The organism is Streptomyces macrosporus, from assembly GCF_039533145.1.
GTDB lineage: Bacteria > Actinomycetota > Actinomycetes > Streptomycetales > Streptomycetaceae > Streptomyces > Streptomyces macrosporus.
The window spans coordinates 1-56,667 of the sequence record NZ_BAAASZ010000052.1; the positions used below are offsets into that span (position 1 = coordinate 1).

51 protein-coding genes and 1 tRNA gene (1 of these 52 only partly in view) are annotated in these 56,667 nt (G+C 73.1%); 34 read left to right on the top strand and 18 right to left on the bottom strand.

The window, feature by feature from the left end; genetic code table 11:
• Positions 1–290 precede the first annotated feature (290 nt).
• Positions 291–1,010 carry a YdcF family protein gene (locus tag ABD335_RS29345; protein ID WP_344328959.1) on the bottom strand — a complete coding sequence of 240 codons (720 nt, stop codon included), beginning with the start codon at positions 1,008–1,010 and terminating at the stop codon, positions 291–293.
• Complete coding sequence (locus ABD335_RS29350; RefSeq protein ID WP_344328960.1) at positions 1,007–1,798, bottom strand: GntR family transcriptional regulator; 792 nt, start codon at positions 1,796–1,798, stop codon at positions 1,007–1,009. Before ABD335_RS29350 ends, ABD335_RS29345 begins: the two co-directional genes overlap by 4 nt.
• A gap of 441 nt (positions 1,799–2,239) precedes the next feature.
• On the opposite strand from ABD335_RS29350, the gene ABD335_RS29355 reads away from it, so the two are divergent.
• The 13 genes from ABD335_RS29355 (at position 2,240) to ABD335_RS29415 (ending at position 11,672) form a co-directional block, all read left to right on the top strand.
• Positions 2,240–2,557, top strand: coding sequence for a hypothetical protein (locus ABD335_RS29355; RefSeq protein ID WP_344328962.1), 318 nt, complete (start codon positions 2,240–2,242; stop codon positions 2,555–2,557).
• Entirely contained in the window at positions 2,554–3,531 is a 978-nt protein-coding gene (locus ABD335_RS29360; protein ID WP_344328963.1) for a DUF2637 domain-containing protein, read from the top strand. Before ABD335_RS29355 ends, ABD335_RS29360 begins: the two co-directional genes overlap by 4 nt.
• A gap of 106 nt (positions 3,532–3,637) precedes the next feature.
• Positions 3,638–5,860 carry a cell division protein FtsK gene (locus tag ABD335_RS29365; RefSeq protein WP_344328966.1) on the top strand — a complete coding sequence of 741 codons (2,223 nt, stop codon included), beginning with the start codon at positions 3,638–3,640 and terminating at the stop codon, positions 5,858–5,860.
• Positions 5,861–6,001: 141 nt separating this feature from the next.
• Positions 6,002–6,253 (top strand): hypothetical protein, encoded by a 252-nt coding sequence (locus ABD335_RS29370; protein ID WP_344328968.1) that lies wholly within the window; start codon positions 6,002–6,004, stop codon positions 6,251–6,253.
• A 20-nt stretch (positions 6,254–6,273) separates the two neighbouring features.
• The gene (locus tag ABD335_RS29375; RefSeq protein WP_344328970.1) at positions 6,274–6,462 is read left to right on the top strand and encodes a hypothetical protein; all 189 of its coding nucleotides are present in this window, start codon (positions 6,274–6,276) and stop codon (positions 6,460–6,462) included.
• 13 nt (positions 6,463–6,475) lie between these two features.
• Positions 6,476–7,087 carry a hypothetical protein gene (locus ABD335_RS29380; protein WP_344328972.1) on the top strand — a complete coding sequence of 204 codons (612 nt, stop codon included), beginning with the start codon at positions 6,476–6,478 and terminating at the stop codon, positions 7,085–7,087.
• Positions 7,087–7,320 (top strand): hypothetical protein, encoded by a 234-nt coding sequence (locus tag ABD335_RS29385; protein WP_344328974.1) that lies wholly within the window; start codon positions 7,087–7,089, stop codon positions 7,318–7,320. Before ABD335_RS29380 ends, ABD335_RS29385 begins: the two co-directional genes overlap by 1 nt.
• Positions 7,321–7,406: 86 nt before the next feature.
• Complete coding sequence (locus ABD335_RS29390; protein ID WP_344328976.1) at positions 7,407–8,303, top strand: bifunctional DNA primase/polymerase; 897 nt, start codon at positions 7,407–7,409, stop codon at positions 8,301–8,303.
• A complete protein-coding gene (locus tag ABD335_RS29395) occupies positions 8,300–8,650 on the top strand; it encodes a hypothetical protein (RefSeq protein WP_344328979.1) in 351 nt (116 codons plus the stop codon). The genes ABD335_RS29390 and ABD335_RS29395 overlap by 4 nt, the downstream gene beginning before the upstream one ends.
• Positions 8,647–9,810, top strand: coding sequence for a DUF3631 domain-containing protein (locus ABD335_RS29400; RefSeq protein ID WP_344328981.1), 1,164 nt, complete (start codon positions 8,647–8,649; stop codon positions 9,808–9,810). The genes ABD335_RS29395 and ABD335_RS29400 overlap by 4 nt, the downstream gene beginning before the upstream one ends.
• 212 nt (positions 9,811–10,022) lie before the next feature.
• Positions 10,023–10,211 (top strand): helix-turn-helix transcriptional regulator, encoded by a 189-nt coding sequence (locus tag ABD335_RS29405; RefSeq protein WP_344328983.1) that lies wholly within the window; start codon positions 10,023–10,025, stop codon positions 10,209–10,211.
• A 73-nt stretch (positions 10,212–10,284) separates the two neighbouring features.
• On the top strand, positions 10,285–11,193 hold the full coding sequence (locus ABD335_RS29410) for a hypothetical protein (protein ID WP_344328985.1): 909 nt from the start codon (positions 10,285–10,287) through the stop codon (positions 11,191–11,193).
• Positions 11,121–11,672: a site-specific integrase gene (locus tag ABD335_RS29415; protein ID WP_344328988.1), complete on the top strand. Its 552-nt coding sequence runs from the start codon at positions 11,121–11,123 to the stop codon at positions 11,670–11,672. The genes ABD335_RS29410 and ABD335_RS29415 overlap by 73 nt, the downstream gene beginning before the upstream one ends.
• A gap of 141 nt (positions 11,673–11,813) precedes the next feature.
• Here the strand turns inward: ABD335_RS29415 and ABD335_RS29420 are convergent.
• Positions 11,814–11,900: transfer RNA gene (locus tag ABD335_RS29420), tRNA-Ser, on the bottom strand.
• 47 nt (positions 11,901–11,947) lie between these two features.
• Complete coding sequence (locus tag ABD335_RS29425; protein ID WP_344328990.1) at positions 11,948–13,600, bottom strand: S1C family serine protease; 1,653 nt, start codon at positions 13,598–13,600, stop codon at positions 11,948–11,950.
• Positions 13,601–13,780: 180 nt separating this feature from the next.
• Between ABD335_RS29425 and ABD335_RS29430 the strand changes: the two genes are divergently transcribed.
• The 3 genes from ABD335_RS29430 to ABD335_RS29440 all read left to right on the top strand — a co-directional run bounded on the left by ABD335_RS29430 (position 13,781) and on the right by ABD335_RS29440 (position 16,342).
• Positions 13,781–14,626 carry a glycerophosphodiester phosphodiesterase family protein gene (locus ABD335_RS29430; RefSeq protein WP_344328992.1) on the top strand — a complete coding sequence of 282 codons (846 nt, stop codon included), beginning with the start codon at positions 13,781–13,783 and terminating at the stop codon, positions 14,624–14,626.
• A gap of 68 nt (positions 14,627–14,694) precedes the next feature.
• The gene (locus tag ABD335_RS29435) at positions 14,695–15,276 is read left to right on the top strand and encodes an ATP-binding protein (protein WP_425583790.1); all 582 of its coding nucleotides are present in this window, start codon (positions 14,695–14,697) and stop codon (positions 15,274–15,276) included.
• Between the two features lie 97 nt (positions 15,277–15,373).
• Complete coding sequence (locus ABD335_RS29440; protein ID WP_344328996.1) at positions 15,374–16,342, top strand: DUF5926 family protein; 969 nt, start codon at positions 15,374–15,376, stop codon at positions 16,340–16,342.
• 227 nt (positions 16,343–16,569) lie between these two features.
• Here ABD335_RS29440 and ABD335_RS29445 read toward each other — a convergent pair whose 3' ends face one another.
• Positions 16,570–17,169 carry a hypothetical protein gene (locus ABD335_RS29445; RefSeq protein ID WP_344328998.1) on the bottom strand — a complete coding sequence of 200 codons (600 nt, stop codon included), beginning with the start codon at positions 17,167–17,169 and terminating at the stop codon, positions 16,570–16,572.
• A 214-nt stretch (positions 17,170–17,383) separates the two neighbouring features.
• On the bottom strand, positions 17,384–18,067 hold the full coding sequence (locus ABD335_RS29450) for a bifunctional DNA primase/polymerase (RefSeq protein WP_344329001.1): 684 nt from the start codon (positions 18,065–18,067) through the stop codon (positions 17,384–17,386).
• Between the two features lie 672 nt (positions 18,068–18,739).
• Here ABD335_RS29450 and ABD335_RS29455 point away from each other — a divergent pair.
• Together ABD335_RS29455 and ABD335_RS29460 are read left to right on the top strand one after the other, a co-directional pair.
• Positions 18,740–20,254, top strand: coding sequence for a PP2C family protein-serine/threonine phosphatase (locus tag ABD335_RS29455; RefSeq protein ID WP_344329003.1), 1,515 nt, complete (start codon positions 18,740–18,742; stop codon positions 20,252–20,254).
• A gap of 135 nt (positions 20,255–20,389) precedes the next feature.
• The gene (locus tag ABD335_RS29460) at positions 20,390–21,865 is read left to right on the top strand and encodes an aminopeptidase P family protein (RefSeq protein WP_344329004.1); all 1,476 of its coding nucleotides are present in this window, start codon (positions 20,390–20,392) and stop codon (positions 21,863–21,865) included.
• Between the two features lie 219 nt (positions 21,866–22,084).
• On the opposite strand, the gene ABD335_RS29465 is transcribed toward ABD335_RS29460, so the two are convergent.
• Together ABD335_RS29465 and ABD335_RS29470 are read right to left on the bottom strand one after the other, a co-directional pair.
• Positions 22,085–23,326, bottom strand: coding sequence for a right-handed parallel beta-helix repeat-containing protein (locus ABD335_RS29465; protein ID WP_344329006.1), 1,242 nt, complete (start codon positions 23,324–23,326; stop codon positions 22,085–22,087).
• Positions 23,327–23,898: 572 nt separating this feature from the next.
• Complete coding sequence (locus tag ABD335_RS29470; protein WP_344329007.1) at positions 23,899–24,432, bottom strand: ATP-binding protein; 534 nt, start codon at positions 24,430–24,432, stop codon at positions 23,899–23,901.
• A gap of 260 nt (positions 24,433–24,692) precedes the next feature.
• On the opposite strand from ABD335_RS29470, the gene ABD335_RS29475 reads away from it, so the two are divergent.
• The 9 genes from ABD335_RS29475 to ABD335_RS29515 all read left to right on the top strand — a co-directional run bounded on the left by ABD335_RS29475 (position 24,693) and on the right by ABD335_RS29515 (position 34,946).
• The gene (locus ABD335_RS29475) at positions 24,693–25,577 is read left to right on the top strand and encodes a hypothetical protein (RefSeq protein WP_344329009.1); all 885 of its coding nucleotides are present in this window, start codon (positions 24,693–24,695) and stop codon (positions 25,575–25,577) included.
• A 151-nt stretch (positions 25,578–25,728) separates the two neighbouring features.
• Positions 25,729–26,523 carry a YcnI family copper-binding membrane protein gene (locus ABD335_RS29480; protein ID WP_344329010.1) on the top strand — a complete coding sequence of 265 codons (795 nt, stop codon included), beginning with the start codon at positions 25,729–25,731 and terminating at the stop codon, positions 26,521–26,523.
• A gap of 98 nt (positions 26,524–26,621) precedes the next feature.
• Entirely contained in the window at positions 26,622–27,314 is a 693-nt protein-coding gene (locus ABD335_RS29485; RefSeq protein WP_344329012.1) for an SCO family protein, read from the top strand.
• Positions 27,311–27,772: a copper chaperone PCu(A)C gene (locus ABD335_RS29490; RefSeq protein ID WP_344329014.1), complete on the top strand. Its 462-nt coding sequence runs from the start codon at positions 27,311–27,313 to the stop codon at positions 27,770–27,772. Before ABD335_RS29485 ends, ABD335_RS29490 begins: the two co-directional genes overlap by 4 nt.
• Positions 27,773–27,782: 10 nt before the next feature.
• A complete protein-coding gene (locus ABD335_RS29495) occupies positions 27,783–29,915 on the top strand; it encodes a copper resistance CopC/CopD family protein (RefSeq protein ID WP_344329015.1) in 2,133 nt (710 codons plus the stop codon).
• A gap of 82 nt (positions 29,916–29,997) precedes the next feature.
• Positions 29,998–31,266, top strand: a complete 1,269-nt coding sequence (efeB, locus tag ABD335_RS29500) for an iron uptake transporter deferrochelatase/peroxidase subunit (protein ID WP_344329016.1) — start codon at positions 29,998–30,000, stop codon at positions 31,264–31,266.
• Between the two features lie 56 nt (positions 31,267–31,322).
• Positions 31,323–32,261, top strand: coding sequence for a prephenate dehydratase (gene pheA / locus ABD335_RS29505; protein WP_344329018.1), 939 nt, complete (start codon positions 31,323–31,325; stop codon positions 32,259–32,261).
• 577 nt (positions 32,262–32,838) lie between these two features.
• Entirely contained in the window at positions 32,839–34,125 is a 1,287-nt protein-coding gene (gene serS, locus ABD335_RS29510) for a serine--tRNA ligase (RefSeq protein ID WP_344329019.1), read from the top strand.
• Complete coding sequence (locus tag ABD335_RS29515; RefSeq protein ID WP_344329021.1) at positions 34,122–34,946, top strand: HAD family hydrolase; 825 nt, start codon at positions 34,122–34,124, stop codon at positions 34,944–34,946. The genes serS and ABD335_RS29515 overlap by 4 nt, the downstream gene beginning before the upstream one ends.
• Positions 34,947–35,033: 87 nt before the next feature.
• On the opposite strand, the gene ABD335_RS29520 is transcribed toward ABD335_RS29515, so the two are convergent.
• The 5 genes from ABD335_RS29520 to ABD335_RS29540 all read right to left on the bottom strand — a co-directional run bounded on the left by ABD335_RS29520 (position 35,034) and on the right by ABD335_RS29540 (position 39,235).
• Positions 35,034–35,504, bottom strand: a complete 471-nt coding sequence (locus tag ABD335_RS29520) for a MarR family winged helix-turn-helix transcriptional regulator (RefSeq protein ID WP_344329022.1) — start codon at positions 35,502–35,504, stop codon at positions 35,034–35,036.
• 72 nt (positions 35,505–35,576) lie between these two features.
• A complete protein-coding gene (locus ABD335_RS29525; RefSeq protein WP_344329024.1) occupies positions 35,577–36,296 on the bottom strand; it encodes an ABC transporter permease subunit in 720 nt (239 codons plus the stop codon).
• Between the two features lie 50 nt (positions 36,297–36,346).
• A complete protein-coding gene (locus tag ABD335_RS29530) occupies positions 36,347–37,264 on the bottom strand; it encodes an ABC transporter ATP-binding protein (RefSeq protein WP_344329027.1) in 918 nt (305 codons plus the stop codon).
• 41 nt (positions 37,265–37,305) lie between these two features.
• Positions 37,306–38,229: an ABC transporter permease gene (locus ABD335_RS29535; protein WP_344329029.1), complete on the bottom strand. Its 924-nt coding sequence runs from the start codon at positions 38,227–38,229 to the stop codon at positions 37,306–37,308.
• On the bottom strand, positions 38,219–39,235 hold the full coding sequence (locus tag ABD335_RS29540) for an ABC transporter ATP-binding protein (RefSeq protein WP_344329031.1): 1,017 nt from the start codon (positions 39,233–39,235) through the stop codon (positions 38,219–38,221). The genes ABD335_RS29535 and ABD335_RS29540 overlap by 11 nt, the downstream gene beginning before the upstream one ends.
• 217 nt (positions 39,236–39,452) lie before the next feature.
• On the opposite strand from ABD335_RS29540, the gene ABD335_RS29545 reads away from it, so the two are divergent.
• Positions 39,453–41,249, top strand: a complete 1,797-nt coding sequence (locus tag ABD335_RS29545; protein ID WP_344329033.1) for an SDR family oxidoreductase — start codon at positions 39,453–39,455, stop codon at positions 41,247–41,249.
• Between the two features lie 275 nt (positions 41,250–41,524).
• Here the strand turns inward: ABD335_RS29545 and ABD335_RS29550 are convergent, their stop codons facing one another.
• Positions 41,525–42,427 carry an LLM class flavin-dependent oxidoreductase gene (locus ABD335_RS29550; protein ID WP_344329035.1) on the bottom strand — a complete coding sequence of 301 codons (903 nt, stop codon included), beginning with the start codon at positions 42,425–42,427 and terminating at the stop codon, positions 41,525–41,527.
• 239 nt (positions 42,428–42,666) lie between these two features.
• Here ABD335_RS29550 and ABD335_RS29555 point away from each other — a divergent pair, with 239 nt between their 5' ends.
• Together ABD335_RS29555 and ABD335_RS29560 are read left to right on the top strand one after the other, a co-directional pair.
• Entirely contained in the window at positions 42,667–43,527 is an 861-nt protein-coding gene (locus ABD335_RS29555) for a Cof-type HAD-IIB family hydrolase (RefSeq protein ID WP_344329037.1), read from the top strand.
• A gap of 215 nt (positions 43,528–43,742) precedes the next feature.
• Positions 43,743–44,654: an aldo/keto reductase gene (locus tag ABD335_RS29560; protein WP_344329386.1), complete on the top strand. Its 912-nt coding sequence runs from the start codon at positions 43,743–43,745 to the stop codon at positions 44,652–44,654.
• A gap of 56 nt (positions 44,655–44,710) precedes the next feature.
• On the opposite strand, the gene cydD is transcribed toward ABD335_RS29560, so the two are convergent.
• The 4 genes from cydD to hisC all read right to left on the bottom strand — a co-directional run bounded on the left by cydD (position 44,711) and on the right by hisC (position 52,216).
• Positions 44,711–48,334, bottom strand: a complete 3,624-nt coding sequence (gene cydD / locus ABD335_RS29565) for a thiol reductant ABC exporter subunit CydD (protein ID WP_344329039.1) — start codon at positions 48,332–48,334, stop codon at positions 44,711–44,713.
• On the bottom strand, positions 48,331–49,362 hold the full coding sequence (gene cydB, locus ABD335_RS29570; protein WP_344329041.1) for a cytochrome d ubiquinol oxidase subunit II: 1,032 nt from the start codon (positions 49,360–49,362) through the stop codon (positions 48,331–48,333). Before cydB ends, cydD begins: the two co-directional genes overlap by 4 nt.
• A gap of 21 nt (positions 49,363–49,383) precedes the next feature.
• Positions 49,384–50,895 carry a cytochrome ubiquinol oxidase subunit I gene (locus ABD335_RS29575; RefSeq protein ID WP_344329043.1) on the bottom strand — a complete coding sequence of 504 codons (1,512 nt, stop codon included), beginning with the start codon at positions 50,893–50,895 and terminating at the stop codon, positions 49,384–49,386.
• Positions 50,896–51,136: 241 nt separating this feature from the next.
• Positions 51,137–52,216 (bottom strand): histidinol-phosphate transaminase, encoded by a 1,080-nt coding sequence (gene hisC / locus ABD335_RS29580; protein WP_344329045.1) that lies wholly within the window; start codon positions 52,214–52,216, stop codon positions 51,137–51,139.
• Positions 52,217–52,593: 377 nt separating this feature from the next.
• On the opposite strand from hisC, the gene ABD335_RS29585 reads away from it, so the two are divergent.
• The 4 genes from ABD335_RS29585 to ABD335_RS29600 form a co-directional block, all read left to right on the top strand.
• Positions 52,594–53,706: a LacI family DNA-binding transcriptional regulator gene (locus ABD335_RS29585; protein ID WP_344329046.1), complete on the top strand. Its 1,113-nt coding sequence runs from the start codon at positions 52,594–52,596 to the stop codon at positions 53,704–53,706.
• Between the two features lie 240 nt (positions 53,707–53,946).
• Entirely contained in the window at positions 53,947–54,924 is a 978-nt protein-coding gene (locus ABD335_RS29590; protein WP_344329048.1) for a metallophosphoesterase, read from the top strand.
• A 192-nt stretch (positions 54,925–55,116) separates the two neighbouring features.
• A complete protein-coding gene (locus ABD335_RS29595) occupies positions 55,117–55,998 on the top strand; it encodes a hypothetical protein (protein WP_344329050.1) in 882 nt (293 codons plus the stop codon).
• Between the two features lie 86 nt (positions 55,999–56,084).
• Positions 56,085–56,667, top strand: partial view of a Mut7-C RNAse domain-containing protein gene (locus ABD335_RS29600; protein ID WP_344329052.1) — the 5' portion only. Its footprint extends 191 nt past the window's final position; only the first 583 of its 774 coding nucleotides appear in the window; it begins with the start codon at positions 56,085–56,087; the stop codon falls past the right edge of the window.

Sequence of the window (56,667 nt, forward strand, 5' to 3'; positions counted from 1 at the left end):
GCACCAGTCGCTCCACGATCGTCACGCCCGCAGACTACCGACCACCCCAAATGAGATGGCCTGTTAGTACCTGATCTTGGGCCATGATCTGCGAGGCTCGCGCCAAAGTGGCTGCGTAAAGCCATGGAGCCGACCACCCCAGCCACAGAGAGTGTCTCCCGCATCGTGCCCGCAGCCGCGAGCGCGCCGCCGGGCGCGGCCAGTCGGGGCGGAGGCAGGAGACAGGTCGCGCCGCAGAGGCGGCCCGCGCCCGCGCCGTGCGCAGGCCTTGACCCCTGTGGAGAAAGTTGCTACTCAGACGTCGGCTGTGGTGTATCGGAGGGGGATCCTGTACTGCTCGCCTCGCCGTTGCTCGCGGCTTCCTCGGGGATGAGTCGGCTGGTGAAGCCCTGGACGGCGAGGCGCTCGTAGGCGCGGCGCACGTCTTCGGGTACGTCCTGGGCGACCATGAAGCCCTGGGCGGGGTAGAGCAGCAGGCGTTGCAGGGCCCCGACCAGCATGTCGATCACAAGGCGCGCGTCTTGGATCGACTCGACGTACTCGGAGAACGCGAGGGGCGCGGACGCGCATACCCACTCGACGTCCGGCCAGAGCTTGCGTGCGGTGGCGTACGCGCGCCGTTCCTCGTACGGCTTGCTGATCAGCAGGGCGGACGAGACCGGGATGCGCTGTTCTTCGAGCAGGGCGCGGGAGAGGCGGATGTTCTCGCCGGTGTTCCGGGCGTTGGGCTCGATCAGGATGGCCTCCGCGGGGACGCCCAGCTCCACCGCACGCTCCCGGTAGTGGACGGCCTCGCCCCGGGGCATCCGCTCCCGGGTGGTGGGGCTGGTGGCGCCGGTGAAGACGAGGAGCGGCACCAGGCCGCGGTGGTAGAGGTCGGCCGCGGTGTCGGCCACGCCCAGGTCGTGGCTGCCCAGGCCGATGCCCACCGAGCACGGACGCGGCTCGTGGTGCATCCGGTGGAAGTCCCACAGCGTCTGGGCGTCCCGCCACGCCTGTTTCGAGATCACCGGTTGTCCTCCTGCTTGGTCGAGTCGGGGACCTTGAAGTCGTAGACCCAGGCGAACCGCGAGGCGGCGTGGACGCCGATGGCGTACTCCACCACGGTCCCGTCAGCCGTGTACGTGGTGCGGTGCAGCTCCACCACGGGTTCCCCGGCAGGCAGTTGAAGAAGCTTCACCTCTTCGGGGGTGGGGATGCGCGCGAAGAGTTCTTCCCGCATGTGGTCGATCTCGTATCCCGCGTCGTACAGGACACGGAAGCCGCCGCCCTTGCCGGCCGGGCCCGGGGTGGGGTCGACCAGCCGGGTGCCCTCGACGTGCTCGGGCCGGTAGTAGCTGGTCAGGGTATGGGTCGGCCGGTCGCCTTGCTTCACCAACCGCGCTCGGGCGTAGACCTGGGCGCCGGGTGGCAGGCCGTGGGCCTCGGCGACGGCGGGCGGGGCCTCGACCAGGCTGACGGTCTGGGTCTGCTCGCCGCGCTGGTACGGCCGTCCGGAGGCCACGCGGTCGGCGATGAACGCCACCTCGTCCCCGTCGCGCCACTTGGCCTTGTCGTACCGCGCGATGCCGAGCCGCTTCAGCGGCACCTGCTCCCGCACCACCGTGCCGTGCCCACGCGATGAGGTGACCAGTCCTTCCGCCTCCAGGGCCTTGTAGGCGGCGTGGACGGTGGACTTGGAGCCCTCGCCCGCCTCGACCAGCTCCCGGATGTGCGGCAACTGCTCGCCGGGTGCGTACTCGCCGGCCCTGATCTGGGCGGCCAGTTTGTCCGCGAGTTCTCGCCACTTGGGGGTCATTCAGGACTCCTTTCAGTGCAGCCAGTGAAGCACAGTCCCAGGACTGTTGACAGTCCTGGGACTGTGCGCCATGGTGTTGCTCGGTCGCCCGCAGTCCTAGGACTGCGGATCTGAGGGCCTTCTTTGGGCTGCTCAGACACGCGACAAGGGGCCCGGGACAGAGCGGGCCGAGGGCGCACCCGACCCTGGTCACTCGGGAGGGCTTAGACCGAAAGGTCACGTCTCCATACGCCTTGGGATCGCACCCGAAGGAGACATCTGCACAACCCAAGTTCCGCAGCGCCACACGGTGCGCGCTGCGCCCGGCTCCCCTCCTGCTCCTCGGAACGGCCGGAGGAGCCGCATTGCACCACTCGACACCGGAGCGGCCCGCCGTCTCGCCACAGTCCGCGGACCGCTCCAGCTTCTCCATGTCCCTTCGACTTCCCGGAGTGATGCGTCATGCGCACGTACATCGGACACCACCACGTGGTGAACGCCGCCGAGTTCGCCGAACTGGCGCTCGGCATCGACGAGGAGCTGCCCGCCGGTATCGACGTCGACCTGTTCCGCGGTCCGCTCCGGCCAGAGACACCGACGGAACGCGCGGCCCGGCTGGACGCGGCCCGCGACGTGCTCGCCGAGCTGCGCGCGCAGGGTGAGAGCGGCGACGAGGTGGCCGCCTGGGACGCGCTGTACGCCGACGCGCTCACCCGCACCGTGCCGCTGCTGCGCTCCGCCGTCCGCGACGACCAGCCTGGGACGGGGGAAGCCGCATGACCGCCCCGGTGCAGACGGAACGACCGGCGGTTCCGCCGCTGACGCGCCCGGAACTGGGGCTCGCCGGGTTCGCCGCGCTGGCCGCGGCCGGAGTCGGCGTGCTGGGGCTGGCGTCCTCGTTCGACGCGGTGTCCTCCGCGGCGGCCCGCTGGGGCTTCGGCCAACCGTGGATGCTGCCGGTCGGCATCGACATCGCCATTCCGGTGTTCACGGTGGCCAACCTGCTGCTGATCCGGATGGACATGGCGCTCGCGTGGGTGCGGTTTGTGCCCTGGGCGCTCACCCTCGTCACGTGCTGGCTGAACGTCGCGGCCGGGCACTCGCTGTCGGCGAAACTCGCGCACGGCACCATGCCGTTGCTGTGGGTGGTGTTCTCCGAGATCGGCGCCCACATCTACGCCGTCCGGATCGGCGCCGCCACCGGCCGCCGGATGGACAAGATCCGCTTCTCACGGTGGCTGCTGGCGTTCCCCTCCACATTCGCGCTGTGGCGCCGGATGGCGCTGTGGGAGATCACCTCCTACGCCGACGCCCTCGCACGCGAGAAGGAACGCCAGCTGGCCCGCGCGGAGTTGCGCGAGCGGTACGGACGGCAGTGGCGCCGGCGCACCCCGCGCCGTACCCGCGTGCTGCTGAAGCTGGGCGACCTCGCCCCCGCCGCTGTCGAGCCCATCGCAGCTCCCGAGTCGGAGCCGGAAACCGCGAAGCAGGAACCGGAGCAGGAGCCGCGCCCACAGCGGCCCAGGACGCGGCGACCGGCCCGCCGGGCCAAGACCGGTGCGGCGCGCACGCCGGCGGAACTGCTCGCCGAGGCGCGGCAGGTGACGGCCGACTGGCCCACGGCGGCCTTGACCGCGGAAGCCATCCGTAAGGCCGTCCGGGTCTCCCAGGCCAACGCTCGCACCCTGCGCGACACCCTCCGCGCGGAGCGGACCGCCGCCGACGCCGAAGAGCCCGAGGCGGTAGCGGCCTGATCCGCACGACCTTGCCGCCTGACGAACAGCGCGACGGGCCCGGTCACGACCGACCAAAGCAGCGGCCGGGCCCGCCAACCCCTCCCGTATCAGGAAGGAAGTGCCAGTGAACCACGAGGATGAGAACGAACTGTTCGACCGACTCGAAGCCGAGATGAGCGCCGACTCGGACGCCGAGGTGGTCGACCTGGAGGCGGCGCGGTCGGCCCGTACCGGGTCGGCCGACCGGTCGCCCGACTCCGCGCCCGGCGGGTCGGGTGCCGAGTCGGTGGGAGAGTCGGCCGACGAGTCGGCTCCGGTGATGGTCGACCTGCCCGCGCCGGTCGGCCCGGGTCGGTGGGAGCGGCTGCGGGCCGCGAAGCGCCGTCCGGTGCTGCCCGTGTGGGCTCGGTCCAAGCCGGAGTTCGTCGGCGCGGCCGGATGGGCGGTCGGGCACATCGGCCACGCCGCCGCGTTCCACGGCGTCCGACTGCCCTGGTACGCCGCGGTGCTCGCGGCCCGTGCCCCGGTCGGGTGCGCGAAGTTCGTCGGCGGCACCCTGCGGTGGGTGACCGACGCCGAGGGCGAGCCGCTGCGACAGGCCGCGGCCCGACGCGAGAACGCCGAGGAGTACCTGAAGCTCTCCCGGCAGCGCGACCGCCGGGTCCGACTCCGCGCGATCCTGCTGACCCTGGCCGCGTTTGTCGGCCCGCTGCTCGCGCTCGCGCTGTGGGTGCTCGCCCCGACCTGGATGCTCGCGGTCGCCATGGCGGCCGCGGTGGCCGCGTTCGGTTTCGTCGGCACCCCGGCGGACAAGCCGATCGTCTCCCGCGCCGTGGTCGTCCCCGAGGTGGAGCGGCTGACCTCCACCATCGTTGAGCGGGCCCTGGGCTCGCTGGGCATCGCGGAGATCAACAAGGCGCTGGGCAAGGGCGGGGAAGGCATCAAGTTCCCCGCCCCGATCACCCGCGACGGCCCCGGCTGGCGCGCCGACGTCGACCTGCCCTACGGGGTGACCGTGCCGGACATCCTCGACCGGCGCGAAAAGCTCGCCTCCGGCCTGCGCCGCCCGCTGGGCTGCGTGTGGCCGGAGCCGGTCCCGGACGAACACGCCGGCCGGATGATGCTGTGGGTCGGCGACAAGCCGCTGAACAAGGTCAAGCCGCCCACCTGGCCGCTGACCAATGGCGGCACCGCCTCGCTGTTCAAGCCGCTGCCGTTCGGCACCGACCAGCGTGGCCGCAACGTCGACATCACGCTGATGTACGACAACGTCCTGATCGGCGCCATGCCGGGCATGGGCAAGACCTTCTCCCTGCGCACCCCGCTGCTGGCCGCCGCCCTGGACGTGCTGGCGGAGCTGCTGATCTGGGAACTGAAGGGCACCGGCGACCTGGAAGGGCTGAAGAAGGTCGCCGCCGACTACGGCTCCGGCCCGGACGACGACACCTGCGCCGCCGCGCTGGACTCCATCCGCTACGTCCACAAGGACCTGGAGCGGCGAGCGAAGGTGATCGCCTCACTGCCCAAGGACAAGTGCCCGGAGAACAAGGTCACCCCCGAACTGGCCGCCAACCGGTCGCTGGGACTGCACCCGCTGGTGCTGGCCATCGACGAGTGCCAAGAGCTGTTCTCCCACCCGGAGTACGGCAAGGAAGCCGGAGCCCTGTGCACGGCCATCATCAAGCGTGGCCGGGCCCTGGGCGTGATCCTGCTGCTGGCCACCCAGCGCCCCGACAAGGAATCGCTGCCCCCGGCCATCAGCGCGAACGTCGGCATGCGGTTCTGCCTGCGGGTCATGGGTCAGATCGAGAACGACATGATCCTCGGCACCTCGATGTACAAGAACGGCATCCGCGCCACGTCGTTCACCAAGTCCGACAAGGGCATCGGCTACCTGATCGGCGCCGCCGACGACCCGCAGATCGTCCGCACCTACTACATCGACGGCCCGTCCGCCGACGCCATCTGCGACCGGGCCCGCAAGGCACGCCAGGACGCGGGCACCCTGACCGGGCTCGCGGCCGGCAAGGAGCCGGAGCGGCGCCCGGCGGCCGACACGCTGCTCGACGACATCCTCGCCGTCGTCCCCGCTGGCGAGACCAAGGTGTGGTCCGAGACAGTCATCGGCCGTCTCGCCGAGCTGCGCCCGGAGCTGTACGGCACGTGGACGGACGAGACGGGCGAGTGGGACGCGGCCCGGCTCTCCGCCGCGCTGAAGCCGTACGGCGTCAAGGCCGTCCAGGTCAACCGCCGCGTGGACGGCAAGGTCGTCAACCGGCGCGGCATCGACCGCTCCCACATCGTCAAGGCGATCGCGGAGCGTGACGGAAACCGCGACGCCGGATGACGCCACAGGGCTGCTTGCGCAAGCATCTCGACCCGCTTGCGCAAGCAGCCCCGCTAGCACCCCACATAGCCCCTGATTAGGCCGCTAGCGGATAGCGGCCCACCTCGGCACACCCTTCGAAACCGTCTGAGAGGGCCCGCCATGCCCCCTGCGCTCCTCGCTATCGCCTGCCTACTCGTCGTCACTCTGGGTTACGTGTCGGTGTGTGCGGCGTCGCCGTTCGGCACCTGTCGCCGCTGCAACGGCTTCGGCTACGCCCTGACCACTGACCGCAAAGGACGGCCCAAGCGCGGCAAGGACTGCCGCCGCTGCCGTGGCTGCGGCAAGCGCATCCGCGTCGGCCGCTGGCTGTTCAACCGCGCCGCGCGGCTCTACCGCGACGGCTCCCACTGACCCGAAAAGGAGATCCCCGCATGGCCGTGACCGTCTCCCTGGTCCTGCTCTTCGGCTTGGTCCTGTTCTTCCTGCTGCGCTCCAAGACCCTCGGCTACGGCTCCGCGTTCGTCGCCGCGATGTTCGGCTTCTTCCTCGCCTCCACCGGCGCGGCCGGGCCCATCAACGAACTCACCGCCGCCGTCATCGACGCCATCCCCGACCTGTGAAAGGAGCCCGACCGTGACCGAACAGCTCACCGCGCGGCACTGGCTCGCCGTGGCACTGCCGAAGGCCGCGCCCGTGCTGGCCACCTCCACCGTGCTCATCCTGGCCCGGATCTGGAACGCCAACGGCGCCGAACACTCCGTCGGCAACGCCGCGCTGATGACCGTCCTCGCTCTCGGAGCCGCGGCGGCCGGCGCCTGCGCCTCTCTCGGGCAGTCCGGGGACGGGGTGCTCGCCGGAACCGCGTTCGCCGCCTCCGGCGGGCTCGCCCTGGCCGGAGTGGCCGGATACGCCGACGGCTGGTCGCTGCCGCTGCTGCTGTGGGCCTTGGCCACCGCCGTCGCCTACGGGCTCGCGGCCCGCTACTGGCGCACCGACCGCCGCGAGGCGGTGGCCTACGAGCGCCGGACCGTCGAGCGGCGCGAGGAGCACGCCCACATCGAGCGTGTCGAGGCCCTGCGGTCGCGCACGCAGATCGAGGTGGCCCGCGAGGGTGCCGCCTACGCCGCCGCGCTCGCCGAGGCCATGACCGCCCGCGCCATGCTGCCCGGCTTCGACCCGACCGCGCTCACCGCGGCCGGGCTGCCACAGCTCCCGTACAACACCGATCAGGAAGGAACGGCCTGATGCACAACCCGCCGCACCCCTACCCCATCTCCGACGGTCCCCTCGACACCCGCCCGCGCGGCTACGCCGACGAGTCCGGATGCCTGGCCGTCCTGCTCGCCGAACTGACAGCGGCAGGCGTGGAGCTGGGGGAGTACGACCGACGCATCGTCGACTGGCTCGCGGTGTGGGACTGGCCCACCGTCGCCACCATCGCAAGCCTCATCCGCCGGGCCGCGCGCAGCTCGCAGTAGCTACGCCCGGGGCGGCCACCGTCTCGCCAAAGTCCGTGGCCGCCCCGGCTCTCCATGTCCCTTCGACAGAACAGGAGACCTTCAGCATGCCCCAATCCGGCACCAGTAGGCAGTTGAGCGCGGCCCTTGCCGCGGCTGCCCGTGGCTGGCACGTCTTCCCGCTCCGCCCGGGCGGCAAGCGGCCGGCCTTGCACGGTGAGGCCCGCTGCCCCCGGACCGGGGATTGCAGGGCTGGGCACCGCAAGTGGGAGCAGCGCGCCACCTGCGATCCGGCCCGCATCCGCGCCGCCTGGACCCGCGCCCCGTTCAACGTCGGCATCGCCACTGGCCCGTCCGGGCTGGTCGTCGTCGACCTCGACACCCCCAAGGACGGAGCGGACGCGCCTGACGGCGCGGCGACCTTCCAGGCGCTCTGCGAGCGCGCCGGGCAGGCCATCCCCACCACGCTCACGGTGCGGACCGCGAGCGGGGGACGGCACCTGTACTTCACCGCCCCGGCCGGGGTGCGGCTGGGCAACACCGCGGGCACCCTCGCCCCGTTGGTCGACACCCGCGCCTGGGGCGGCTACGTCGTCGCCCCCGGCAGCACTACCGACGCGGGCACCTACGAGGTGGTGGGCGCCCGCCCGGTGGCGCCGCTGCCCGGCTGGCTGCTGGACGCCCTGCAGCCCACGCCCCGGCCTGTGGGGGCGGTGTCCGTGGCGGTGACGACCCGCGCCACCCGGTACGCCGAGGCAGCACTGGCCAACGAGACCAGGGCCGTCGCGGCGGCCCAGGAGGGTAGGCGCGAGGCCGCACTGTTCCGGGCCGCCCGCGCGCTGGGGCGATTCGTCGCGTGGGGCGACCTTCCCCGGTCGGTGGTGGAGGAGGCTCTTCAGCAGGCAGGGGAGTCGACCGGACTGCCGCCGGCCCAGTGCCGCGCCACCCTTCGCAGCGCGCTCAACTGGTCGATTGCGCACAACCCACGGCGGAGGACGGCATGACCGCCCCCACCCGTCCCCCGCTGAAGAGCCTCGCCCGGGCCGTCCACCGGCCGCACACCGCCCAACCGGCCACACCGGCCGAGACCGTGGGCGGCCCGAAAGACGTCGGCCGTAGGCCGTCCTCTCTTCGCTCTGACCCGCAGCAGGGCGACGGCCGGTTCCCGATCGCGTGGCTGCACGTCACCGCGCCCGGCCGCGGCGCCGTCCCCACCGCCACCTCGAAATGCCTGTGTGGCCACGACCGCAGCGCCGTCGGCCACCGCAAAGTGCTCGCCCTGATCGACGCCCACACCCACCACCGCGACGTATGCCCGCTCCGCACCACCGAAAGGAGGAACGCCGCATGACCAGCACCACTGCCGATGGCGCCGCACTGCTGAACGAGGTCGAAGCGTTCCACCGCCGCTTCAACATCTTCCCCATCGACGCTGCCTATGTGGCCGTGACGCTGTGGGACGCTCACGCGCACCTGTTGGACTGCTTCGACTCCACCCCGCGACTCGCTTTCCTCTCCCCGGAGCCGGGCAGCGGCAAAAGCCGAGCACTGGAAATAGTGGAGACCCTGGTGCCGCAGCCGATGGTGGCCGTCAACGCCTCCGCCTCCGCCCTGTTCCGGGCCGTCTCCGGCATGGACGGACGGCCCACGATTCTCTTCGACGAGATCGACACCGTGTTCGGCCCCAAGGCCGGGGAGAACGAACAGCTCCGCGGCTTCCTCAACGCCGGGCACCGCCGCTCCGGGGTGATGTGGCGGTGTGTGGGAGACGGTGCCAATCAGACGGTGCAGGAGTTCCCCTCCTTCTGCGCCGTGGCGGTGGCCGGGCTCGGCTCGCTGCCGGACACGATCCTGACCCGCTCGGTCATCGTCCGCATGCGCCGCCGTGCCCCCAACGAGAAGGTGGAGCCGTTCCGGCAGCGCATCCACGAGAAGGAGGGCCACGCGCTGCGCGACCGGCTCGCCGCCTGGGCGGCCAACGTGCGGCACCTGGTCGACGGCGTGTTCCCCGAGATGCCCGAGGGCATCACCGACCGGCCCGCGGACGTGTGGGAACCCCTGATCGCCGTCGCCGACGCGGCCGGAGGAGAGTGGCCGGAGCGGGCCCGGGCCGCGTGCGTCGAGCTGGTCACCGCGACGAAGGCGAACGACAAGGGCAGCATGGGCATCCGGCTGCTGACCGACTTGCGCGACTACGTGTTCAACGGCATCGACCGGCTGCCCACCGTCGCCATCCTCGACCGCCTCCACAGCCTCGACGAGGCGCCGTGGGCGGACATGAGCGGTAAGCCGTTGGATGCCCGCGGGCTCTCCCGGATGCTGCGCGAGTACATGACCGCGGACAACACCCCGATCGCGGCCCGCAACATCAAGACCGGCGGCAGCGTCATGAAGGGTTACTACGCCAGCGATCTGCACGACGCATGGCAGCGGTACTGCCCGCCACCCCCTGAGAGCCCGCTACTTCCGCTACCTCCGCTACCGAGCAGGTCAGAGACCCAAGAGAGGTAGCGGCAAGCCGCCGCTCATCCGCTACCGCGCCGCTTCACCCGCTACCGGCCCGCACGATCCCCCCTGCGGGTCGGTAGCGGACTCATCCGCTACCGCTACCCCGATCCGCTACCTCGATCATGCCCCTGACCAGGGCGGTAGCGGAGGTAGCGGAAGTAGCGGACCTGAGAGAGAAGGCCCGTATCTCATCCTCCTCGAAGGAGCCACGACACATGGCACGCACCGAGATGCTCAAGCTGCGCGACGTCCTGGCAGAGCTCGACATGAGCCGCGCCGCCTTCTACCGGATGCGGGCGCGCGGGCAGGGGCCGAAGCTGCTGAAGCTGCCCAACGGCCAACTCCGCGTCCGCCGCCGCGACCTCGACGCCTGGCTGAGCCACTGCGAAGAGAACGCCGCCTGATCCCGACCGGCTGAACAACCACCACACTTCGAGAGGGCCCGCCGCACGGCGGGCCCTCTCCGTATGGGGAGACATGCTCACGTACGACGTAGTCATCTGGTCGATCCGGACGCGGAAGGGCCGGCCGAAGCCCTTCGAGTTGCGGTGGCGGGTCGGCTCCCGCTCGCACTCGAAGAGCTTCACGCTCAAGGCCCAGGCGGACGGGCGCCGTTCGGAACTCATGGCAGCACTCCGCAACCGCGAGCAGTTCGACGAGGACACCGGGCTGCCCGCGAACGAGTTGAGCGCGCTCAACTCGCCCACCTGGTACGAGCACGCCAAGGCATACGTGCTCATGAAGTGGCCCAAGGCCGCGGCCAAGCACCGGGCGAGCATCGCCGACGCCCTCGCCACCGTCACCCCGGCGTTCGTCTCGACGACGCGAGGGGTGCCGAAACCGGACGTGCTCCGCAGGTCGCTCTACTCCTGGGCGTTCCGCGCGGTGCCAGGGAGCGACGGCACCCTCGCCTCCCTCGCGGACGCGAGGGAGCTCCCGGCGGACGTGCGGGCCGCCCTCGTGTGGGTCGAGAAGCACTCGCTCAAGGTGACCGAGGCGGCCCGGCCGGAGCGGATGCGGGCGGCCCTGGACGCCCTCTCGCGGAAGCTGGACGGGACACCGGCCGCCGACAACACCGTCAACCGCAAGCGCATGGTGCTCAGCAACGCCCTGCGCTACGCGGTGGAGAGGGGCGTCCTCTCCACCAACCCGCTCACCCGAGTCGACTGGACTCCCCCGACCCGTGATGACGAAGTCGACTTCCGCTACGTGCCCAACCCCGGCAGGCGGCGGCGCTCATCGACGCGGTGCGGGAGCAGGGAGACAGGGGCGCCTACCTCGCCCCGTTCTTCGGCTGCCTCTACTACGCGGCCATGCGGCCGTCCGAGATCGCCGCGCTGCGGGCCGCGGACTGCCGGCTGCCCGAGGAGGGTTGGGGAGAGCTGATCCTCGCGGGCAGCCGCCCGGAAGTCGGCTCGGGGGGGACCGACGACGGCGAGTCCTACGAGCAGCGCGGCCTCAAGCGCCGGGCACGCCGGGCCACCCGGCCCGTGCCGATCCCGCCCGTCCTCACGGCGATGCTGCGCGAGCACATCGAGGCGTACGGCACGGCGGAGGACGGTCGGCTCTTCCGTGCGGCCAAGGGCGGTCGCGTCCGGTCCACCGAGTACTGCGAGCTCTGGGACGCCGCCCGCGAGAAGGCACTGTCGGAGGCCGAGGCCGCGACCCCACTCGCGGACGTCCCCTACTCCCTCCGGCACGCCGGAGTCTCACTGTGGATCAACTCCGGTGTGGATCCGGTCGAGGTGGCCCGGCGCGCGGGCCACAGCCTCACCGTCCTGTTCCGCTTCTACGCCAAGATCCTGCGCGGTCAGCAGTCGCTCGCCAACCAGCTCATCGAGAAGGGGCTGAGCGGCGACACGTGACCGGGATCCTGGCCCACGGATGGCCCACACGCGCTGGTCGATGGCGGGATACGGGCGGGCCGGGGTGAGACAGGGCGAACGCAGAAGGGGTGCCTCCCGGTGGGAGGCACCCCTTCTGACCTGCTGGTTCGTTCACCTCGGCGGAGGCTGTGGGATTTGAACCCACGGTGGTGTCGCCACCACGACGGTTTTCAAGACCGTTCCCTTAGGCCGCTCGGGCAAGCCTCCCCACGCCGCACCACACGGCGCGGCGTGGGGATAGCGTAGCCGGTTCGTCAGTCGCCCCGGCGGGAGCCCAGAGTGAGTTCGACCGTGTTCTCCTTGCCGCCGCGTTCGTAGGTGAGCGAGACCTTCTCGCCCGGCTCGTGGGTCCAGATCTCGCTGATCAGGGTGGGGCCGCTGTCGATCACCACGTCGTCGAACTTGGTGATCACGTCGCCCGGCCGCAGGCCCGCCTTGTCGGCCGGGCCGCCCGGGGTGACCGGCTCGCTGCCGTCGTCGGTGTCCTCGATGACGCGGGCGCCGTCGCCCAGGTCGCGGAGGTCGACCTGGACGCCGATGACCGGGTAGACCGGCTCGCCCGTCTCGATCAGGGTCTTGGCGACGCGCTGGCCCTGGTTGATCGGGATGGCGAAGCCGAGGCCGATGCTGCCGGCCGCGCCCTGGCCGAGGCCGTTGCCCGCCGACTGGATCGCGGAGTTGATGCCGATCACCGCGCCCTCGGCGTTGAGGAGCGGGCCGCCGGAGTTGCCCGGGTTGATGGAGGCGTCCGTCTGGATGGCGCTCATGTAGGACGCCTGGGAGCCCTGCCCGTCGCTGGAGGCGACCGGGCGGTTCTTGGCGCTGACGATGCCGGTGGTCACCGTGCCGGACAGGCCGTACGGGGCTCCGATCGCGATCGTCGAGTCGCCGACCTGGACCTTGTCGGAGTCGCCGAGGGGGAGCGGGGTGAGCTTGGCGTCGGAGGCGTTCTTGAGCTTGATGACGGCGACGTCGTACCCCTGGGCGCGGCCGACGACCTCGGCCTCGTACTTCCTGCCGTCGGAGAAGGTCGCGGTGAGCCGGCCGCCGTCGGCGGCGCTGGCCACCACGTGGTTGTTGGTCATGATGTGGCCCTGCTTGTCGTAGACGAAGCCGGTGCCGGTGCCGCTCTCGCCGCCGCCCTCGGCCTCGATCGTCACCACGCTGGGCAGGGCCTTGGCGGCGATCCCGGCGACGGAGTCGGGGGCGCGGTTGACCTGTTCGAGGTCGCCGTCGGAGGAGATGGTCGTCGAGCTGCCGCTGTTCACGCGGTCCGCCGCCCAGTAGCCGACGCCCGTGCCGACGCCGCCCGCCAGCAGGGCCACCGCGGCGACGGTGGCGACGAGACCGCTGAACCGCCGCTTCCGCTCCGGCTGCGCGGGCGTGGGCGGGACGCCCCACGGGGAGGCGGGGCCGGCGGGAGCGCCGGGGGCGGGAGGCGTGGTGCCGTAGTCGTAGCCGCCCGGTGTGCCCCACTGTCCGGGGTACTGCTGCGGGGCGGGGGGAGCGGCGTGGAGCTGGGCCGTCCGGTCGGCGGGGGGTTCGCCGGCGGGGGGCCGGGCCGGCGTCTCGTGCGGGGGCTGCGGCGGCTGCGGGGGCTGGGAGGAGGAGGACGGGGGCGGGGACGCCGCCGGCGGGGACTGCGGCTGCCGCGCCGGCTCGGGCGACGCGGCCTCGGGCTCGGGCTCGATCTTCCGCAGGTGGGTGGTCGCCGCGTCTCCGGACGCCGGGGCGGGTCCGGACGCCGGGGCGGGCGCCGGGGCCGGGAGGTCGTAGTCCTCCGATGAGGTGTCGGTCGGTGTCCTGGGCGCGGCGGCGTCGTTCGCGCCGGACCGCTCGGCCGGCGGGGGCGGCACGGGGGCGCCGGCCGCGGGCTTGTCGGCGGCGCCCTCGTTCTCGGTGCTCACAGCTATCTCCTCAGGTACACGACAGTCGCGCGCCGGCAGGGGTGCGGCGCGTATTCAGGTGTATGACGTCAGCTTCTCCCGCGGCACGTCAGGGCGGCGTAAGCACGTCCGTCCGGGCGGCGCGCGGGCCCGGACGGCACGACGGTCCACGGCGTGGCGGCGGGGTGGCACCATAACGCGGTGAGCTACGAGAGCCACCAGGTGTCGCCCGGATCGCCCGGACCACGGCGCCCCATCTCCGTCATCGCCCACCGCGGGGCCTCCGAGGACGCCCCGGAGCACACCCTGGCCGCGTACCGCAAGGCCATCGAGGACGGTGCCGACGGGCTGGAGTGCGACGTGCGGCTCACCGCCGACGGCCACCTCGTCTGTGTGCACGATCGCCGGGTCAACCGTACATCCAACGGCCGAGGCGCCGTCTCCGCTTTGGAATTGGCCGACCTGGCCGCCTTGGACTTCGGCTCCTGGAAGGGCTGGAGCGACCCGCACGAGTCGCCGGAGACGGAGACCCGCGAGCACACCTCCGTCCTCACCCTGGAGCGGCTGCTGCGCCTGGTGGAGGAGCAGGCCGCCGCGGGCCGCCGCGTGGACCTGGCCATCGAGACCAAGCACCCCACCCGTTGGGCGGGGCAGGTCGAGGAGGAGCTGCTGCGGGTGCTCGCCCGCCACGATCCGGCCATTCCCGTGCGCGTGATGAGCTTCTCGGCCCGCTCGCTGCACCGGGTGCGGGCCGCGGCGCCGTGGATTCCCACCGTCTACCTGATGCAGTTCCTGCTGCCGCGCCACCGTGACGGGCGGCTGCCGCCGGGCGTGGGGATCGCCGGTCCGAGCATCCGGATCCTGCGGAACCACCCCGAGTACGTGGCACATGCGCACAGCATGGGCCATCAGGTGCACGTGTGGACGGTGGACGACCCGGTGGACGTCGAACTGTGCGCGCTGCTCGGCGTCGACGCCATCATCACCAACCGCCCCAGACGCGTCCTGTCCCAACTGGCCCAACTGGAACGGGGACGAGGGGTTTGAGCCGCTTTCCGCGGCGTTCGCGGGGAGTGCTCCGGCGCACTTCACGCCTCACCGGTGGTGAATCGCGGATGAGGGGTGCGTCACGGGAATGTTCCGTGCGGTTTCCGGTCTCGGACAAAGGGGCATCCATCACGTGGCGTGGGGCGAAGAAGGAGGTCTCGGGGGTGGCGTTGGTGGTTGCACAGAAAGCGCCGACGTCGTCGACGATGGCCGTACCCCACGGTCCGGCGGGCGTGGGTGCGGCGCGACGGCGTATGCGCGAGGAGCTTCTCGGTTACGGAACGCCCGAAGCGGTCGTGGACGACGCGGTTCTCGTCCTTTCCGAACTCCTCAGCAACGCGTACCGGCACGCCAGACCTCTCGGCGCGGGGAATTTCGTGTACGCCGCGTGGGGCCGCACCGAGGACGGCGGGGTACGCGTCTCCGTCACGGACGGCGGGGGCCCGACCCGTCCCCGCCTGGCCAATCCGTCGGTGACGGCGCGGGGCGGCCGGGGGCTGTCGATCATCACCTCCCTCGCCCGTGACTGGGGCGTGCGGAACGGCGACGACCCCGACGAGGTGACGGTCTGGGCGGTGGTGCCCCCCGGCGAGGGCGGGTTCGACCCCTCCATGGACTTCGATCTGGTGGACCTGGAGGACTTCGCGTAGGCGTTTCGGGTGGCATCTCCCGCGTACGCGGACGGTTCGGGCCCCACGCACTAGGCTCGCGCCGACAGCGTCCGTACGACCAGGAGATCCGCACGCCATGGCCAAGAAGCGCCGTCCCCAGACAAAGGCCGCCACGCCGCAACTCGTCGACGGGGAGGTTCCCGTCGTCGGGGCCCGCGAGCCCTGCCCCTGTGGATCGGGCCGCCGCTACAAGGCCTGCCACGGCCGGGCCGCCGCCCAGGCGGTGACCGAGCTGGTCCGGCGGCCGTTCGAGGGGCTGCCCGGGGAGTGCGACTGGGTCGCGCTCCGCGAGCTGGTGCCCGCCGCGACCGCATCGCTGACCCTGAAGGACGGTCTTCCCGAGGACGTCCCCTCCGTGACGCTCGCCACCGTCCTGCCCATGGCCTGGCCCGCGCTGCGCCGCGACAACGGCGCCGTGCTGCTCGGCCTGCAGAACGACACGCCCTCCGGGGACATCAGCCGGGACCTGGCCGACGTGCTGCGGCGGGCCCTGACCGCGCGGCCGGGCACCCCGGTGGCCGCCGAGCGGACCGTGGCCGACGCCCCGCGCCTACAGGACCTGCTGGACCTCGACGCGCCCTTCGTGCCCGAGGTGCACAGCGGCTTCGAGTTCTGGGTGGAGGACGCCGGCAACCAGAGCCCGGAGGTGGCCGCCTCACTGGAACGAGCCAATTCGGCCGCCTTGCCGACCGTCCGTCTGGAGGGCGTGGAGGCCGCGTACTGGTGCGAGACCCCGGAGAAGAACCACCTGCGCTGGGTCATGCCGCACCCCGAGGAGCAGTTGCTCGACGCGCTCGCCCGGCTGCACGCCGCCGGCGCCTCGTCGCTCGGGGGAGACACGCGTCTGGTCGGCTCGTTCCGCGCGCACGGGCTGGTGGTGCCGGTCTGGGACCTGCCGAGCGCGATGGGCGCGGAGGAGTGCGAGAAGCCCGCGGCGGCCTTCGCGGAACGGCTCGCGGACGCGCTCGCCGTCACCACGCCGCTGACGGCGGACGAGCGTCGGGCGCGCAGCGGATTCACCAATCGACAGGTGACTCTCAACTGACAGACGAATTTCGGGGAAGCATACGGACATTCGCACAGTGATTCACGTCACAACGAGCCGCACTCGCAGGTAAATCGACGGCTTGAAGAGATCGGTGGAATTTGCGAACGGCCAATTGCTTGTTACCGTTTAAGAGCCCGGTCGCTGGTGCATCCCCCGTCGCCAGCGATCGGGTCTTTCCATGTCCGGACGCTTCCGCGGGGATCTCCGGACGGCGGGTCGAGACCTCAACTCCCCGACAGGTCAACGGTGTTGCTGCCGGAGCGCAGCAGCAGCCCCTCCCCGTCCGGCGCCCCGATCTCGGCCACCGCCGTATACGGCTCGCCGCCCGGCCGCATTTCCGCGGTCTTCGCACGCGGGGTGTCGCACGTACCCGGCCGATCCGTCGCACGCAGGGTGCACGGCATGTGCATGCTCCGCCCGCCGGGACCCATCAGACTCAGGCCGCCGCGCAGTGATTCACCCGTGCCATTCCGGTAGTACATCCGTCCCCAGGTCGTTTCGTTCCGGGTGAGAACACACGTCTGCGCCACCACTCCCTCCGGCGCCGTGGCCTGGGGGCCGCAGACGGCGGTGACCGCCGACGGATCGCCCCCCTGTCGCGCCCGGTCCGGAGCGAGCGCGAACGCCGACGCCTCCGGCACGGGAGGCGCGGCGGGCTCGGGGGAAGGCGCCGAGGAGGGGGTGGAGACGGAGGCGGCGGGGCGTCCGCCGGGCGCGTCCGGTCCGGCGGTCGCGACGGCGAGCGGCAGGGCGACCGCGAGCGCCACCGTGCTGGCGAGCGCGGTCACGCGGAGGTTCGAGGCACGCTGCTGCGGCTCATGCATGAAAGGATCCACCCTGCAACTCGCGGGAGACGGAAGAGCCCTGAGGCGTCCCCGAACATATCGGGAGGAAGAAGGCGCCCAGGGGGACAGAGCGCCTGTTTCCCTCCAACTCCGGCGCGCTGCTACCCGTACGAGTGAACGGGGGGCGACGCCCCGACCGCGTGCCGGACGTGCGCCGGCCGCACGGCGTCAGCGCGCCGGGGCCGCACCGAGGTCAGTACGCCAGCCGGCTGCCGGTGTCCGGGACCTCGGCGCTGGCCCGCACCAGCACGTCCACCAGGAGCTCCATCCGCGGCAGCCACGGAGTTCCGCCGTCCCCCACGGACGGCGGCCTCTCCCAGCGCACCTGCCCGGCGCCGATGCGCGACGGCGGCAGCGGGACGTAGCCGCCCTCGCCGTGGAAGCGCAGCGAACTGGGCACCCAGTCCTGGGCGTAGAGCAACTCGCCCAGCTCCTCCAGGTCGTACGGCGCGACCAGCAGCGCGCAACGGGTCGGGGTCGCGATCACCGGGCCGGTGCGCAGCCCCAGCCGGTCGAACTCCGCCAGCGCCCGCGCCCCCGCCGACGCCGGAAGGCTCAGCGCGCACGGCGCGCGACCCCCGGTGGCCAGCAGGATCGGCGCGTCGGGACGGTTCGTCCACCACCAGCGCACCATGCGGGGGTCGGTGGTGGCCGCCAGCAGCTCGGGGTCGAAGGGGTGCGCGCCGGGCACGGCGCAGTCGGGCCGCGGACAGGAACAGCGCCCCTGTGGCTGCCCGGACTGGCGTGCGGTCAGGCGCCTGGGCTCCCGGGGCGCCACACCGGGCAGCACGGGCCACCCCCAGCGCGTGGCGCAGACGAGCGCCGCGTTCCGCAGCGCCCAGCGGGTCATGCGTCGCCTTCCGAGGATCTCGCGCATCAGCGCTCGTTCCTTTCCGTAACGCCAAGGATCGACAAGGACCTACCAGGACCGGAAACCGACGAGGGTTGTCCGATCCCTCACACCTGTACACCTGTGGATCTCACGTGACCGCGCGTGCGCGGCCGGGGCAGTGCGTCACCGCGTTCCGCTCTTCGCGGTCCGCTGCCCGGGCATTCCGTGGGGCGGGGGACACGGTGGGTCCGCCGTCCGGTGGCCGCGCTCGTGCCGTCCGTACTGCCGGTGCTGCCCGGTGGCCGTGCCCTGATCTTTCGCCACGTACGAGGGCGCGTCCTGATTCCGTCTCGTGAGACGCGCGGACCCGTCGCCGGGTTCCGACGGAACCCGACCGCTCGATCCCTTTTGCCGTACGTACCCACGTACCCACAACGACCGTGATGACGCGCTGTCGTACGGACGTCAGTCGACCGCGAACCACCGGACTGAAGGTATGTTTTCAGCCAAGCTTACGGTCACGTTCCCACTCCCCCGCATCCCCCCTCGCGCCCCCGCGGCAAAAGCCCCCGACAGGGACACCAACGGCCCGCTGGGACAATGCTGGACATCCCGTTATCAGGGCGTGTACACCTGGAGGCATTGATAGCGGAGCAGCACGACATGGGGGTTTGCGATGCTATTGAGGTTGCCGATCCGCGGTGAGGGACGCCGTCCATGAGCGCCCAACAGCCGCCGAAACTGGCCGGAATCAACTCGACCGCACCGCCGCCCCAGCACACTGTTCCGCCCGCCGTCACCGCCCCCCACCAGCAGCCCGCCTCCCCGCGCTCGCCCGCCGCCGAGGACCCCGCCCTCACACGTCCGGTCGAACGGCTCGCCGCCGTCCAGGACCGGCTCGCCGGGTGGATCTCCGACCTCACCACCCTGCACGACCTCACCGAACGCCTGGCCCGCGCCGACACCCTGGACGGCGTGGTGCGCGAGGCCCTGGGCGCCGGGGCCGCCCTCGTGGGCGCCCGACGCGGACTGATCACCCTGGAACCGGCCTCCCCGCCCCCCTCCCGGACCCGTTCCGGGCTCCTCCCCCACGCTCCCGCCGCCACCTACGGTCTCGGCCTGGGCGTCGCGGACCTCGGACACATCGAGACCGTCCCGCACGACTCCGCCTCCCACGCGTACCTCCTGGGCGGGCTGCCGGAGACCGGCGCCCGGCCGCGGGAGATCGCCCACCCCCACATCGCCGAGGAGACCGGCCTCGACCCCCGCCACCGCGAGGTCGCCGCCCGGCTCGGCTACGCCGCCAGCTACGCCGTGCCGCTGGTGGCCGAGACCGCCGGCCGGGTGGGCGCCGCCGTCTGGCTGTACGACGAACCCGCGCAGCCCACCGAGCGCCAGCGCCACCTGCTCGGGCTGTACGTCCGGCACGCCGCCGAGCACATCGCCCGCCAACTCGACCTCGCCCGCGCCCGCGCCGCCCTGGCCACCGTCCGCGAGGAACTGCTGCCCGGCCGGCTGCCCCGGGTGCCGGGCGTCCGGCTGGCGGTGCGGCACCGCACCGGACCGCGCGGCGGAGGCGACTGGTACGACGTCCTGCCGCTGCCCGAGGGGGCGCTCGGCCTCTCCGTCGGCGGCGTCACCGGCTCGGGGCCCGACGCGGTGGCCGCGATGGGACGGATGCGGGCGTCGCTGCGGGCGTACGCGGTGATGGAGGGGGAGGACCCGGTCGCGGTCCTGTCCGACCTGGAGCTGCTGCTGCGGCTCACCGAACCGGCACGCGTGGCGACCGCGCTGTTCGGGTACGCCGAGCGGATCGCGTCCCCGCGCCCGTCCGGCGGCGGGGTCGGGACCGCCGGGCACGCCACCCGGATCGTGCTCGCCGGGGCCGGGCACTGCCCGCCGCTGATCATCGGGCCGCGGCGCGTCGAGTTCGCCGAGACCACGCTCTCCGCGCCGCTGGGGATGCTCGCCTGCTGGGAGGCGCCGAGCGTCGAGCTGCGGCTGGCCCCGGGGGAGACGCTCCTGATGTACAGCGACGGCCTGCTGCACCGCACCGCGGAGCCGATGGACCGCGCCTTCGCCCGGCTCCAGGCCGCCGCCATCGGCGCTCCCCGGGCCGTCCGCGACGACCCCGAGGCGCTGGTGGACCACGTCCTGCACCTCGTGCTCCCCGACGGGCGGGCCGACGCCGACAGCGTCGAGGACGTGGTGCTACTGGCGGCGCGGTTCTGACCGTCCCGGCGGACCGTCCGCCGCGTCCCCGCCCGAAGACCCTCCGCCGAGGCCGTACCCCCGGAAAACCGCACGGATCTACGATGGGAAACGGCCCGCACGAGGCCCACACCACCAGCAGGAGGAGGCAGGGACGTGGCTGACCAGCAGACGCCGGAGATCCCGGACGAGCAGGGCGAACCGACCTCGGAAGAACCGATCAAGCAGCGCAAGAACGGCCTGTACCCGGGTGTCTCCGACGAACTCGCCGAGAACATGCGGACCGGCTGGGCCGACACCGAGCTGCGCGACCTGGAGCCGATTCCCCAGGCCGACCGCACCGCCGAGCGGCGCGCGAAGCTCTCCGCCCGCTTCCCCGGCGAGCGGCTGGTGATCCCCGCGGGCAACCTCAAGACGCGCTCGAACGACACCGAGTACCCCTTCCGGTCGTCCGTGGAGTACGCCTACCTCACCGGCAACCAGACCGAGGACGGCGTCCTGGTCATGGAGCCGAGGGCCGACGGCGGCCACGACTCCGTCCTCTACCTGTTGCCCCGCTCCAACCGCGAGAACGGCGAGTTCTGGCTCGACGGCCAGGGCGAGCTGTGGGTGGGCCGCCGGCACAGCCTCACCGAGGCCGAGCGGCTCTACGGCCTGCCGTGCAAGGACGTGCGCACCGTCGCCGACGTGCTGAAGGCCGCCTCCGGCGACGTCCGCGTGGTGCGCGGCCACGACGCGGGGATCGAGGCGGCCCTCGCCGACAAGACGACCGCCGAGCGCGACGAGGAGCTGCGGGTCTTCCTCTCCGAGATGCGTCTGGTCAAGGACGACTTCGAGATCGGCGAGCTGCAGAAGGCCGTCGACTCCACCGTGCGCGGCTTCGAGGACGTCGTGCGGGTGCTGGACAAGGCCGAGGCCACCTCCGAGCGCTACATCGAGGGCACCTTCTTCCTCCGCGCCCGCGTGGAGGGCAACGACGTCGGCTACGGCTCCATCTGCGCCGCCGGGCCGCACGCCACCACCCTGCACTGGGTGCGCAACGACGGCCCGGTCCGCTCCGGCGACCTGCTGCTGCTGGACGCCGGTGTGGAGACCCACACCCTCTACACCGCCGACGTCACCCGCACCCTGCCGATCAACGGCCGCTTCACCGACCTCCAGCGGAAGATCTACGACGCCGTCTACGAGGCGCAGGAGGCGGGCATCGCGGCGGTGAAGCCGGGCGCGAAGTACCTCGACTTCCACCACGCCGCCCAGCGGGTGCTGGCCGAGAAGCTGGTGGAGTGGGGCCTGGTCGAGGGTCCGGTGGAGCGGGTGCTAGAGCTGGGCCTCCAGCGCCGCTGGACGCTGCACGGCACCGGCCACATGCTCGGCATGGACGTCCACGACTGCGCCGTCGCCCGCCGCGAGACGTACGCCGAGGGGACGCTGGAGCCGGGCATGTGCCTGACGGTGGAGCCGGGCCTGTACTTCCAGCCCGACGACCTGACGGTGCCCGAGGAGTACCGGGGCATCGGGGTGCGCATCGAGGACGACATCCTCGTCACCGAGGACGGCAACCGGAACCTCTCGGCCGCGCTGCCGCGCCGCTCGGACGAGGTCGAGGCGTGGATGGCGCGCCTGCGCGGCTGATCCTCGCCGGCACCACCGCGTGGAACGGGAGGCTCCCCGGACGGTCGTCCGGGGAGCCTCCCGTTCGGTGACGCTCACACCGCCGGCGTGCCGGGGCCGGCGTTCGTGCGGTCATCGGCGCTGTCGTCCGTTGTCGTCGTCAATGCGGTCATCGGTCGTCACCGACCGTCACCGACCGCCATCGGCCGCCATCGGCCGTCAACGGCACCGTCTCGGCCGTCAGGACCCTCCCGGGGCGGGCGTCCGGTCGCACAGGCCGGGCCTGTTCTCGGTCTGGCCGGTGCTCTTCCGCCAGGTGTTCGCCGTGCCGGCGGTGCGGTTGCCCTCGGTGCGGTCGTGGCAGTCGTGCTCGCCGTTGTCCCGCAGCCGGTTGTGGGCGAGGAGGTTGTCCTCGTTCTCGCCCGCGTCGATGCGGATGCCGCTGCGCGAGTTGTCCGCCACCCGGTTGTGCGAGATGACGGACCGCGACAGGGAGTCCGGGCTGACGCCGATGCCGTCGCCGACGGTCGCCCCGTCGACGTGGTTGCGGATGATCTTGACGTCGGTGCTCGGTCCTCCGCTCGCCGCCGCGCCCGGCACCCCGCCGGACTCCGTGCTCGTGCGCAGACCGCCGGCGCTTCCCTCGATGTCGTTGTACTGGATCTGGAGCCAGTCGTTGTCGTAGCCGACGAAGAGCGCGGCTCCGGCGCTGTCCCGGACCCGGTTCCGCTCCACCTCGCTGTCCACCGAGTTCGTGATGACGAGCAGCGAGCCGTCCTGCCTCGAGGTGTTCCGCTCGACGTCGACGTCGGAGATGTCGCCCGGCTTGTCGCCCGCGAGCGCGATCGCCGCGGACTCGTTCCGGTAGAAGGAGTTCTCGAGGATCTCCGTGAAGTCCAGTCCCCGGTCCGAGAGGATTCCATAACCGCTTTCGGGGCCCGGCCGGTTGTTGTCGCGAATGCAGTTCTTCTCGACTTCGTTCTGCTCGTTCGCCTCGCGGATGTCGAGGTGCATTCCGAAGACGTTGTCCCGGATCACGTTCCTCTCCACCTGGTAACCGGAGAAGGAACCGCCGGTGGCGATGCCCGGTCCCGCGGTGTTGTTCCGGACGGTGAAGTCCCGGAACAGCACCCCGTTCGCCATCAGGTTGACGACGCCTCCCGAGGAGTTCCTCCCCTGGACGATCGAGTCCTTCGTCGGGTCCGGCGCCCGGTCCCTGTCGCATGCGCTCGGCGCGCGCGCTCCCGTCATCTGGAGGCTCTTGTCGACGTTCACCACCTCGTCGTACGTGCCGGCGCAGACCTTGATCCGGCTCCCCGCGGGGGCGGCGTCGACCGCGTCCTGGATCGCCATGAAGTCCGCGTTCGGACACTGGACGAGGTCGTCGTCGACGACGATCTCCGCCGGGGCCGCGTGACCCGGCACGGCCGGAAGTGCCGCGGCGAGCGCCACACACGCCGACAGGAAGAATTTCTTCTTCATGTCCTTGCCTTTTCTCTGGAATCGAGGGCACACCGAACGATCGGGTCCGCAGTGGATTGCGGCGGCGATTCCGGAGCGTGATCGGACGGTGCCATTCCGGAATCGCCGGCCTGCTTAGACCTTCGACCTCGGCACCAGACGCGGCAACTCGTCCTGCGCCGTTGGGAGAATCCGCTTCCCGAGTAGGAATTCCGCTGTTCCGGGCATGGGGGCGCGGGGCCTCGGACCCTGGGGGAAACCGGGCCGCGGGCCCGTGGACCGGGCGGTCCGGCGGCATCGGGGGCGATCCCGCCGTCCGCGGCCGGTCCCGCGCGGAACTCCTCCGGGCGTCGGCCGGAAGGGGGATGGAACGGCGTGGCGACTTCCCCTCTTTCGGCCCTCGGCCCTCACCCCGCCGACACCGCCCGGAGCCGCCCGGAGCCGGCCGGGGAAGCCCCGGGCGTCCGGAATCCGACGGGGGAACCCGACGGGCGAGGGCGGAGCGCCGGGCCCGCACACGCGTCCGCCCCGTGCCGGGCGGCGAGCCCGGCACGGGGCGGACGACGGACGGTGTCCGTCCGGTCGGATTCCGGTCAGGACACCCTCAGCAGCGCGTCCTTCCTCCACTTGAGGAGCTTGTCGAAGCAGACCACGGCTCCGTTGCCCGGCCGGCTGCGGAAGTCGACGTGGTCGGCGAGGGCCTCGATCAGGAACAGCCCCCTGCCGTGCTCGGGGGCGTGCACCCCGTCGTGGGACCCGTCACGGACCCCGTCACGGGTTCCGCCGTGGGTTCCGTCCCCGGCGGGCGGGGAGCCGGAGGGGTCCGCCGCGCCGGGCGGGCCGCCGCGCACGTACGCGAACCCCGGCCCGTGGTCGGTCACCTCGATGCGGCACATGTCGTCGTCGAGGTACGCCGTCACGTGGAACTCCCCGGCGCCCGACGTCCCGGCCCCCACCGGTCCGCCGTGCTCGACCGCGTTCGCGCACGCCTCGGAGAGCGCGACCGACAGGTCGTAGGAGACGTCGGGGTCGACGCCCGCCGCCTCCATCGCGCCGAGCAGAAGCCGCCGCGCGAGCGGAACGCTCGCGGCCTCGCGCCGCAAGTGGAGAGACCACCAGATGCTCATGCTCAGCCTCCTGGCTGCGGCTCGACATACGCCTACGTATTGCCCGAGGCACGGACGGTAAGCCCGGGGTTGACGCGCTACCGCTCATTCGGCGGACGCAGCGTGTTCGTCCATATACGGAAAATGTACGAGAAACGATCAATGCCCTGTCTTCTCCCGTCGTGCAGGAGTGCGGGGAGAGCGCGTCGCCCCCCCGGCGCCGCCCGGGAGCCCCCTGCCCCGTACCCGGGCCGAACGGGTGATGAGATGATGGTTCGGCCATGAGAGCCCCCGTCGCGCGCGCCGCCGCCGACCTGCGACTGCTTCGGGCCGCGGTGTTCGCCGCGGTCTGCGTCACGCTGTCCGCGGCCGGGCACGTGTTCGCGGCCGGGCAGGGTCTGCCGCCGTGGACGGTCGGGGTGGGCTTCGTGGCCGTGCTCGCCGTCGCCGCGCCGCTGGCCGGACGCGAGCGCTCCCTCCCCGGCATCAGCGCCCTGCTGGCCCTCGGGCAGACGGCACTCCACTGCCTCTTCTCCTACGGCCAGTCGACGCAGGCGGCCCCGACCGGGCAGGCCCCGGGCGGCAGCGGCGGCCGGGACGGGCTGCTGGCCCTGGCCGGACGGCTGCTCTGCGACGACAGGGCCGCGTCCGCCCTGACCGAGGCCGAGGCCCGCCGCATCGTCGCCGCCGCCGGACTCCCCGACACGGCACGGCACACCACGACGGCGGAGGCCGCGTCCCTCCACGGCGGACACGTCCCGCCGGGCATCGCCGGCGCCGACGGCCCGGCCGAGTGCCTCCAGGCCGCCGTGCGCACCGCCCTCTCCCTGCTCTCCGGCCCCATGCTGCTCGGCCACCTGCTGGCCGCGCTCGCCATGGGCTGGCTGCTGCGCCGCGGCGACGCCGCGCTGTGGCGGCTGGTGCGGCTCTCCGCCCACCTCGGCGACGGCTTCGCCGGCGTGCTCCTGGTACGGGCCCTGCGCACGGCGCTGCGCTGGGTGCGCGCCCTGTACCGCGGGCTGCTGCCCGACGGCGCCGTGCCGCCGGGCACTCCCCGCGCCGACGGGGCACCGGACCCGGTGCCGCCCCACTCCCTGGTGCCGACGCACGCGGTGGTCCGGCGCGGTCCGCCGCCCTCCTCGCACGACCTCGCCCTCGCGGCCTGACGCGTACACCCCCCACTTCCGTACCCGGGGGTGAGGTGTGCGCCGACGCCGCGCGCACCACGCCCGGGCTCGCCCGGCCGGTGGGTCTCCGACGCGAGCCCGCCACCGTGCCGGGGAGCGTGTTCTCCCGTGTACGAGGAGTGTCATCAGCATGCAGTTCCCGTTGCGTTTCCCGACGCGTTTCCCCGCGCCGTCCGCCCGCCGTCTCGCGGCCACGGGCGCCGTCGCCGCCGCCTGTGTCGTGGCCCTCGCCGGGCCCGCCGCGGCCCACGTCTCCGTCAACCCCGACGAGGCCGAGCAGGGCGGCTACGCCACCATCGACGTCAAGGTCCCCAACGAGCGCGACAACGCCTCGACCGTGAAGGTGGAGCTCACCTTCCCGGCCGACCACCCGCTCGCCTCCGTGATGCCGCAGCCGGTGCCGGGCTGGGACGTGAAGGTCACCAGGACCAAGCTGGACAAGCCCCTGGAGGTCCACGGCCGGCAGCTCGACGAGGTCCCCTCCAAGATCACCTGGACGGAGACCGACGGCGGCATCGAGCCGGGCACCTTCCAGCAGTTCCCCGTCTCCGTCGGGCAGCTCCCCGAGGACGTGGACCGGCTCGTCCTCAAGGCCGTCCAGACGTACGACAACAAGGAGGTCGTGCGCTGGATCGAGGAGCCCACCGACGACGGCGAGGAGCCCGAGCACCCGGCGCCCGTGCTGAGGCTGGTCCCCGCCGAGGACGGGGACGGCCACGGCGGTGACGACGCCGCCGAGAACGACGCCGCCGAGGACGGCGCCGACGCCGAGACCGCCGCCGACGCCGACGACACGACGGAGAACGCCGCGGAGTCGGGCGACGCCTCCGACACCACCGCCCGCGTCCTCGCCGTCATCGGCATCGTCGCCGGGGTCGGCGGCATCGCCTTCGGCGTCCTGGCCGGACGCCGCCGCACCTCCTGACGGCCGCGGCCCGGAAGGGTCCGCGCCCTCCCCCGCGAGGGCCGGGCCCTTCCCGGGCCCCGCGCCGACAACCCACCACCGCAAGGAAGAACGACACCATGCACCACACCCCGCGCCGCCGGACCCGGCTCACCCGCCGCACCCTCGGGCTCGCCCTCGCCGGCGTCCTGCTCGCCGCCGGCTCCACCGCCTGCGGCGCCTCCGGCGACGGCACGGGCGGCTCCGACCAGGCCCCGGTCTCCGTGGAGTCCAGCGACTCCGTGAAGCGCGGCACCGTCCTGAGCACCCCCTTCGACAAGCCCGACCTGGTCCTCACCGACACCGAGGGCAAGACCTACGACCTGATCGAGGAGACCAAGGGCCGGCCGACCCTGATCTACTTCGGCTACACCCACTGCCCCGACGTCTGCCCCCTGACGATGAGCAACATCGCCGTCGCCAAGTCCAAGCTGCCGAAGGAGGACCAGGAGAAGCTGCGCGTCGTCTTCGTCACCTCCGACCCCGAGCGCGACACCCCCGAGTCGCTCGGCACGTGGCTGCGCGCCCAGGACCCCGACTTCATCGGCCTCACCGGCGACTTCGACACCATCCAGGCCGGCGCCCGCACCCTGGGCATCAGCCTGGAGCCGCCGGTGGTGGAGAAGGACGGCGACGTCGTCTCCACCCACGGCACCCAGGTCCTCGCCTTCCTGCCCAAGGACGACAAGGCACACGTCCTGTACACCTCGGACGTGCCCGTCGAGGTGTACGAGGAGGACCTGCCCAAGCTGGTCGACGGGAAGCTCCCGTGAGCCGGCCCCGCACCCGCCGCGCCCTCGGGCTCGCCCTCGCCGGCGCCCTGCTCGCCGGCGCGACCGCCTGCGGCGCCTCCGGCCCGGAGCTGACCGTGGAGGGCGCCTACCTGCCCCGGCCGGTGACCGCCGACACCGCGGGCGGCTTCCTGACCATCCGCAACGACGGCGACACCGACGACCGGCTCACCTCGGTGAGCAGCGACATCTCCGACGACGTACAGATCCACACGACCGCCGACGGCACGATGCGCCGGGTCGCCTCGCTCCCCGTGCCCGCGGGCGGCGCCCTGGAGCTGCGCCGCGGCGGCGACCACCTGATGTTCATGGACCTCGACCGCAGACCCGACCAGGGCGAGAAGGTGTCGGTGGAGCTGCGCTTCGAGAAGTCCGACCCGATCACGGTCGAGATCCCGGTCGAAGCGACCAACCACGTCCCCGGCAGCCACCCAGAGTGAGGTCACCGCCATGACCACCGCCGCCCCCCACACCGCGCCCCGGTCCCCCTCGCGCGTACCGCCGCGCGTCCGCCCCGCCCTGCGGGCCGTCCTGCTCGCCGCACTGCTCGCCGTGTTCGGCGTGCTCGGCCTGCCGGGCGGCGCGACCCCGGCCGGCGCGCACGCCGTCCTGACCGGGAGCGCCCCGGCGCAGGGGGAGGTGGTGAAGGAGGCGCCCCGCGAGGTGACGCTCACCTTCTCCGAGAGCGTCGCGCTGTCGGACGACTCCATCCGCGTCCTGGCCCCGGACGGCAAGCGGGTGGACACCGGCGAGCCGGGGGAACGGCCCGCCGGGGCGGGCGACGGAGGCGGGGACGGCTTCCGCTACGGGGTGGCGCTGCGCGACGGCCTGGTCGACGGCACGTACACCGTCGCCTGGCGGGCGGTCTCGGCCGACAGCCACCCCATCGCCGGCGGCTTCACCTTCTCCGTCGGCGCGCCCTCCGAGACCTCCGTCACCGTGTCCGGGGAGGAGCCGGGCGGCGGCCCGGTCGGCATGCTGTACGACACCGCCCGCTACGCGGCCTACACGGGCTGGCTGCTGCTCGTCGGCGGGGCGGCCTTCGTCCTCGCCTGCTGGTCCGGCGCCGCCCGGGTCCGTCCGGTGCAGCGCCTGGCGGTGACCGGCTGGATCACGCTGACCGCCGCCACCATCGCGACGCTGCTGCTGCGCGGCCCGTACACCGGCTCGGGCGGACTCGGCGACGCCCTCGACCCGGACGTGATCCGCGAGGTCCTGGAGACCCGGCAGGGCACCGCGCTCGTCTCCCGGCTGCTGCTGCTCGCGGCGGCGGCGCTGTTCGTCTCGGTGCTCTTCGGGATGTACGCGCGGCAGGGCGCGGCGAGCGCCGACGGCCCTGACGGCCCTGACGGCCCCGACGGTGCCGGGAGCGGCGGGGACGAGAGCGAGCGGGCGCGGCGCGACCGGCGCGACCTGACCTTCGGGCTGGCCGTCGGCGGCGCGGTCGTCGCCGTCGGGCTCGCCTCGACCTGGGCCATGGCCGAGCACGCCTCGACCGGCATCCAGACCGGGGTCGCGATCCCCGTGGACATAGTCCACCTGCTCGCCGTCGCCGCCTGGCTGGGCGGCCTGGCGGCCCTGCTCGCCGCCCTGTGGCGGGGCCCCTCGGTCCCCCGCGAGGCGGTGACGCGCTTCTCTCGGCTCGCCCTGTGCTGCGTGGCCGTCCTCGCCGCGACCGGCCTCTACCAGTCCTGGCGGCAGGTCGGCGGCTGGTCGGCGCTCACCTCCACCTCGTACGGGCGGCTGCTGCTGGTCAAGGTCGCCCTGGTGGTGCTGCTGGTGGGCATCGCCCGTTCCTCCCGCCGCTGGACCGCCCGGCTGACGGACGCGACGGGCACGACGGATGCGACGGCGGGGAAGGCGGCGGAGCGCTCGGAGGACGGGGAGAACACGGAGAACGCCGAGAGCGGCGAGGGCGCCGACGAGCGGAAGGCCCCCGTCGCCGTCGGCGCCGAACGGTCCGCACCGGCCGACCGGGACGGGGAGTCCGCCGGCCTCACCCCCGAACGCGCCGCGCAGCTCGCGCGCCAGCGCGCCGCGGCGGAAGCCGCCCGGCGCAGGCGGGAGCGCGACGCCGACCCCGTGCGGTCCGGGCTGCGGCGGTCGGTGCTCGTCGAGGCGGCCGTCGCGGTCGCCGTGCTGATCGTGACCACCGTCCTCACCGGCACCGAGCCGGCCCGTACGGCGGAGGCCGCCGAGCGGGCGGGGACGGCGACGGCCGGGCAGCCGTCCGTCGGGACCAAGCCCGTCTCCCTCGTCACCCCCTTCGACACCGGCGGCCCCCGGGGCAAGGGCTCGGCCCAGCTCGACATCGACCCCGGCCGCAGCGGCGACAACACCGTCCACCTGCGGATCACCGACCCCGAGGGCCGGCCCATGGACGTCCCGGAGGCGAAGGTCTCCTTCACCCTGGACGCCCGGGACATCGGCCCGCTGAGCGTCCCCCTGAAGAAGGTCGTCGGGGGCCACTGGACGGCCGACGGGTTCCAGCTCCCCCTGCCCGGCACCTGGCGGGCCTCCGTGACGGTGCGGACCTCGGACATCGACCAGGTCACCGAGAAGGCCACCTTCCTCCTCCCCTGACACCCACGAGCCCCGCCACCCACGACACCCCCCGAAGCCCACACCGTTCGGCACCACCGAAGAACCGCGGAACAGAGAAGCGATGACCAAGCACCACCCCGACACCCCCTCCGGCGAGCGTCCCACCGGCCCCTCCCGCCGCCGTCTGCTCGGCACCGCGGGCGCGGCGGGCGCCGCCGGGCTGGTGCTCGGCGCGGCGGGCGGCGCCCTGGGCACGGCCGCCGCGACCGAGCCGCCCACCGACCTGGCCACGGTCGGACGCAGCCGCGTCCCGTTCCACGGCGCCCACCAGCCCGGCATCGTCGAACCGGCCCAGGCGCACGGCCACCTGATCGCCTTCGACCTGGCCGCGGACGCGGGCCGCAAGGAGGCCGCCGCGCTGCTGCGCCGCTGGTCGCGGACGGCCGAGGCGCTGATGGCGGGCGAGACTCCCTCCTCCCGGCTGCACGACACCGGCATCGCCCTGGACGCCGGGCCCTCCTCCCTCACCGTCACCTTCGGCTTCGGCCGGAGCTTCTTCGGCCGCACGGGCCTCGTGGCGCACCGCCCCGCCGCCCTCGAACCGCTGCCCCCGTTCTCGTCCGACGCCCTGGACCCGCGGCGCTCCGACGGCGACCTGTGGATCCAGATCGGCGCCGACGACGCCCTCGTCGCCTTCCACGCGCTGCGCGCCCTCCAGCGCGAGGCGGACGGCACGGCGCGGGTGCGCTGGCAGATGAACGGCTTCAACCGCTCCCCCGGCGCCACCGCCGGCCCCCGCACCCCCCGGAACCTGATGGGCCAGATCGACGGCACCAACAACCCCAAGGAGACCGACGAGGACTTCGAGCGGCGGGTCTTCGTGCCCGCCGGCGGCGATCCGGCGTGGATGGCGGGCGGCTCGTACGCGGTCCTGCGGCGCATCCGGATGCTGCTGGACGACTGGGAGCGGACGCCGCTCGCCGAGCAGGAGAAGGTGCTCGGCCGCCGCAAGTCCGACGGCGCCCCGCTCTCGGGCGGCTCCGAGACCACCCCGGTGGACCTGGAGAAGCGGAACGCGGACGGCGACCTCGCCATCGCCGCCGACGCCCACGTCCGGGTGTCGGCGCCGGAGACCAACGGCGGTGCCGCGATGCTGCGGCGCTCCTTCTCGTACCACGACGGCTTCCGCGACGACGGGGCCCCGGACGCCGGGCTGCTGTTCATCGCCTGGCAGGCCGATCCGCTGAAGGGCTTCGTGCCCGTGCAGCGCAAGCTGGACCGGGGCGACGCGCTCTCCCGCTTCATCCGGCACGAGGCGAGCGCGCTGTTCGCGGTGCCGGGCGGCGCCGGCGAGGGCGAGTACGTCGGGCAGCGGCTGTTGGAGGGGTGACGACCGAAGGCCGAGACCGGCACGTGGCCGGCCGGCCGCGCCGTTACTGTGGCCGTATGTCACCAGCGAGCCGCTATGCCTACCTGGGCCCCGAGGGCACCTTCACCGAAGCCGCGATCCGCACGCTTCCGGAGTCGGCCACCAGGGAACTGGTGCCGATGGTGTCGGTGCCCGCGGCACTGGACGCCGTGCGGAACGGGGACGCGGGCGGCGCCCTGGTGCCGATCGAGAACTCGGTGGAGGGCGGGGTCACCGCCACCCTGGACGAGCTGGCCACCGGCACGCCGCTGATGATCTACCGCGAGGTGCTGCTGCCGATCTCGTTCGCGCTGCTGGTGCGGCCCGGCACCACGCTGGAGTCGATCAAGACGGTGACCGGGCACCCGGTCGCCCAGCCGCAGGTGCGCCGCTGGCTGGCGGAGCACCTGCCCCACGCGCAGTGGGAGTCGGCGGCCTCCAACGCGGACGGCGCCCGGCTGGTCCAGGAGGGGCGGTACGACGCGGCGTTCGCGGGCGAGTTCGCGGCGGCGACGTACGGCCTGACGCCGCTGGTGACCGACATCCACGACGCGGAGAACGCGGAGACGCGCTTCGTGCTGGTCGGCCGTCCGGGGCGGCCCGCGGCGCGGACGGGCGCGGACAAGACCTCGCTGGTCCTCTGGCTCGGCGACGACCGCCCGGGCGCGCTGCTGGAGTTGCTCCAGGAGTTCGCGGTGCGGGGCGTCAACCTGGTGCGGATCGAGTCGCGGCCGACCGGGGAGGGCATCGGCCGCTACTGCTTCTCGGTGGACGCCGAAGGGCACATCGCCGACCGGCGGGTGGGCGAGGCGCTGATGGGCCTGCGGCGCATCTGTCCGAAGGTGCGGTTCCTGGGGTCGTATCCGCGGGCGGGTCTCGACCCGTCGCAGGTCACGCCGCTGCGGCAGGGGACGACGGACGAGGATTTCGCGGAGGCGTCGGACTGGCTGGCGCGCTGCATCGACGGACGTGCCTGAGGAACGGCCCGGAGATCCACACGAGTTATCCACAGGCCCTGTGGGTGACCTGTGCACAACGCATTCTCACAAAAAGGGCATTAGGGACAAAGCTCTCTTCTGTTTCCCCAAGGGGCATAGGCGAGCAGAACGGCACTCCTTGGGGTAAACATCGCGATCGACACCCGAAAGGACGGCATTTCCATCCGAAAGGGTGTGTAGATGAGGTGAAGAAGGGGAATTGATGGCCGAGCGCATATCCGGGCGCCGCCACCCCCTCCTTCTTCCACAGGGTGTCCAGAGCACCTGTGGAAAACAGGGTTCCATCCTCGGCTCCTGTGGATAACTCCGGCCGTCCGCTCCTCCGCCACCCCCTCCCCCCACCCGGCGACGGCGGCCTCCCTCCCCGCTCCTCGCCCTCCTTTCCGGGCGGCGGTTCCGTCCACGTCCACACCTCGAAACCCCCGGTACGGTGACACCGGGAATTCCCTTGACGCTCTCTCCGTTCCGTTTTTCCAGAAACTCCCAAAAAGGGCATAACGGTACGTATCGCCATATCGAGTCGAGCGCGGCGCCCCGCCCCCGGTACCCTGGCGGCGTGATTGACCTTCGCCTGCTCCGTGAGGACCCCGACCGTGTGCGCGCCTCCCAGCGCGCCCGTGGAGAGGACGTCGACCTCGTCGACGCCCTGCTCTCCGCCGACGAGCGGCGCAGGTCGTCCGGCGTCCGCTTCGACGAGCTGCGCGCCGAGCAGAAGCAGCTCGGCAAGCTGATCCCCAAGGCCACCGGGGAGGAGAAGGCCGAACTGCTCAAGCGTGCGGGCGAGCTGGCCGCCGCGGTCAAGGCCGCCGACGCCGAGCGGGACGAGGCCGACGCCGAGACCCAGCGACTGCTGCTCCGGCTCGGCAACCTCGTCCACCCCGACGTGCCCGTGGGCGGCGAGGACGACTTCACCGTCCGCGAGACGCACGGCACCCCGCGCGACTTCGCCGCCGAGGGCTTCGAGCCCAAGGACCACCTGGAGCTCGGCCAGGCGCTCGGCGCCATCGACGTCGAGCGCGGCGCCAAGGTCTCCGGCTCGCGCTTCTACTACCTGACCGGCGTCGGCGCCCTGCTGGAGCTGGCCCTGGTCAACGCCGCGATCGCCCAGGCCACCGAGGCGGGCTTCGTCCCCATGCTGACCCCGGCGCTGGTCAAGCCGCGCGCCATGGAGGGCACCGGCTTCCTCGGCCAGGCCGCCGAGAACGTCTACCACCTGGAGAAGGACGACTACTACCTGGTCGGCACCTCCGAGGTCCCGCTCGCCGGCTACCACATGGACGAGATCCTCGACGCGGAGAAGCTGCCGCTGCGGTACGCCGGCTTCTCCCCGTGCTTCCGCCGCGAGGCGGGCTCGTACGGCAAGGACACCCGCGGCATCTTCCGCGTCCACCAGTTCGACAAGGTGGAGATGTTCTCCTACGTCGCCCCCGAGGACTCCGAGGCCGAGCACGCGCGGCTGCTGGAGTGGGAGAAGCAGTGGCTGAACTCCCTGGAGCTGCCCTTCCGGGTGATCGACGTCGCCACCGGTGACCTGGGCGCCTCCGCCTCGCGGAAGTTCGACTGCGAGGCGTGGATCCCGACCCAGGGCAGGTACCGCGAGCTGACCTCCGCCTCGAACTGCAACGAGTTCCAGGCCCGCCGGCTGTCCATCCGGATGCGCCAGGACAAGAAGGTCCGCCCGCTGGCGACGCTCAACGGCACGCTCTGCGCGGTCCCCCGCACCATCGTGGCCCTGCTGGAGAACCACCAGCAGGCCGACGGCTCGGTGCGGGTGCCCGAGATCCTCCGCCCCTACCTGGGCGGACGCGAGGTGCTGGAGCCCGTGGGATCCGCCGCCAAGTGAGCACCAGACCTCCGGCCCTCCCCTACCGGCTGATCGCCACCGACCTCGACGGCACGCTGCTGCGCGGCGACGGCACCGTCTCGGCCCGTACGCGCGACGCGCTCGCCGCCGCCACGGCGGCGGGCGCCGCGCACATCGTGGTCACCGGCCGCTCCGTGCGCTGGACCCGGCACATCCTGGACGAGCTGGGCTACGACGGGCTGGCCGTCTGCGGGCAGGGCTCGCAGGTCTACCACGCGGGCGAGCACCGGCTGCTGACCTCGGTGACGCTCGACCGCCGGCAGGCGCGGCTGGCGCTCGCCAAGATCGAGGCGGAGGTCGGCCGACTGGCCGTGGCCGTCTCGCGGGACGGCGTGGACGGTGACGTGCTGTTCGGCCCCGGGTACCGGCTCGAAGGGGAGACGACGCTCCCGGCGACCCTGGTCTCCGGCTCGGACGAGCTGTGGGCCGCGCCCCTGAACAAGCTCTACCTCCAGCATCCCGGCGGGATGGACGACGACACCCTGGCCGACGCCGCCCGGCGGGTCGCGGGCGACCTGGTGAGCGTGGTGGTCTCCGGCGAGGGCATCGTGGAGATGCTGCCGCTGGGGCTCTCCAAGGCCAAGGGCCTGTCGATCGCCGCCCGCCGGCTGGGCCGCTCCTCGACGGAGACGATCGCCTTCGGCGACATGCCCAACGACATCCCCATGTTCGCCTGGGCCTCCCACGGCGTCGCCATGGGCGGCGCCCACCCCGAACTGCTGGCGGTGGCCGACGAGGTGACCGCGTCCAACGACGAGGACGGCATCGCGGTCGTCCTGGAGCGGCTGTTCTCCCTCTGAGGACCGGCCGGCCGCGCCGGCCGGGTCGCCTCGCGGGCGGCGCGGGTCAACGGCGGGACCGGACGCGGGCGTTGACGCGCGCTCGCCTCACTCCGGGGGCGGGCCCTCCTGGGTGCCCTCCAGGACCGCCCGGCAGATGGCGTGGAGCTGCCCGGTCTGCTCGGGCGAGAGGTGGTCGAACAGGGCGCGGCGGACCTGCTCCACATGGCCGTGGGCGGCCTCCTCCAGCGCGGCGAACCCCTCGTCGGTCAGCGTGGCCAGCGTGGTGCGGTGGTCGGCGGGGTGCTGGGTCCGCTTCACCCAGCCCCGGCCCTCCAGCTTGGCGACGGCGTGGGAGAGCCTGCTGGGCGAGGAGCGGGTGATCCTCGCCAACCGGCTCATGGTGAGGGTGCGGTCGGGCGCCTCGGAGAGCATGGCCAGGGTCTGGTAGTACGCCAGGGGCATCCCGGCGTCACGCTGCAACTGCCGGTCCAGCTCCTCCCGTACGCGCTGGGTGGCGCCCAGGAAAGCCCGCCAGGTCCGCTGCTCTTCGTCGTCCAGCCACCGTGTCGTGCCCATGTTTCCAGCGTACGGGGACGGGTGCGGTACCGGCCGGGCCGCCGATCGGGGGGCGGCGGCCCGGCCGGTCGCTCACTCCTCGCCGGCGAGGGTGAGGGTGCGCAGCTTCTGCCCGGCGTACCAGGTGCCCACGACGGTCACCACCGCCAGCAGCACCGCGGCGGTCGGCAGGCCGACGTCGGAGGCGATGTTCGCGCCGGGCGCCGTCTTCTCGGCCAGGGCCAGCGCCCACTGCTGGACGCTGAGCGTCCGGGCGCCGGGCACCAGGCTGCCGAAGAGCGCCTCCCAGATGAGGGCGTAGACCAGGCCGAAGACGACGGCGTGCCGGCTGACCGTGCCCAACAGCAGGAAGACGGCGCTGTAGGCGACGGAGGCGGCGACCGCCGCGACGGTGTAGGCGACGGCGATCTGTTGGCTGTTGCCGTTGAGGATCCACCCCGCGATCAGCATCGGGACCGCCGAGAACACCAGGGTGACGGCGATGGCGACGGTCAGCTTGGTCAGGATGATCGTGGGCCGCTTCAGCGGCTTGGCCAGCAGGTAGACGATCGACCCGTCGTCGATCTCCGGGCCGATCGCGCCGGTCCCGGCGATCACGCCGATCAGCGGGACCATGGTGGCCAGCGCGAAACCGCCGAGCACCTCCGTGGCCACCGCGTCGTCGGCGCCGACCAGCAGGCGGATCGCGACGGAGATCAGCAGGAGCAGGGCGGGCAGGACGAACAGGATCAGCGCCCGGCGGCGGCCGAGCAGGGCCCGGTAGGTGAGCCGGGCGACCGTGGGGTCGTACATCGCGGTGGGGCTCCTTGGACTGGTTGCCGGCTGTGACTCTCGGGGAGGTCTCAGGCCGTGACGAGGTAGGAGAAGACGCTCTCCAGGGACTCGTCCGAGGGCGAGACCGTGAGGAGCCGGATGCCGTGCGCGCGGGCGATGCGCGGCAACTGCTCGGTGAAGCGGGCGAAGTCGACGGCCTGGATGAGCAGGGCGCCCTCGCTCCGGTCGAGTTCGATGCCCGCGGTGCAGGGGTCGGCGATCAGCGCGGAGGCCAGCGCGCGGTCGTCGCTGGACCGTACGAGGTAGCGGTGGGGGCGGTCGGTCATCAGCCGGCGGATGCGCCGGAAGTCCCCGGAGGCCGCGTGCCGACCGGCGACGATCACCTCGATGTGGGAGGCGAGCTGCTCGACCTCCTCCAGGATGTGCGAGGAGAACAGCACCGTGCGGCCCTCGGCGCCCATCCGCCGCAGCAGTTCCATCAACTGCATGCGCTGGCGCGGGTCCATGCCGTTGAAGGGCTCGTCCAGCAGCAGCACGGACGGGTCGTGGACGAGCGCGGAGGCCATCTTCACGCGCTGCCGCATGCCCTTGCTGTACGTGGCGATCCTCCGGTCCTGGGCGTACTCCATCTCCACGGTGGCCAGGGCCCTGCGCGCGGCCTCGCCCGGGTCGGCCAGGCCGTGCAGCTCGGCGTTGGCGAGGACGAACTCGTGACCGGTGAGGAAGTCGTACATCGCCTCGCGCTCGGGGACGACGCCGATCTCCTGGTAGACCCGCTCGTTGCGCCAGATCACCGTCCCGTCGAGGGTGACGGTGCCGGCGGAGGGCGCCAGGAAGCCGCCCATCATGTTGATCAACGTGGACTTGCCCGCGCCGTTCGGGCCGAGCAGCCCGGTGACGCCGGGACCGATGTCCATCGTCACGTCGTTGACGGCGACGACGTTGCCGAACCAGCGGGACACGTGGTCGATGTGGATCGTGGTCATGGGTTACGCCGCCTTCTCGTTCTGCGCGGAGGTCTTCACGGTCACAGCCCCGCCTTGCGGTAGCGGCTCATCAGCGCGGCCCAGCAGGCCGCGATCAGGCCGAGGATGACCAGGGCGTAGACGGCCCCGGCGGCGGTGCCGGGCTCGTGCCCGCCGGGGAAGCCGGTGGGGGCGCCGAGGAACGCCGACTGGAAGCCGTCGACGAGCGAGCCGGGCGAGAAGAGCCCGAGCCAGGCGACGGCGCCGCCGTTGCCCTGCTCGTCGGCGATGGCCTGGACGGTGGTGACGGCGAAGTACGGGATGGTCAGCACGGCGATCACCGCGGCGACGCCGAAGCCCCGGCGCGGGGTGAGCGCGGCGACGACCAGGCCGATACCCGCGTGAAGGACGGAGAACAGCGCGATCGAGGCCAGGCCCTGGAGGAAGCCGGTGGTCTGGTCGCCGAAGTCGAGCTCGACGAGCAGGGCGCCCACGTACATGACCACCAGGGGCGCGGCGGTGAACAGGAGGAGCGCCGACGCCATGGCCGCGTACTTGGCCGCCACGTAGTCGACGCGCTCGATCGGGCGCGAGAAGTACAGCGGCACGGTGCGGAAGCGCAGGTCGCGGGAGACCGACTGCGGCGCCTGGGAGGCGAGGTAGAGGCCGATGACCGGCTGGAGCATCAGCGCGTACTCGGTGTACTCCACCGCCAGCTCGTCGGCGCCGGGGGTCACGGCGGCGACCGCCACCAGGATGCCCGCCGGCAGCACCATCACCGCCAGCAGGACGAACGGCAGCACCTTGGACTTCGCCGAGCGCCCCAGGCCGTACGCGCCGCGCAGGGACTGGGTCAGCAGCGAGCGGCGGGCGTAGGACCGCCCGAGGCGGGGGCCGTCGTAGTGGCGGTAGCCGATGTTGTGGATGCTGGCGTCCTCGCCGCGCTGGGCGGGGACGGCGGGGCTCGTGGTCGGTTCAGGCCGCATCGGTGCTGCCCCCCTTCTCGGTCGTTCCGGCGGCGTCGGCGTCGGCCGTCTTGAAGACCTCCACGATGCGGTGCCTGCGCTGCTCCATCCGGACCAGGCCCAGGCCCAGCTCCGCGACCGCGTCGCGGACGGTGTCGTACACGGCGTCGTCGGCCGCCTCGACCAGCAGGACGCGTCCGGCGCCGGGCAGTCCGTCGCCGCCCGTGCCGGCCACGGTGAGCCCGAGCCCGGTGAGGGCGGAGCGCAGGGCCGCGGTGCCGTCGGGGTGGGCGTCGGTGTCGGTGACCTCGACCGCGAGGGTGGTGGTCCGCCGGGTGAAGTCGGTGGTGGCGGAGGAGCGCAGCAGTCTGCCGCCGTCGATGACGACGACGTGGTCGCAGGTGCGCTCCAGTTCGCCCAGCAGGTGGGAGGTGACCAGGACCGAGATGCCGAAGTCGGAGTGGATGCGGCGGATCAGCCCCAGCATGTCGTCCCGGCCGACCGGGTCCAGACCGTTGGTCGGCTCGTCCAGGAAGACCAGTTGCGGGTCGTGGACCAGGGCCTGGGCCAGCTTGACCCGCTGCTTCATGCCGGTCGAGTAGCCGCCGATGGGCCGGTAGCGCTCCTCGTACAGCCCGACGTGGCGCAGGGTGTCGGCGGTCCGCTCGCGGGCCGCGGTGGCGGGCAGGCCGGACATCCGCGCCATGTGGACGACGAACTCGGTCGCCGAGACGTCGGGCGGCAGGCAGTCGTGCTCGGGCATGTACCCGACCCGTTCGCGGATGCCGGCGCCCTGCGTGGCGACGTCCATGCCGAGGACGGAGGCGGTTCCCTCGCTGGCGGGGGAGAGGCCCAACAGGATCTTGATCAGGGTCGACTTGCCCGCACCGTTGGCTCCCACCAGGCCGGTCACGCCCGGCGTGATCTCCATGGTGAGCCGGTCCAGCGCGGTGACCCTGGGAAACCTCTTGCTGAGGTTCTCGGTCGCGATGACAGTCACGCGGTCGACCGTAGTGGCGTCCGTCACGGGGCACGTCAGCCCGGGGGCGTGGATGTGCCTCGTACTGGAGGTGTACATGCCCTTAGGGGTGCCGGCCCCGGGAAGGAGTCCTCCGGCCGTGTCACGGGCGGTGTCACGACGCCGAGACCGGCAACCCGTCGTCCTCGGACCGTCCGGCGCCGTGCCGCGGCGGGAGCGGCGCGCAGGTCGGAACGTCGGGGGACGTCGGGAAGGAGAGGTGCGCATGGGAGCCCGGGAGACGGTGGCGGACGCGCGGGAGCGGTGGATCCCCACGGACGGCGTCGAGCTGTGCGTCGCCGAGCTGGGCCGGCGGACGGACGAGGACGGGAGCCGCCGCCCGACGGTGGTGCTGCTGCACGGCTACCCGGACTCCAAGGAGCTCTGGGCGCCGGTCGCCGAGCGGCTCGCGGACCGCTTCCACGTGGTGCTGTACGACGTGCGGGGCTTCGGGAGGTCGACGGCGCCCGACCCGCTGCGCGGCGGATTCACGCTGGAGAAGCTGACCGACGACTTCCTGGCCGTCGCGGACGCGGTGAGCCCCGACGCCCCGGTGCACCTGGTGGGGCACGACTGGGGGTCGGTCCAGGGGTGGGAGTTCGCCACGGTCGGCCGGACCCGGGGCCGGATCGCGTCCTTCACCTCCCTCTCCGGTCCGTCCCTGGACCACCTCGGGCACTGGTTCGCCGGGCGGCTGACCCGGCCGACCCCGCGCCGGGCGGTCCAGGCGCTCGGGCAGGGCGTCAGGTCCTCGCACGTGTACCTGATGCACCTGCCCGGCGTGCCGGGGACGGTCTTCGGCGGGCTCGGGACCGCCCTCGCGCGGCGGCGGGGCCGGCCGGTCTCCCCGGACCTCCGCGGGAACGCCGCGCACGGGGCCTGGCTGTACCGCGACAACGTCCGCTCCCGGCTGCGCGCCCCGCGCGAGGACGCCTACGCCCATGTGCCCGTCCAGCTGATCACGCCGGCCGACGACCCCTTCCTCTCCCCCGCCGTCCACGACGGCCTGGAGCGCTGGGTGCCGCGGCTGACGCGCCGCACGCTCCGCGCCGGCCACTGGGCGCCGCGCACCCATCCCGACCGGCTCGCCGGCTGGATCGGCGCGTTCGTCGACGCCTGCGAGGGGCGGCGCGAGGACGGCGGGGGCGGCGGGGGCGGGGACGCGCCCGCCGTGCGCGGAGGGCGGCACGGGACGTACGCCGAGTACTTCGGCGAACAGCTCGTGCTGGTCACCGGCGCGTCCCGGGGCATCGGCCGGGCGATCGTCCTGGCCTTCGCCCGGGCCGGGGCCCGGGTCGTCGCCGTGGACACCGACGGCGAGAACGCGGCGCGCACGGCCGAGCTGGCGCGGCGGGTCGGCGCGGCACGGGCGTGGGCCGAGACCGCCGACGTCTCCGACGGGCGGGCCATGGAGGCGTTGGCCGAACGGGTCGCGGACCGGTACGGCGTGGTGGACGTGCTGGTCAACAACGCCGGGATCGCCGCCGCCGGGCCGTTCCTGGAGCACACCGAGGACGACTGGAACGCCGTCCTGGGCACCAACCTGTGGGGCGTCGTCCACGGCTGCCGCCTGTTCGGCCGGCAGATGGCCGCGCGCGGCGAGGGCGGCCACATCGTCAACGTCTCCTCCTGCGCCGCCTACGAGCCCACGCGCGCCCTGCCCGCGTACTGCACCTCCAAGGCGGCGGTGCTGATGCTCAGCCAGGTGCTCCGCGCCGACCTGGCCGGGCAGGGCATCGGGGTCTCGGCGATCTGCCCCGGCATCGTCAGCACCACGATCCTGGACGACACCCGGTTCCGGGGCTTCGACGAGCAGGACCGCCAAAGCCGGATCAAGCGGGCCCGCCAGGTCTACCGGATCCGCAGGTACCCGCCGGAGAAGGTCGCCGACGCGGTGCTGCGCGCGGTGATCCGCGACAAGGCGGTGGTGCCGGTGAACCTGGAGGCGCGGGCGGGGCTGTGGCTCTCCCGGCTGGCGCCGAGCCTGCTGCGGGCGTTCGCACGGATCAACGTCCGGGCCTGACGGCCGGGCCGGGCCGGCCGAGGGAAGAGAAGCCGAGGGAAAAGAAGGTGCCGCGGGCCGGGGCGCGGGTGCGTCCTGGGCTCGTATCGACAACCGACTGGACGACCGACGCACCAAGCGGATCTCGAAGTACGCCGCACGCCACCTGCGGCACGACCCCGGACGGATCGGACTGACGATGGACGCCCACGGCCGGGTGGACGTCGACGAGCTGCCGGCCGCCGCGCTCCCCCTTCCGGCGCCGGACGGGATGCGGCGCCGGGCCCGTCCGGGTGTCAGGCCAACTGCCTCGGCGCCTCGACGGCGATCTCCTCGAAGACCTTCTCGTCGGCCTCGAACATCGTGCCGTCGATCGGCCAGTGCACCACGATCTCGTCGACGCCCAGCTCCCGGTACGTCCCGGCGAAGTCCACGAAGGCGGCGAGGGAGGCCAGGGGACGGTCCGGGGTGAAGCCGGTGAGCAGGACCCTGGACAGCTCCGCCGGGTCGCGGCCCTCCCGCGCGCAGGTCTCCTCCAGCCGCCGGATCTGCTCCCGGATCGCGTCGCGCGACTCCTCCGCGGTCCCGCCCGCGGCCACCCGCGGGTCCCCGGTGGTCACCCACGCCTGCCCGTACCGCGCCGCGAGCCGCATGCCGCGCGGGCCGGTGGCGGCCACCGCGAAGGGGACGCGGGGCCGCTGGACGCAGCCGGGGATGTTCCGGGCCTCGTGGGCGGAGTAGCGCTCCCCGTGGTGGGTGACGGCGTCCTCGGTCAGCAGCCGGTCCAGGAGGGGCAGGAATTCGCCGAAGTGGTCGGCCCGCTCGCGCGGCGTCCACGGCCGCTCGCCGGGCGCCCGGAGCACCGTGGCGTCGTACCCCGAGCCGCCCGCGCCGATGCCGAGCGTGATCCGTCCGCCGGAGACGTCGTCGAGGGTGATCAACTCCTTGGCCAGGGTGACCGGGTGCCGGAAGTTCGGCGAGGTCACCAGGGTGCCCAGCCGTATCCGCCCGGTGGCCGTCGCGGCGGCGGTGAGGGTGGGCAGCGCGCCGAACCAGGGGCCGTCGCGGAAGGGCTCGCGCCAGGAGAGGTGGTCGTAGGTGTAGGCGGTGTGGAACCCCAGCTCCTCGGCCCGCCGCCACCTCTCGCGCCCGCCCTCGGCCCAGCGCAGGACGGGAAGGATCACGGTGCTCAGTCGCATCCCCCGAGCGTATGCGGGCACCCGTGCGAGCGGCGGACCGGCCGGTGGGCCGGCCGGTGGGCCGGCCGGCGGGCCGGTACGGTCCGGCCCCGACGCGTCGGACGGGTGCGCCGGGCGCGGATCACCGGGTGCGGGACGTCCGGCGTCCTGACCGTCCGTGTCCATCCGGTTTCGAATGCGTTCGCCCGGTGGCTCATTCGGGCACCTCGACGCACGTGTGTGCGCGCATATGCGGGAGTATGGGGACCGTGACTCATGCCCTGGCATTCCCGACGACGCGTCCGCGCCTCATCGCCACCGACCTGGACGGGACGCTGCTGCGCGACGACAAGTCCGTCTCCGACCGCACGGTCGCGGCGCTCGCCGCGGCCGAGGAGGCCGGGATCGAGGTCTTCTTCGTCACCGGACGCCCCGCGCGCTGGATGGACGTGGTCGCCGACCACGTCCACGGACACGGGCTGGCGATCTGCGCCAACGGCGCGGCCGTCGTCGACCTCCACCGCGGACGTCGGATCGTGCAGGTGCGGGACCTGCCGCACGGCACCGCGCTCGCCGTGGTCAAGGAGCTGCGGACGACCGCCCCGGAGGTCAACTTCGCCGTCGAACGGACCGGCGGCATCCACTACGAGCCGCGCTACCCGCAGTTCCACCTCGACCCGGGCGCGGTGATCGCCCCGATCGAGGAGCTGCTGTCCCAGGACTCCGAGTACGCCGACCAGCCGGTCCTGAAGCTCCTGGCCCACCACGGGGAGCTGCCGCCGGACGACTTCCTGCGGACGGCCCGCGAGGTGGCGGGCCACCACGCCGAGTTCACCCGCTCCAGCCCCAACGCGCTGCTGGAGATCAGCGGGCCCGGCGTCAGCAAGGCCAGCACCCTGGCCCTGTGCTGCGCGCGGCGCGGCGTCGCGCCCGAGGAGGTCGTCGCCTTCGGCGACATGCCCAACGACCTGGAGATGCTGACCTGGGCCGGCGCCTCGTTCGCCATGGCCAACGCCCACCCCGACGTGCTGGCCGCGACCCCGTACCGCACGTCCACCAACGAGGACGACGGGGTGGCCGTCGTGATCGAGCGGCTGCTGAGCCTGCCCTCCGCCGCCTGACGTCCGCCGCCCGACGTCCGCGGAAACGTTCCGGCGGGGCGCGGGCCGTCCCGCCCGCTCGTCCCGGAACACCCCTGGACGCCCTTGCCTTGGAGCGCTCTCCAAACGCCAGCATGAGTCCTCCGAGCGCGGCGGAGGCGCCGCGCGGAACGGGAGGACTCCTCGTGAGCGCATCCGACGGCGCGCCGAACGCGCCGTACTTCGCCCTGGGCGCCATGGACTTCGGCACACGGCTGGACCGGGAGACGTCGACGACGCTGCTCGACCGGTTCGTCGAGCGCGGAGGGCGGTGGATCGACACCGCGAACTGCTACAGCTTCTGGTCGGACCCCTCCGGCGTCGGCGGCCAGAGCGAGACCGTCATCGGGGAGTGGCTGGCCGCCCGGCCCGGCGTCCGCGACCGGGTGCTGATCAGCACCAAGGTGCGCCAACAGCCCACCGTGCCGGGGAAGTGGCCGGAGTCCGCCGAGGGACTGTCGGCGCCCGTCGTACGCCGGGCGGTGCGGGAGAGCCTGGAGCGGCTGCGCACCGACCGGATCGACCTGTACTGGGCGCACGCCGAGGACCGCGGAGTGCCCCTGGAGGAGACCGTCGCGGCCTTCGGCGAGGTCGTCTCGGACGGGCTCGCCCTCCGGCTCGGGGCCTCCAACCACGCCGCCTGGCGCGTCGAACGCGGTCGCGCGCTCGCCCGCGGGACGGGGGTGACGGGCTGGACCGCGCTGCAACTGCGGTACTCCTACGTCCAGCCGCGGCCGGGCACCGTCCTCCCCGAGGGCGGGCACCTCCACGCGACCGCCGAGTCGCTGGACTACGTGCGCAGCGAGCCGGAGCTGGACCTGTGGGCCTACTCCACGCTGCTGTGGGGCTCCTACACCCGCCCCGACCGGCCGCTGCCCGAGCACTACGACCACCCCGGCACGGCACGGCGCCTGGCCGTCCTGGCCGAGGTGGCGGCCGAGACCGGCGCCGGCGCCCACCAGGTCGTCCTGGCGTGGCTGGCCGGAGGGGACCCGGCGATCGTCCCGATCGTCGGGGTGAGCCGCGTCGAGCAGCTCGACGAGGCGTTCGACGCGATGGAGCTGCGGTTGGACGCCGAGCAGCGGCGCCGGCTGGACGAGGCCGCCTGAGGGACGCGCGGGAGGACGGCGCTCGGGTGCGCCGGAGGACGCGGGTGGGCCGCGGGTCAGTCCCGGCCCGCGCCCACCGGCTCCTCGGTGGCCCGCTCCCGCTCCAGCATCCGCCGGAACGGGCCCTCCGCCCCGGCCAGTTCGCGGTACGGGCCGCGCTGGACCACGCGACCGCCGTCGAGGACGACCACCTCGTCCACCGTCTCCAGGCCGGCCAGGCGGTGGGTGATCAGCACGGTCGTGCGGCCCTCGGTGGCGGTCAGCAGGTCGGCGGTCAGGGCGTCGGCGGTGGCCAGGTCCAGGTGCTCGGCGGGCTCGTCCAGCACCAGCACGGGGAAGTCGGCCAGCAGCGCGCGGGCCAGCGCCAGGCGCTGCCGCTGGCCGCCGGAGAGCCGGGCGCCGAACTCGCCGACGAGGGTGTCCAGACCCTCGGGCAGCTCCTCGACCCAGGTGTCGAGACGGGCGGCGGCCAGGGCCGCGCGGAGGTCGTCGTCGGTCGCGGACGGCCGGGCCAGGCGGAGGTTCTCGCGCAGGGAGCTGTCGAAGATGTGCGCGTCCTGGGCGCACAGGCCGACGAGGCGGCGTACGGCGTCGCCGTCCAGGGCGCGGGCGTCGACGGCGTCCGGGCCGAGGGTGTGGCGGCCGGACTCGGGGTCGAGGAAGCGCAGCAGGACGTGGGCGAGCGTGGTCTTGCCCGAGCCGGACGGCCCGACGACCGCGACGCGCCGGCCCGGCGTCAGACGCAGGTCCACCCCGGCGAGGGCGGGACGGTCCTGGCCGGGGTGGCGGGCCGTGAGGTCGGTGAGGACGACGGGGAACGGGGAGTCCGGCGCCGGGAGCGGGTGCTCCGGCTCGCGGACGGGAGCGGGGGCGTCGATCACCTCGTGGAGCCGCTCGGCCGAGCGGCGGGTGCGCTGCCGGTACTGGGCCGCCTGCGCCATGCCGGCGACCGCCTCGAAGGAGGCGAGCGGGGTCAGGACGACCACCGCCATGAGGAGCCCGTCGAGCCGCCCGTCGTGGACGGCGGCGGCGCCGAACCAGGCCGCTGCGGCGACGGTGAGCCCGGCGGCCAGCGTGGACAGTCCGCCGCCGAGCGCGGTCACCGCGGAGCTGCGGGCGGCGAGGCGGGTGAGCGCGGTGTCGGCGGCGCGCACGGCCTCGGCGTGCCGGGGCAGCGCACCGGCGACGGTCAGCTCGGCGGTGCCGGTGAGGAGGTCGACGGTGCGGGTGGTCAACGCGCCTCGGGCGGGCGCGAGTTGCCGCTCGGTGCGCCGGGCGACGGCGGCGGCGAGCGCCGGGACGGCGACGCCGGCGACGAGCAGTCCGGCCGCGAGCACCGCGCCGGCCTCGGGGAGGAGCCACGCGGTGAAGACGGCGGCGGCGAGGGAGACCGTGGCGGCGACGGCGGCCGGGAGCAGCCAGCGCAGGAAGTAGTCCTGGAGGGCGTCGACGTCGGTGACGAGCCGGGTGAGCAGGTCGCCGCGCCGGGCGTGGCGCAGCCCGGCGGGGGCGAGGCGTTCGAGGCGCCGGTGGACGGTGACGCGCAGGTCGGCCAGGAGGCGCAGCACGGCGTCGTGGGAGACGAGGCGCTCGGCGTAGCGGAAGACGGCGCGGCCGATGCCGAAGGCGCGGGTCGCGGTGACGGCGACCATCAGGTACAGGACGGGCGGCTGCTGGGAGGCGCGCGAGATCAGCCAGCCGGAGGTGGCCATCAGGCCGACGGCGCTGAGGAGCGCGAGCGCTCCGAGGAGCAGCGCGAGGGCGAGCCGGGAGCGCTGGGGGCGCGCGATGCGGCGAACGCGGGCGAGGGCGTCCGGCTCGTGGGCGGACGCGGACGCGGATTCGGGGGCGGCCGTGGGGGCGGGTGCGGTGCGCGCCGGGGTCGGGGCCGGTCCGGGACGGCCGTCCCCGCCCGGCCCCTCCGGCTCGCCGCCGACCGCGGATTCGTCGTGGGCCGGTGTGCGGATCGGCGTGTGGGTGGGCGCGCCGACCGACGTGCCGGTGACGGCCGGGACCGTCGGCGCGACGTCCGGTGCCCGCTCGGACGGTGCGGGACCGGGGGCGGGCGCGAGGCGGACGACGCGGTCCGCGACCGCGAGCAGCGCGGGGCGGTGGACGATCAGGAGGACGGTGCGGTCACGGGCCAGGCGGGCGACCGCGTCGACGACGGCGGCCTCGGTGGCGCCGTCGAGCGCGGCCGTCGGCTCGTCCAGCAGGAGCAGCGGTCGGTCGGCGAGGAAGGCGCGGGCCAGGGCGACGCGCTGCCGTTGACCGGCGGAGAGCCCGGCGCCCATCTCGCCGAGGAGGGCGGTGGGCGAGAGGTCGGGGGCTCCGGCGTCGCGGAGGGCGGCGAGGACTTCGGCGTCCGTGGCGTCGGGCTTCGCGAGGCGGACGTTCTCGGCGATCGTCCCGGCGAACAGGTGCGGGTGCTGGGGGACCCAGGCGATCTGGGAGCGCCAGCCGGCCGGGTCGAGGTCGGCCAGGTCGGTGCCGTCGACGGTGACGCGGCCGGAGGTGGGGGGCGTGAAGCCGAGGAGGACGTTCAGGAGCGTCGTCTTGCCGGAGCCGGAGGGGCCGGTGACGGCGACGGTCTCGCCGGGCCGGACGGTGAAGGTGGTGGCGGGCAGCGAGTCGGTGGTGCGGCCCGCGTGGCGGACGGTGAGGCCGTCGAAGGCGATGGTGGCGGTGCGGGCGTCGGGCGCGGGGGTGGTGCCGGGGGCGGGGGGCGTGGTTTCGAGGACGCCGAAGACCTCCTCGGCGGCGGACAGTCCCTCGGCGGCGGCGTGGTAGTGGACGCCGACCTGGCGCAGGGGGAGGTACGCCTCGGGGGCGAGGATCAGCACGACCAGGCCGGTGTAGAGGTCGAGGTCGCCGTGGACCAGGCGCATGCCGATACCGACCGCGACGAGCGCGACGGAGATCGTCGACAGGAGTTCGAGGGCGAAGGAGGAGAGGAAGGCGATCCGCAGGGTGCGCAGGGTGGCGCGGCGGTAGTCGGCGGTGATGGCGCGGATGTTCTCGGCCTGTGCCTTGGCCCGGCCGAAGACCTTGAGGGTGGGCAGGCCGGCGACGACGTCGAGGAAGTGGCCGGAGAGGCGGGTCAGCAGCCGCCACTGGCGGTCCATGTGGGCCTGGGTCGCCCAGCCGATCAGGGCCATGAAGACGGGGATGAGCGGCAGGGTGACGACGATGGTCGCCGCGGAGATCCAGTCGTCGGTGACGATCCGGGCGAGCAGCGCGGCGGGGACGACGACGGCGAGGGCGAGTTGGGGGAGGTAGCGGGCGAAGTAGTCGTCGAGCGCGTCGATGCCGCGGGTGGCGAGGGTGGCCAGTTCGCCGGTGCGCCGGTCGCCGAGCCAGGCGGGTCCCAGGGCGGTGGCGCGGTCGAGGAGGCGGAGGCGGAGTTCGGACTTGACCGCGGCGGACGAGCGGTGGGCGGCCAGTTCGGTGAGCCAGGAGACCAGGGCGCGGCCGAGGGCCACGGCCCCGAGGAGGAGCAGGGGGGTGGCGAGGTCGGCGGGGGGCGTGTCCTGCTGGAAGGCCCGGACGACGACCTCGGCCATGAGGACGGCCTGGGCGATGAGCAGGCCCGCTCCGGCCAGCCCGAGCGCCACGGCCGCGACGAGGAAGACGCGGGTGGTGCGGGCGTACCGGAGCAGGCGGGGGTCGACGGGCTTCATGGGCGGCTGGGTTCCGGTTCCTGCTGGTGAGCGTCGACGGCGATGTGCTGGGTTCCGATCCGCTTGCGGAACACCCAGTATGTCCAGCCCTGGTAGAGGAGCACGAGCGGTGTGGCCAGGGCGGCCAGCCAGGTCATGATCGTCAGGGTGTAGTGGCTGGAGGACGCGTTGGCCACCGTCAGGCTCCAGTCCGGGTCGAGGGTGGAGGGCATGACGTTCGGATAGAGGGCGAGGAAGAGCGTCGCCACGGTGGCCACGATGGTCACCCCGGAGAGGGCGAACGACCAGCCCTCGCGCACCGCGGCGATCGCGCGGACGGCGGCGAGCAGGGCGAGGGCGGCGACGGCCAGGGCGATCAGACTGGCGAGGCCGCCTCGGTCGAGCCGGGTCCAGCCGAGGAAGACGACCGCGAGGGCGACGGTGGCGACCCCCAGGCGGACGGCGAGCGCGCGGGCGCGGACGCGGATGTCGCCGACGGTCTTCAGGGCGGTGAAGACCGCGCCGTGGAAGGTGAACAGGGCCAGGGTCGTCAGGCCGCCGAGGAGCGCGTAGGGGTTGAGGAGGTCGAGGAGGCCGCCGACGTACTCCTTGTCGGCGTCGATGGCGACGCCGTGGACGATGTTGCCGAAGGCCACGCCCCACAGGAAGGCCGGGAGCAGGGAGCACCAGAAGATGGCGCGCTCCCAGTTGGTCTGCCACGTCTCCTCGGGGCGCTTGGCGCGGTACTCGAAGGCGACGCCCCGGACGATCAGGCAGACGAGGACGAGGAGGAGGGGCAGGTAGAAGCCGGAGAAGAGGGTGGCGTACCAGTCGGGGAAGGCGGCGAAGGTGGCGCCGCCGGCGGTCAGCAGCCAGACCTCGTTGCCGTCCCAGACGGGTCCGATGGTGTTGATCAGCACGCGGCGCTCGGCGCGGTCGCGGGCCAGCAGCCGGGTGAGGACGCCGACTCCGAAGTCGAAGCCCTCCAGGAAGAAGTAGCCGGTCCACAGGACGGCGATGAGGACGAACCAGACGTCGTGGAGTTCCATCGGGGGAAACCTCGGTAGGACCTAGTAGGAGAAGGCCATGGGACGGTCGGCGTCGTCCCGGTCGTGGCCGCCGATCCTGGTGGGTGGGTTGAGGTCGGCCTCGGTCAGCTCGGGCGGCCCGGCCTTGACGTACTTGGCCAGCAGCCTGACCTCGATGACGGCGAGGGCGGCGTACAGGAGGGTGAAGACGGTCAGGGAGATCAGGACCTCGACCTGGGAGACGCCGGGGGAGACGGCGGCGGAGGTGCGCAGCAGGCCGTAGACGACCCACGGCTGACGGCCCATCTCGGTGAAGATCCAGCCCCAGGCGTTGGCGACGAGCGGGAAGCCCAGGGTGAGGAAGGCCAGCCGCCAGTACCAGCGGGTGAGGGTGGGGCCGAGGAGCCGGTCGCGGGTGAGGGCCAGGCGCGGGACCTCGTCGGCGGTGGTGCGGTGGCGTTCGGCGAGCCGGAACCGGCGCCGGGTGAGCCACAGTCCGACCGCGCCCAGGGCGGTGGAGGCCATGCCGAACCCGATCATCCAGCGGAAGCCCCAGTAGGCGACGGGGATGTTGGGCTTGTAGTCGCCGGGGCCGTACTGCTCCTGGAGGGCCTCGTTGGTGTCGTTGATGCCGGGGACGGGGGTGGAGAAGTCGCTGTGCGCGAGGAAGGAGAGGAGGCCGGGGATCTCGATGGCGACCTCGTTGTGTCCGTCGTCCACGTCGCCGTAGGCGAAGACGGAGAACGGCGCGGGTCCCTCGGTCTCCCACAGGGCCTCGGCGGCGGCCATCTTCATGGGCTGCTGCTCGTACATGATCTTGCCGAGCACGTCGCCGCTGACGGCGGTGAGCGCTCCGGCGGTCACGAGGGTGACCAGGCCGAGGCGGAGCGAGGTCCGCATGACGGGCACGTGGCGACGGCGGGCCAGGTGGTAGGCGGCGATGCCGACCATGAAGGCGCCACCGGTGAGGAAGGCCGCGGTCATGCTGTGGAAGAACTGCGCCAGGGCGGTGTTCTGGGTGAGCACCGCGACGAAGTCGGTGAGTTCGGCGCGCCCGTTCTCGGGGTTGATGCGGTAGGCGATCGGGTGCTGCATCCAGGAGTTGGCCGCCAGGATGAAGTACGCGGACAGGACGGTGCCGATGGACACCATCCAGATGGTGGCGAGGTGGAGCTTCTTCGGCAGCTTGTCCCAGCCGAAGATCCACAGGCCGATGAAGGTCGACTCGAAGAAGAACGCGATCAGCGCCTCGAAGGCGAGCGGGACGCCGAAGACGTCGCCGACGAAGCGGGAGTAGTCGGACCAGTTCATGCCGAACTGGAACTCCTGCACGATGCCGGTGACGACACCCATGGCGATGTTGATCAGGAAGAGCTTCCCCCAGAACTTCGTCGCCCTGAGGTACACCTCCTTGTTCGTCCTCACCCAGGCCGTCTGGAGGCCGGCGGTCAGGGCGGCCAGCGAGATGGTCAGGGGGACGAACAGGAAGTGGTAGACGGTGGTGATGCCGAACTGCCACCGTGCCAGGGTCTCCGGCGCCAGAGCTAGGTCCACGGCCCTCTCCAAAAGTGGACATGGTGTGACGTGTCACACGCGCTCGTGAATGCGTTCACATTCACAAGAAGTATGACGCACGTCTTTTCCTTTCTTTCACCCGGGGGGGTGTGAGGACGGAGACACTTTCGGGCGAGGGGTTCCGTCCCGGTTCGCGGGGAGGGAGGGCCGGGCGCGGAGCGGCCCCGTCCGCCCTCCGGACGCGCCGGGCGTCACGGCAGGGCGGACGGGGCCGGAGGTCTCAGAGCCCCTTGCGGAAGTCCCGCGCGGTCCGCAGGAAGATGTCGTTGGCGTCCGTCTCGCCGATCGTGACGCGGACCCCCTCGCCCGCGAACGGCCGGACCGTCACACCCGCCTTCTCGCAGGCCTCCGCGAACTCGGTGGTGCGCTCGCCCAGGCGCAGCCAGACGAAGTTCGCCTGCGTCTCGGGCACCGTCCAGCCCTGCTCCAGCAGCCCCTCGCGGACCCGCCCGCGCTCCTCGACCAGCGCCTCCACGCGCTTCAGCAGCTCGTCCTCGCTGCGCAGCGAGGCGACCGCCGCGTCCTGCGCGATCTGGCTCACCCCGAACGGGACGGCCGTCTTGCGCAGCGCCGCGGCCACCGGCTCGTGGGCGATCGCGAACCCGACCCGCAGCCCGGCCAGGCCGTACGCCTTGGAGAAGGTGCGCAGCACGCACACGTTCGGGCGGTCGCGGTACAGCTCGATCCCGTCCGGCACGTCCGCGTCGCGGACGAACTCGCGGTACGCCTCGTCCAGCACCACCAGGACGTCCTCGGGGACCCGGTCCAGGAAGCGCTCCAGCTCGGCGCGGCGCAGGGCGTTGCCGGTGGGGTTGTTGGGGTTGCAGACGAAGATCAGCCGCGTGCGGTCGGTGACGGCGTCGGCCATCGCGTCCAGGTCGTGGTCCTCGCCCTCGGTCAGCGGCACCTCGACGGAGGCGGCCCCGGAGATCCGGGTGATGATCGGGTACGCCTCGAAGGACCGCCAGGCGTAGACCACCTCGTCGCCGGGGCCGGCCGTGGCCTGGAGCAGCTGCTGGGCGACGCCCACCGAGCCGGTGCCGGTGGCCACGTGGGTCACGGGCACGTCGAAGCGGCTCGCCAGCTCGCTCGTCAGGGCGCCGCAGGCCATGTCCGGGTAGCGGTTGAAGGAGCCGGCCGCGGCGGTGGCGGCCTCCAGCACGCCGGGCAGGGGCGGGTAGGGGTTCTCGTTGGAGGACAGCTTGTACGCCACCGGGCCGTCGGCCGCGGGAGGGCGGCCGGGCTTGTAGGTGGGGATCCCGTCCAGTGCCGCGCGCAGCTTCGGGGCCTTCTCCGTCATGCCAGGTCCTCCTCGACCCTCCGGGCCAGTCGCGGAGCGGCCCTGCCGCCGCTCTCACCGCGTCCAATACTGCTCACCCTGGAAGGATTCCGGGAGACCCCCCGCGTCCTCCCTCGGAGGGGCGCATCCGAAGAAGCGTGCGCGGGTGGCGCGCGCCGTGGCGCGCATCACCCGTGGAGGTGAGTTGAGGCGGCCCGGACAGATTCGCCGTTCTACCGGAACAGGCGGTGGCAGAGCCGCAGAAACGATGGATCACACCCTGAACCGCCGCCCCTTCCATGGTCGTTATCGCTGATCCAGCTTGCAGAATCGTTTCTTCGCTCCTTTCCCTGTACACCTCCGCAAACGGCGTGTCACGGCCCTACTATCGGCACGCCATGACAGCAGCAGGGAAGCACCAGGTGAGCCGGTCCCGCGGCCGTCGGCTGGGACGCGCGGGCATCCGTGACGTGGCCGCCGCGGCCGGGGTCTCGATCACGACGGTCTCGGACGCGCTCAACGGCAAGGGTCGCCTGCCCGAAGCCACCCGGCGCCACGTCCGCGAGGTGGCCGACCGCCTCGGCTACCGCCCCTCCGCGGCGGCCCGGACCCTCCGCACCGGCAAATCGGGACTGATCGGTCTCACGGTCACCACCTACGGTGAGGAACCCTTCACCTTCACCGAGTTCGCCTACTTCGCCGAGATGGCCCGCGCCGCCTCCTCCGCCGCCCTGGCCCGCGGCTACGCCCTGGTGATCCTGCCCGGCAGCACCCGGCAGAGCCCCTACGACGTCTGGTCCAACGTCGCCCTCGACGGCACCGTCGTCATCGACCCCTCCGACCGCGACCCCGTCGTCACCGAACTGGTCCGCCAGGGCATCCCCGTGGTCTCCGACGGCCGCCCCTGCGGCGACCTCCCCGTCACCGCCTGGGTCGACAACGACCACGAGGCCGCCGTGACCGGCCTGCTGGACCACCTGGCCGCCGCCGGCGCCCGCCGCATCGGCCTGCTCACCGGCACCAGCACCGACACCTACACCCGGCTGTCCACCAGCGCCTACCTCCGGTGGTGCGAGCGCAAGGGCCAGGACCCGGTGTACGAGGCGTACCCCGCCCACGACCCCTGCGCGGGAGCCGTCGCCGCCGACCGGCTGCTCGCCCGGCCCGACCGCCCCGACGCCGTGTACGGCCTGTTCGACCCCAACGGCACCGACCTCCTCGCCGCCGCCCGCCGCTACGGGCTGCGCGTCCCCGACGACCTGCTGCTGGTGTGCTGTAGCGAGTCCGCCGTCTACGCGGGCACCGAGCCGCCCATCACCACCCTCTCCCTCAAGCCCGGACGCATCGGCACCACCGTCGTCCAGCTCCTGATCGACGCCATCGAGGGCGCCGGCGGCAACCGGCCCGTGCAGCAGATCATGCCGACCGACCTCATCGTCCGCGCGTCCTCGCAGCGGCGCCGCTCGCAGACGACGATCAGCGCACCCCGCTCCCCCGAACAGCACGACTGAGCGAGCGAAAAGGACACAACGGGAGAAAACTCCACCTCGTCCGGCTCCCGTCCGGCCCCGGCCCGAATTGTCGTCCCCGGGTGCGTCACAAGGCGCGACCTGCGTTCCTATGATGGGCGCACACACCAGGACCGGCTTTCGGCACGGGGCAACCCGCGGGAGGCGGCGAGGGTCCGGAAGGTGCAGGCGCGCGCGACGGTGGAGGGGTCGATGACTCAGGGGGCCGGTCGGGGATCCGACATGTGGCACAACGCGAGCGCGATGGGCGCGACCGGCCCGCTTCCGGACGGGTACACCCCCACGCAGCGGGACCTGCCCGTCGTCGGCCCCGCGGCCGGCGTGCCGATCCCCACCCCCACGCTGGTCGACACCCCCTCCCCCCTCGGCTCGTCCGGCGGCGAGCAGGGGCCGCTGTACGTCGTCGGCGACGTCCACGGCTACCTCGACGAGCTGCGGGCGGCCCTGCTCAACCAGGGTCTGATCGACACCGAGGACCACTGGATCGCGGGGAACGCCCGGCTGTGGTTCCTGGGCGACTTCACCGACCGCGGCCCGGACGGCGTCGGCGTCATCGACCTGGTGATGCAGCTCTCCGCCGAGGCCGCCGCCGCCGGCGGCTACTGCAAGGCCCTGATGGGCAACCACGAGCTGCTGCTGATCGGCGCCAAGCGCTTCGGCGACACCCCCGTCAGCTCCGGCGCCGGCACCGCCTCCTTCAAGGCCGCCTGGCTGCTCAACGGCGGCCAGCACTCCGACATGGAGCGGCTCCAGGACCACCACGTCCAGTGGATGTCCCGGCTGGACGCCATGGCCCTGGCCGACGACCACCTGCTGGTGCACTCCGACACCACCGCCTACCGGGAGTACGGCGACACCATCACCGACGTCAACGACGCGATCACCGAGGCGCTCACCCACCACGACGCCGACGAGACCTGGGACCTGTTCCGCAAGTTCACCAAGCGCTTCGCCTTCCGCGACGAGGGCGGGGCGGCGGCCGTGCGCGAGATGCTCGACACCTACGGCGGGCGACGGCTCGTCCACGGGCACAGCCCCATCCCGTACCTGCTGGGCGAGGTCGGCTCCGAGGACGGCGGCGACGGGGCGCCGCAGGTGCACGGACCGCACGTCTACGCCGACTCCCTGGCGGTCGCGATGGACGGCGGAGTGACCATGGCCGGAAAGCTACTGGTGACCCAACTCCCGCTCCCCGCCTGAGCGTTGGCTCCCCCGGCGTCCGCTTGACCCACCCGTGCGCGGACGGTTCCGCGGGTGAACGCCCCCACCGCCGGGTGCGTATTTTCCGGAAACACCCTGTCACCGCCTGACGGAACCGCTCTACCATCGGGTCCCTGTCTTCAGCGAGCTCTCCTCCGTTTCCGCCCTCACGGCCGTACGGAGCATCGGGGGATGCACATGAACAGCGCTCCGCACCTGCGCCTGGAGGACCGCCCCGAGTTCGAACGGGTCCTCGACGAGGCGCTGCGCACCGCACGCGACCACCCTGACCTGGCCGCCGTCGGCCGGCGGCTGACCACCGACCAGCTCCGCACCATGGCGCTGGGCGCCGCCGCCGCGATCGCCGCCTGCGCCGCCGCCGAGTACGACCACTTCGTCCGGCTCCGCGAGGAGCTGCGCCGGCCCGACCACGCCCCCTCGGCGCAGGGCGCGACCACGGGCCCCTCCGGAGCTTCCGGTTCCGCCGGGGCCGGGCTGCTTCCGATGCTCTCCGTGCTGGCGCCCCTGCTGGCCGGAACCGCATCGGTGATCTTCCTCCTGGTCGGCTACGCCCTGCGCGTGATGACACCCGAACCGTCCATCGCCGCGCCGATGCGCACCGCGGGCTGGGCCTTCGCCGCCCTGACCGCCGCCACGCTCCTGATCGCGTGCGTCGGCCTGCTCGTCACCGCCCTGCGCCACGGCTCCGGCGCGATCCGGGCGGGCGGCCCCGGCGGGCCGGACGGCCTGGCCGAGGAGGTCGCCCGCGCCCGCGCGGCCTGGCGGACGGCGCTGCTGGAGCGCGGGGTGCTGCCCTTCCTCCGCGAGGCCCTGGCCGCTCCCGACACCGCCGCCGTCCCCGACGCCGCCTCCGACACCGCCTCCGACACCGCCGAGGCGGCCGGGGCCGCGAAGGCGCCGCGGGAGAGCCGCCACCCCCGGCTGGGCTACACGCACCCAGGCTTCTCCAGCCCCGCCTCGGGCACGCCCCGCCAGGCGGGCACCGGCCCCCGCTTCACCAGCCCGGACTTCACCAGCCCCGACTTCGGCGGCCCGGAGCACGCCCCGGACTGAGCCCGAGGCCGAGCCGAGGCCGCGCCCGAGGCCGCGCTCCGACAATTCGGTGGGACCGGCGAGGGGGTGCCGGCATCCTGGGGAGGGTGACGGACCGATCAAGGAGCCCGGAGGAGCGCCGGGCGCCACACGAGCTGTTCCTGCGGATCTCCCCCGAGCTGCGGCTGTTCCTGCCCACGCGCCACCGCGGCGCCGATGCCCTTCCCGTGCCCCACGACGGGACGTCGTCCCTCGTCCACATCGTGCAGTCCGCCGGCGTCCCGCTGACGGAGGTGGGCGCGCTCGTTCTGGCGGACGGGCGGCGGGTGGGGCCGGAGCACCGCCCGGAGGCGGGCGAGACGATCCGGGTCGAGCCCGTGGAGAGGCCGCAGCGGGTGCCGGACGGGCCGCCGCGCTTCCTGCTCGACGTCCACCTGGGCACGCTGGCCCGGCGGCTGCGGCTGGTGGCCGGTCTGGACACCGCCTACCACAACGACATGGACGACGCCGCCCTGGTCGAGCAGGCCAACGCCGAGCGGCGCGTCCTGCTGACCCAGGACCGCGGGCTGCTGATGCGCCGCCAGCTCTGGATGGGCGCCTACGTGCACGGCTCCCGCCCGGACGACCAACTCGCCGACGTCCTGGACCGCTTCGCGCCGCCCCTGGCGCCGTGGACGAGGTGCACGGCGT

Bases quoted from the DNA above. Each gene is read 5' to 3' on its own strand.
- ABD335_RS29350 (WP_344328960.1), bottom strand. From the start codon at position 1,798: ATGACCCCCAAGTGGCGAGAACTCGCGGACAAACTGGCCGCCCAGATC.
- ABD335_RS29355 (WP_344328962.1), top strand. From the start codon at position 2,240: ATGCGCACGTACATCGGACACCACCACGTGGTGAACGCCGCCGAGTTC.
- ABD335_RS29360 (WP_344328963.1), top strand. From the start codon at position 2,554: ATGACCGCCCCGGTGCAGACGGAACGACCGGCGGTTCCGCCGCTGACG.
- ABD335_RS29370 (WP_344328968.1), top strand. From the start codon at position 6,002: ATGCCCCCTGCGCTCCTCGCTATCGCCTGCCTACTCGTCGTCACTCTG.
- ABD335_RS29375 (WP_344328970.1), top strand. From the start codon at position 6,274: ATGGCCGTGACCGTCTCCCTGGTCCTGCTCTTCGGCTTGGTCCTGTTC.
- ABD335_RS29385 (WP_344328974.1), top strand. From the start codon at position 7,087: ATGCACAACCCGCCGCACCCCTACCCCATCTCCGACGGTCCCCTCGAC.
- ABD335_RS29390 (WP_344328976.1), top strand. From the start codon at position 7,407: ATGCCCCAATCCGGCACCAGTAGGCAGTTGAGCGCGGCCCTTGCCGCG.
- ABD335_RS29395 (WP_344328979.1), top strand. From the start codon at position 8,300: ATGACCGCCCCCACCCGTCCCCCGCTGAAGAGCCTCGCCCGGGCCGTC.
- ABD335_RS29400 (WP_344328981.1), top strand. From the start codon at position 8,647: ATGACCAGCACCACTGCCGATGGCGCCGCACTGCTGAACGAGGTCGAA.
- ABD335_RS29405 (WP_344328983.1), top strand. From the start codon at position 10,023: ATGGCACGCACCGAGATGCTCAAGCTGCGCGACGTCCTGGCAGAGCTC.
- ABD335_RS29410 (WP_344328985.1), top strand. From the start codon at position 10,285: ATGCTCACGTACGACGTAGTCATCTGGTCGATCCGGACGCGGAAGGGC.
- ABD335_RS29415 (WP_344328988.1), top strand. From the start codon at position 11,121: ATGCGGCCGTCCGAGATCGCCGCGCTGCGGGCCGCGGACTGCCGGCTG.
- ABD335_RS29435 (WP_425583790.1), top strand. From the start codon at position 14,695: ATGAGGGGTGCGTCACGGGAATGTTCCGTGCGGTTTCCGGTCTCGGAC.
- ABD335_RS29440 (WP_344328996.1), top strand. From the start codon at position 15,374: ATGGCCAAGAAGCGCCGTCCCCAGACAAAGGCCGCCACGCCGCAACTC.
- ABD335_RS29445 (WP_344328998.1), bottom strand. From the start codon at position 17,169: ATGCATGAGCCGCAGCAGCGTGCCTCGAACCTCCGCGTGACCGCGCTC.
- ABD335_RS29450 (WP_344329001.1), bottom strand. From the start codon at position 18,067: ATGCGCGAGATCCTCGGAAGGCGACGCATGACCCGCTGGGCGCTGCGG.
- ABD335_RS29455 (WP_344329003.1), top strand. From the start codon at position 18,740: ATGAGCGCCCAACAGCCGCCGAAACTGGCCGGAATCAACTCGACCGCA.
- ABD335_RS29465 (WP_344329006.1), bottom strand. From the start codon at position 23,326: ATGAAGAAGAAATTCTTCCTGTCGGCGTGTGTGGCGCTCGCCGCGGCA.
- ABD335_RS29470 (WP_344329007.1), bottom strand. From the start codon at position 24,432: ATGAGCATCTGGTGGTCTCTCCACTTGCGGCGCGAGGCCGCGAGCGTT.
- ABD335_RS29475 (WP_344329009.1), top strand. From the start codon at position 24,693: ATGAGAGCCCCCGTCGCGCGCGCCGCCGCCGACCTGCGACTGCTTCGG.
- ABD335_RS29480 (WP_344329010.1), top strand. From the start codon at position 25,729: ATGCAGTTCCCGTTGCGTTTCCCGACGCGTTTCCCCGCGCCGTCCGCC.
- ABD335_RS29485 (WP_344329012.1), top strand. From the start codon at position 26,622: ATGCACCACACCCCGCGCCGCCGGACCCGGCTCACCCGCCGCACCCTC.
- ABD335_RS29495 (WP_344329015.1), top strand. From the start codon at position 27,783: ATGACCACCGCCGCCCCCCACACCGCGCCCCGGTCCCCCTCGCGCGTA.
- efeB (WP_344329016.1), top strand. From the start codon at position 29,998: ATGACCAAGCACCACCCCGACACCCCCTCCGGCGAGCGTCCCACCGGC.
- pheA (WP_344329018.1), top strand. From the start codon at position 31,323: ATGTCACCAGCGAGCCGCTATGCCTACCTGGGCCCCGAGGGCACCTTC.
- ABD335_RS29520 (WP_344329022.1), bottom strand. From the start codon at position 35,504: ATGGGCACGACACGGTGGCTGGACGACGAAGAGCAGCGGACCTGGCGG.
- ABD335_RS29525 (WP_344329024.1), bottom strand. From the start codon at position 36,296: ATGTACGACCCCACGGTCGCCCGGCTCACCTACCGGGCCCTGCTCGGC.
- ABD335_RS29530 (WP_344329027.1), bottom strand. From the start codon at position 37,264: ATGACCACGATCCACATCGACCACGTGTCCCGCTGGTTCGGCAACGTC.
- ABD335_RS29535 (WP_344329029.1), bottom strand. From the start codon at position 38,229: ATGCGGCCTGAACCGACCACGAGCCCCGCCGTCCCCGCCCAGCGCGGC.
- ABD335_RS29545 (WP_344329033.1), top strand. From the start codon at position 39,453: ATGGGAGCCCGGGAGACGGTGGCGGACGCGCGGGAGCGGTGGATCCCC.
- ABD335_RS29550 (WP_344329035.1), bottom strand. From the start codon at position 42,427: ATGCGACTGAGCACCGTGATCCTTCCCGTCCTGCGCTGGGCCGAGGGC.
- ABD335_RS29555 (WP_344329037.1), top strand. From the start codon at position 42,667: ATGGGGACCGTGACTCATGCCCTGGCATTCCCGACGACGCGTCCGCGC.
- ABD335_RS29560 (WP_344329386.1), top strand. From the start codon at position 43,743: ATGGACTTCGGCACACGGCTGGACCGGGAGACGTCGACGACGCTGCTC.
- cydD (WP_344329039.1), bottom strand. From the start codon at position 48,334: ATGAAGCCCGTCGACCCCCGCCTGCTCCGGTACGCCCGCACCACCCGC.
- cydB (WP_344329041.1), bottom strand. From the start codon at position 49,362: ATGGAACTCCACGACGTCTGGTTCGTCCTCATCGCCGTCCTGTGGACC.
- hisC (WP_344329045.1), bottom strand. From the start codon at position 52,216: ATGACGGAGAAGGCCCCGAAGCTGCGCGCGGCACTGGACGGGATCCCC.
- ABD335_RS29585 (WP_344329046.1), top strand. From the start codon at position 52,594: ATGACAGCAGCAGGGAAGCACCAGGTGAGCCGGTCCCGCGGCCGTCGG.
- ABD335_RS29590 (WP_344329048.1), top strand. From the start codon at position 53,947: ATGTGGCACAACGCGAGCGCGATGGGCGCGACCGGCCCGCTTCCGGAC.
- ABD335_RS29595 (WP_344329050.1), top strand. From the start codon at position 55,117: ATGCACATGAACAGCGCTCCGCACCTGCGCCTGGAGGACCGCCCCGAG.